This window comes from Pseudomonas sp. CFBP13528 (assembly GCF_005233615.1).
Taxonomy (GTDB): Bacteria; Pseudomonadota; Gammaproteobacteria; order Pseudomonadales; family Pseudomonadaceae; genus Aquipseudomonas; species Aquipseudomonas fluorescens_AM.
The window spans coordinates 1-56,891 of sequence record NZ_QGAJ01000007.1 but is presented as its reverse complement, the minus strand read 5'-3'; the positions used below and the strand labels follow the sequence as shown (position 1 = coordinate 56,891).

The following is a 56,891-nucleotide window of genomic DNA, read 5'->3' as shown; positions in this document are numbered from 1 at the left end:
CGCAGGCGCTGGGCCATGGCGCTCAGGGCCGCCGCCTGCCCGATGACACGCTCGCCTAGCTGCTGCTCCAGCATCAGCAGATTGGCCTGTTCGTCCTTGAGCAAGCTGCCCAGTGGCACCCCGGTCCAATCGGCAATGACTTCGGCCACGCTACGCGCGTCGACATCCAGCGACAGCAGGGGTTGATTGCCCTGGACATCGCTCAACTGCCGTTGCAATTGCGCGCAGGTTTCCCGCTGCAGCGGCTGCGTTTGACGCGCATCAACCAGTTGCTGGGTCAGGTCAAGTTCTTGCCGATACTGCTGCTCCAGAGCGATGTATTGGCGTTGCAGCTCGGCGTGTTGTGCGGCGATCACCGCCAGGCGCTCATCGGCACCATACCCGCCAAGACGCTGATCCTGTTCCAGGGCTTGGCCCTCCAACTGCAGGGCCACTTGCTGGGCACTCAGGCGGATCAACGCCTGCGGTTCGCAGTCCAGGCTCATACGCACGCGGGCGCTGGCGGTGTCCAGCAGGTCGACGGCTTTGTCCGGCAGTTGGCGACCGGTCAGGTAGCGCCGCGACAGGCTGACCGCAGCCTGCACGGCCGCATCCTGAATGTGCACGCCATGGTGGGCGGCGTAGCGCCCTTTGAGGCCGCGCAACATCAGGCCGGCGTTGGCATCGTCCGGCTCATCGACCTTGACCATCTGGAAGCGCCTTTCCAAGGCCGCGTCGCGCTCGAAATACTGCTTGTACTCGCTCCAGGTGGTCGCAGCGATGGTGCGCAACTCACCTCGGGCCAAGGCGGGCTTGAGCAGGTTGGCTGCGTCGGCACCGCCAGCCTGGTTGCCGGCACCGATCAGGGTGTGGGCTTCGTCAATGAACAACAGCACCGGTTGCTCGGACTGTTGCACGGCGTCGATCACGTTTTTCAGACGTTGTTCAAACTCGCCTTTGACACCTGCGCCCGCTTGCAATAACCCCAGGTCAAGGGTGCGCACACTGACCGATTTGAGACTGTCCGGCACCGTGCCGTGGGCGATGCTCAACGCCAGGCCTTCAACCAATGCCGTTTTGCCAACGCCCGGCTCGCCCACCAGGAGTGGATTATTCTTGCGGCGACGACTGAGAATATCAACGACCTGGCGAATTTCGTCGTCACGGCCGAACACCGGGTCGATCTGCCCTTGCGCTGCCTTGGCAGTGAGGTCATGGGTGAACCTGTCCAGCACCGCCTGCAACGCCTCAACTTTTTTCGTTGCGCTGGGTGGGAGTATGACGGGCTCACCTGAAGACGTTGCGGGGCTGTCCGACGCGGCTGAAGCCTGCACCTCGGGCCGCTCCTCGGACGATTGATCCAACAGCACCAAAAGGCGCTGCAACTGAGCCTCACTGAGGCTGAGCAAAGGCCAGGCGGCTTCACACACCAGCAAGCTGGGTGTCTCCATCAACGCGCTCAGCAGGTGGACAGAGCGCAGGCTGTCGTTGTTGTCGTCCAGCGAGGCCCGCAACCAGGCGTTCTTGATCAATTGCTGCAACGGCTCCGACAGCTGCGGCTTGCTCTGTACGCTTCGTGGCAGACGGTCGATATGCTCCAGCAACCCGTACCACAGCGTCTCCATATTCCACTCGTAACGACGCGCAATCACGGCCAGGTCACCGTCTCCCTGCCCCAGCAACTTGAGCAGCCAGTGTTCAATGGTGATCTGTGCATGCGCACGGTTTTGGCACAGCGAGGCCGCTGCACTCAATGCCTGGGCGCAGTAAGGGTTGAGGCGGCGAAGCAAGCGAGTGGAATTGGGTGCCATACGGTTACATCCTTGTTCGGTGATCTGGGTGTGTCGTCGATAAAACCAGCCAGGGTTCTGCAACTCGATGTGTTTGGCTGAACGCCCGCGAGCAGACGCTCAACCCAGCACACCGGCAGCCAGCAGGCGAAAGCACGCCTGCGGCTCCGTGCTTATCACGCGCTTTGGCGTTCGTTCCACGAATCGGAGTGGATGATGTTGCCGTCCTTGTAGGTCCAGGTGACCTTCTCGTAACGCAACTCGACCTGCTCCAGGTGGTTGTGCTTCTCTTTGGCTGGGTCTTTGACGTCGTGCATTTTCGGCGCGACTTTCACCACCTTGACGTTTTCCAGTTTGGTGATGAAATACTCGACTTCCTCCCCGGCGTCGTCGATGCGATACCACTTGAACTCAGCACTCTTGAGGGTTTGCCCGGTGGTCACCGCCTTGTAAAGGTAAGGGCTGGACGAATCGATTTCCTTGGAAAACAGAAACGGGGTGTGTACGCGCGTCCCGGTCAACTTGCCGGTGTTGTTGTCGGTGGGGATGTACAGGCTGTGGTCCTGGGCAACCACTTCGATGCTGCCTTCGCGCTTTTGCACGTCCACCGAACCTTTGATGCTTGCGCCGCCGTCGTCTTGCAGCCAGAGGTAAACGGGAATTGCCATGTGAAGCTCCTTTTCTTGGAAATTTAACTGTCGCGGGAAGCGACAGGGGGTTGCCTGTCCGGCTCCGCGGTAGAGAGCACACACGCCCCTGCCTCCGGTACCAGACGGATATCTACGCGGCGATTGGCTGCACGCCCCGCTTCGGTGTCGTTACTGGCGATCGGCTGGCTGGCGCCGAAGCCCTGCACCGCAAAACAGCTGTCGGGCATGCCGCCCATCCGCTGCATCCAGGCATGCACGGCGGCGGCGCGGGCGTGAGATAGCCGAAGGTTGTTATGCGAGTCGCCGGTAGCGTCGGTATGCCCGGCGATCACGATCAGCCAGCCTGGCTGCGCCTTGATGCCGACCAGCGCATTGATCAGGACTTTGGTCGAATCCGGCTTGAGCTGGGCACTGCCGGTCGCGAATAGCGACAGGCTGTCCAGCCGTACGGGGTTGGCAATTTGCGTGGGCGGTGTGGCCGACGGCGGCTCAACATGCGCGGCCAGCACTGCCAGCAGCGGCGCGCGCAGGCGTTCGCCGCGGTACAGGCCCAGGCCGAATGCCAGGGGTACGCCGTGCCGGTAGTAGGCGTCCAGGCGCTGTGCGTCCTGACGAAGAACGGTCACGGCGTCGTCACGCCAAAGAAACTCGCGCTGGCTACGTTGAGTCGGCTGAGGGACGGCCGCGTAACGCCGCAGGTCGTCACTGACCTGGCGTACCAACAAGGTGTTCTGCCACGCTGAGCTTGCGAGTGCCACGGCACCGGCAAGGGCGAATAGCCACAGTGCCGCGACGCTTGCCCGCTGCACAGGAGCGCGCAGCGGGCCGAGCGGGAGCAGGTTGAGTAGAGGATCCGGGAAAGGCAAAACCGCATCCTTCGATGCCGATCGGCTGTCAGCCAGCGCTACTCTGCTGCGCAACCATTGCTGCCACAGATTGCCCTCCACGGCGCTGGGCAAAGCCGGTACCAGCCTGACCGCACAAACCGACGCCACCCCTGGAGCACGGCGAGTGGCAAGGTACGGCAGCACCGCGTCGTGCAACCAGGCCACGACATTGTTCAGTTGTACACCTGCGTGCATCCGCGCCGACTGTACGGACGAGTCTGCGGTGTGCTGCTGCCACTCATCCAAGCTGACACACGCACCCGCATCCCGCACAAGAACGTCAGACTGGCCATTGACCCAACTGAACCAAGGATCCTCGCCCTGCAAGGTTTGCACGTAGCTCACCAGCAATAACGGCAGGGCAATGCCGCGTTTACGTACCAGGGTCAATTGGTGGCTGAGGGCCCGCACCTGGCCGGCGAGTACAGCACCATCACTATGCGCACCGGGGTTAACGGTGAACATAACACTGAGTTGCGCGCGCCAGCTTGGACGTAGCGCCAAGAGTCCATCGGTGACGGCTACCAGTTGTTCCAGACTGGGAACACGGATATAGCAACCTTGTTCGGTTACGCGCAGGGCCATCTGTTCGGCGGGAGCCCCGCTGAACAGTCCATCCAGGCCATCACCGCAGACCAGCACGACAGGATGACGAAATGCTGCCGCAGGCAGGACCCTGTTATCGGCCAATGAAACCAATCCACGGTATTGAAGGGCACGACGCCCCAACAGCATCCAGGCCCACACAACGAAACCCACGGTAATCATCACACCCGACGCCCGCGCCCACATGCCGAGTGGAATAATGGCCAGCAACACGAAGGTCAGAGCGCCCGCCCACAGGCAAAGAACTCGATGCAGGTTCAAGGTCATCTCGCCTTCACCCCTGATCCGGCAAGAGCGAGGCAACAGCGTCGCTCAACAGATGATCCAATCCCCACCAAATGGCCGTAAGTGTCATCCCCACGGCCACTACATGGACCAGAGGTGAGCGCAGCCAAGCCAAGCCTGCGATCAGCTCACTGCCGTTCGCCTGCGTCATCAGGCTTTGACTGACCCGAAGTGGCGTAATCCGTGCACTGAGGTCAACCAGTAACTGTTCCCGCTCTGGATCACTCAGATCACGGTAGCGCCCACGAAACCCCAACATGAGTACGCGTTGAAAGGCCGTCAGCACATGCCGATCGGGCGCAGGCTCGCGCAAGACGTCGCGCATGTCTTCATACAGAAACTCGCCCGCCTGATGGCGATTGAAAAACTTGGTCTGCAACGGTTCGCTGGCCCAAAAGGCGTGCGCGTCATCTTTGGCGCAAGTGAGTACGGTTTCATCGAGCAACGCGCACTGCGCATGGCTGATGTGATCGATGCTGCGCTGGCTCAGGCCCGCCACTTTCAACTGCTGCCGAACGTGTTCAACCTGCTTAACACACAGCTGAGACAGGTCCTGGCTGCGCGGCACGGAGGCGCCCTGGCGCAACTCAACCACCAGCAGGTAGGTGTCCTGCAACAGCGCATCAATATCCACGGCCATTGCGGTACGTTCCTTGGAGGCAGTCAGGTTCATGAGCGCAGCACCGCAAACAGTTCAAGCTTCACATCGGCCAAGGTGCTTGGCACATAGAACGCGCATACCCCTTCGTCCAGCACCGCCTGCCCTTTGGAATGATCGAGGTCCAGCGCGAAATACTGGTTTTCCAGACGCAACGGAATCGCAGCCGGCACATGGCTGAGGGATTGCAGTGGAACGCCGTCGAGTGCGGCGTTGACCAGGTAATTGACCTCGTCGGGCGTGCCGATCTTGCACAGGCGTGGAAACTGGTCCTGCAACTGCGCGGCGGGCAATCGGCAACGCACCGACAGATAGAAATCAGCACCCTCACGCTCGCGCAGGCGAGGGTCGTTCAATGTGACCTGCCAACGATTGGCACCCTGCTCTTCCAGTTCCAAGGCAAGCACCCGCGACGGCAGGCTGGCTTCCAGCAGCAGCGAAATGGTGTGCATCAGTGGTGGGAACACCGCCTCCAAAGACTCGTGCCGGTAGGCTGGAATCTTGTCGAGATCGTGCTCCAATGAGAACGTCAGCAGGCTGCCGGCCAGCTTTATCAGCTGCTGATAGACCTGCTCGGGGGGGCGTGCGGGAAACGCCTGAAGGTCCGCCAAGACAGGCTGGTAAGTATTCAAGGCATTGAGCAACCAGAACAGCGACACATCGGCCACGGCAAAATCGGCCATGCGTTGATTGCTTTCGCGGCGCATGCCCATCAGCCGTTGCCGCTTGGCCGACAGTTGCGTCAACAGGTTGTCCAACTGGTTCAACAACCCGGCATGGGCAGCGAAGCTCAGCAGCGGCGGCACATAGGCCGGGTCGAGGCTCCAGGCGCCCTGCCCGTCACGCACCAGTCGCGCGATCGGGCAGGTCATGTAATCGGCATTGTCATCGCGCTGCAGACGCAGGCTCAGTGCATGTTCCATCACACCGATTGTCTGAACTTCATCCGCATAGGTGTCTTGTACCTCGCGCCACGACTGGCGAAAGCGCAGCGGTCGATCAACTCTGCCGCCCTCAAACAGGCAGTTGTTGCCATTGGCCTGCTCCAGCGGCAAGGCCAAGTGCAACAACGCGTGCTGGTCGTCGTCAGCCAGTAGCTGTGCCAGCTCCAAGGCCGGAGGCAGGTGGTCTGCCTGCTCAGTGTCGATCCAGGTGCCATCCGGCATTCGCGCACGCAGTTGGGTCGCCTTGAGCTTACCCAGCCGCAAAGCCTGCGGGTCAAACTCAACGACCTGGACCCCCCAAGGATGAACCAAGGTCAGACGGGAGAGCTGCTCGTTGGCCCAAGCTTCCCAGCGCGCCTGCTGCTGGAATTGCTGCGGGCACAGCAGCGCCCCGGCAGCCCATAGAGGGCGATCGATCTTCATGGCATCGTTTCCCTACGACTGAGTCAGGCTTTGGCCTTGGGCATCTGCGAAACCAACGACAGGTTCACGTCCATACCCTCGACCTGGAAGTGCGGCACGGCGTACAACTTGACTCGGAAGAATCCCGGGTTGTCCTCGATATCTTCCACTGTGACCTTCGCATCCCGTAGAGGGTGTGAGGCCTGCAAGTCATCGCCGGGGTCAGTCATCTCTGTTACCAGCCCACCGATCCATTTGTTCAGTTCAAGCTCCAGCAAACGACGGTCCTTGGTCGTGCCGATATTTTCGCGCTGGATCAATTTCAGATAATGGGCGATGCGTGAGAGCAGGAAAATGTAGGGCAGGCGGGCGTTGATTCGACTGTTGGCCGTGGCGTCGGCCGTATCGTACAGCGCAGGCTTTTGCGCAGAGTTGGCCGAGAAGAAGCACGCATAGTCACGATTCTTGTAGTACGAAAGCGGAATAAAACCGAGATTGGCAAATTCAAACTCACGCGTTTCCGGGATCATCACTTCAGAAGGGATCTTGACCTGGCTGCCGGTGCCCAAGTCGTACAAGTGGATTGGCAACTCAGTGACGGCACCGCCGGACTGTGGCCCACGAATCTGTACGCACCAGCCATTGCTGATGAAACTTTTGACCATGTTGGCGGCAAACGCAAACGACGCATTGGTCCACAGGTACTTGTCGTGATCCGGCCCCTTGACGCTTTCAATGTAATTGAAACTGCGCACGGGAGCGGTATCAGGCCCATAGGGCAGTCGCCCCAGAACGCGCGGCATGGTCAGCCCGATGTAACGTGCATCATCGCTGTCGCGGAAAGCCTTCCACTTGATGTATTCGGCACGGTCAAAGTAGTTGCCGATGTCCTTGATCGCGGCGACCTCTTCCATCGACGCCTTGCCAAAGAAGGCCGGGCCCACGGAACCCACGAACGGCATATGCGCGGCAGCGGCGACCTTTGAGATGTTACGCAGCAGGGAAATGTCCTGCGGGCTGCGGTCAAATTCGTAGCTGGAAATGGCCGCGGCAATCGGCTCGCCACCCGGAGTATCGTATTCCTGAGTATAGGTATGCAGATACAAGCCACTCTGGGCGATTTCCGGGGCATCCTCGAAATCCTGCACCAAGTGATCCTTGCTGACGTCCAACAGCTCTATACGAACATTTTGACGGAAATCCGTTTGATCAATCAGCGATTTAACGCCGCGCCAAGTTGACTCGACGCGCTGAAAGTCCGGGTGATGCATGACGGCATCAAGTTGCCGACTGATTTGCATGTCCAACGAAGCAATATGCATATCCAGTAGAACCTTATCCAAACGTTCGACTTTTTGTGAAGATTGCTTGAGCAACTGTAAGAATACACTGACGGCGGCCGTTACTCGCTCATCGACCGACACCTCAGACAGCGCCTCGGAGCGCTGAAAAACTTCAATACCCCCCAACGTGGTGACGGGGCTCAAGTTGATTTTATTAAACAGATCACCATAAACGCCAGCAGACGCTTCAGACAATACTGTGGCGCCGCGCGATTGCACGCTAGAGTTCTCTACGGACATAATTTAACTTCCCTTTAAAACAACCGATATGAATTAACGTTCGTCTTTGGGTGCCAAAGCAGCCAACTCAACGCGCAGCTCCTCGCTGAGTGCGTCATCCTTGAGGATCCGCTCCAGCTCATGACGAAAAGTCACGTTGTCCAATAGGTTCGACTTAAGATCACGCAACAGGTTACGCATGGCCAGCAAGGCGCGCAGCTGTGGGATCTGACGGGCCACCTGCTCGGGTTCGAAGTCCTTTATGCTCTGAAACTTCAGCTCGACAGAGGTGTCGGATGCGTCATCAGCCAACGTATTATCAACGGCGAACTTGAGACTAGGTGAGAACTCGCCCAAGACGCTGTCAAAGTTATTTTTATTGATGTCTATCTTGCCTCGCTCAGAGAGCGGGCGCTGCTCCTTGCCATTGCTGTAGTCGCCCATCACCATCAGCTTGAGCGGTAATTCAACTTTCTTCTGAGCACCACCGGTATGCAGATCAAGTTTGATATTAACTCGTGCCTTGGGCACCTCATTCTGAAAACTGTTTGTAGCCATAACCCCTTCCTCCAGACACTTTTTCAACAGCTGATGCTGGTGCGAAAACTTAGACTGGAACCCATACCTTTAGCTGGCGAGCACGAGCGCCACCAACTGCAGCACATAATTCCCTTTCAAAGGTCATAAGCGCTTACAAGTGTTGCGCCTAGTTCCTTCATTTCAAGAATGAAGTATTTCAAGGATTTATTACTAGCCCCCACATAGCCGAAGAGAACTTTCGACAGAAAAACAAGGCAAATTCCTACATACCTTCTTGTCGCACCAAGCTTAAGCGATGTCAAAAACAGCACTGTCCTCCCCATTTGAAGGTAATGAGCACTAGCTGCGCACTCGGAAGGCACGGCCCCTAACGATCCGGAACGATTCCTCAATCTGCGCGCTGTAGCCGATTTCTGTCATCCCCACGAACACTCTGCCGTGGGTTCCATCTCGATTCTTTCCGAGTGATTGTGGGGCCAACCACAGGCTCCTAGACTCGGCCGCCGTAGGGCAAATCTCTGTTCCCTCATGATTCTTTATAGGCGGCACGTCGCACACCACCCTGTCGCCGCCACTCGCAAGGAGCCACACCCGTGACCAGAACCTCAACCGCCCTTTTACTGCTTGCAATGACCAGCCTGCTGGCAGGCTGCGCCACGAATCCCAACGTTCTGCAGATACACAAAGTCACCGCCGAAACGATCGGCCTGGCCTCCACGGATGAACTGACCATGGGTCCGGTAACCAAGGGCAAGGAAGACTTCCTGGTCGGCGCTGAACTGACATTCAAAGCCACGACGGCGAAGGGACGCGTATTCAACTGCTCGACATTCATGACGCCGGGCATCCTGCTTGAGCCACCAACGTATTCGCGACTGACGTGTACGAAGTAAGCCCGCCATCCGGTGCGGGCAATGCGCGCACCGGCTATCCGCACCGATACAGGCATGAAGGGTTTCAATCGCAATCCGCATCCGGCTGGTTGAGAAACACCAGCACGCCCAAAATGGCTGCATAGAATTTGAATGCTGCGTTCTGACCATTCCACTCCTGGGATTGCCACATCAAAAACCACTCGCCGCCAATCACCATAAAGCCGAAGAACCACACCAACAGGCCCGTGGTTAGGCCCGCAACGGCGAAGGCCTTGGCACGGTTGAATTGCTGAGCGCAGTTGCGCCGGACGCGCCACAACATCAGCCCGCCAACAGCCAGCAACAGGGCCGTCAGCGCCTCGCCTGCAATGATCGCCCAATAGGCACCGTGCCATAACCACGGGGCGTTGATCGCGCGCGACATGGCAGCGTTGCCAGGGAAGGTGGTGTCCATGCTCAGTACGTGCCGGACGAAGTTGAAATTTGAGGCGTAGTCCGTGAGGTTATTGAACGCTGCCAGCGCGGCGAAGACCGCCAACATCGCGACCAGGACCAACTTTGCATAACGCGTGACCATGCTGATTCCCTGAAAATGCCTGAGACGCTCAGCACGTTACACCTGCATCGGCCCGCAGCATCCGCCAGGTGTCTATTGATGATGTAGGAATCCGCTGAATCGACTGTGGACGAAATAGGTGGGGAGCGAGAGACAGCTCAAGGCAGGCGATGCCTTTGTCAGCGTGCTCGATGTTTTGACAAGCCCACTCCCTCCCACCGGCAACCTGATGATTGATGCCAGTTGGCAGATTCTTCACTCAATCGTGCCTCTATTCAGTCGCTCTTGAAGGATCGCTCCTACACCTTTGCCAAGCACTTCCGACGGCCCCTTCTGAAAAACCCAACAGTCACGAAAAATGACGAGCCCATTTCCCCGATAAACGTTATGTATTTAGCTGTTCTGGGCAAGCCGCCCATGCCTCCATTCACCTCATGAAGGGCTAGGATCATGCTAAATACTTCGTTTATTTCCTCACTGCGTAGCGCCGTCGGCACATCCCTGCGCGCCCGCCAACTCAACCGAGAGGAAGAGCGCTTGATCCGCTACTACCGTTTATTGTCGGAGCAGGATCGTGAAGCGGTGCGCTGTCTGATGTTTGCGGTCAAGGAAGCCAGCCGGTCCGAACACCCTAAGCAGTAGTAGGTGACCTATGTGACCGCGATCTCGTCGCCGAAACAGTTTGCCCTGCTAGAGCACGAAGCCCCATCGCCGTGGAGGATCCGCGTATCCCATGCCCACCTTCGTCCTCCTCAAGCCACGATTCCCTTCGGCGGCCTGACGTTCTCCCGCTGCACAGACGCGCTGATCCGACAGGATCTGCTCGACTCGCTGCCCTATGTGCGCCGGCACATCTGCGGCGATTGGGGCAATGTGCGCTCAGAGCATCGACGCAACAACGAAGCGGCTTTGGAACTCGGCGGCTACCTGCTGTCGCACTGCGCCATCAGTGAGGACTTTGCCCTCTGTATCTCCACTGAAGCGGACCGGAACCTTACTGCGGTGTTCCTGCTGGATGAGTAACGACCACCGGCCATAAACCGGCGTGTGCCTGAAGCGGCTTGACGGACCTCCACTACCAAGCATTCGACCACACTGCCCGCATGTTCGCTGGCGTCGTCGGCAACGTCCCAGGCGGTCAAAGCCTTCAAGACCGCGGTGCGTCAACCGCGCATTGGCCGCGTCATACCTTCATTCCAAGGGCGCCCACCCTTGCGGTTGGGGAGCCCCGCTGTTGCAAGGAGACCACCCTGTCATTGTTCTTCAAAGGCAGCGATCTGAAGCCGGCGCTGGCAGAGACTATCGCCAATCAATGTCCCATCATTCTGGTCAAGGACCCAGGCGTCTACTGGCTCGCCGAGCGGGGCGATCTTGCCCTCGGCCAATAATGCGCGCAGATGCACGCTGAAATATTCCGCGCTGACGGCCCGAAGCGTCATCGATCGCCGCCCTGTAGTCGCTTCATTTCCTTGCTGATTGGCCATCCCACATCTGGATGGCTTCAGGATGCGCATCGGGTCCGATTCATGTCTGGTGGCGGTGTGGTTCAACGACAACTCTTCCAGGCGCTGTGCTGGGGATATCACCGAGCGCACGATGCAAAAGCACTCCGCAGCTGCACGCGGTCACATGGCTGGATTGACGTGGGGTTCCTGGTGATGGGTGCGGCTTACTTTATTTGCGGTGTAATACCGACGTTATTTACCCGTAGGCCGGGCATGCCGAATGGTGAATTCGGAGATAGGCAGGGTGGGCTGCGCACCCGATGCTCGTCTGGCGACCCGAGAGGATCCAGCAACAATACGAATTTGAGTCTTTCCGGAAAAAGTACTCAAAAAGGTACTCAAACGTAGCGGATCTCTTTGGAGTCCAGTGGTTATGCGCAGAAACGAAAAAAGACGCCTAAGCGTCTATTTCGTGGATCACAGGGTCGAGTGGACATCTGCGGATCAAATTTTGGAGCGGGAAACGAGACTCGAACTCGCGACCCCGACCTTGGCAAGGTCGTGCTCTACCAACTGAGCTATTCCCGCTTGGTGATGCGCATTCTATAGAATCCTCGGCAGCCGTCAACCCCTTGATTCAAAAAAGTTTTATTTCTTTTCAACGGTGGTGCGCAGGTGAGGCCAGGCGGCGCGCAGGTATTGGAGCATGGACCAGAGTGTCAGGCCCGCAGCGATGAGCAGCAAGGCGTAGCCGGTCAGGACCCAGAACGAGAAATCCGACGGGTTGGCCAGCAGTATGACCAGCGCAAGCATTTGCGCAGCGGTTTTCCATTTGCCCATGTTGGAGACGGCGACATGGGCGCGGGCGCCGATTTCGGCCATCCATTCGCGCAGGGCCGAGACGACGATTTCGCGGCCGATGATGACGGCGGCCGGCAGGGTCAGCCACAGGTTGCCGTGCTCCTGCACCAACAACACCAGGGCCACGGCGACCATGAGTTTGTCGGCCACAGGGTCGAGGAACGCGCCGAAGGGCGTGCTCTGTTCCAGGCGGCGGGCCAGGTAGCCGTCGAGCCAGTCGGTGGCGGCTGCAAAGGCGAATACCGAACTGGACGCGACGTAGCTCCATTCATAGGGCAAATAGAACAACAAAATGAAGATCGGGATAAGCAGGACGCGTAGAACGGTGATCAGATTAGGGATATTCATCGGCACAACTGGCTACGAGGTGAGAAGGCATTCTATTCGCTGTGCAGATTGGCATAAATCAATTCAGCGAGCTTTTTACTGATACCGGGTGCTTTGGCTATTTCGTCAATGCTGGCACGGGAGAGCTCCTGCAAGCCACCAAAATGTTTAAGCAAGTCGCGACGGCGCGTCGGGCCGACCCCCGCAACGCCTTCCAGGGTTGAGGTTCGGCGGGTTTTGCCGCGACGCGCCCGGTGACCGGTAATCGCGAAGCGGTGGGCTTCATCGCGGATCTGTTGAATCAGGTGCAGTGCCGGGGAGTCGCCCTTCAAGGTGAACTCATGGGCGGCATCATTCAAGTACAACGTCTCGAAACCGGCCTTGCGCGTGGCGCCCTTGGCCACGCCAAGCAGGATCAGGTCGGGCACGGCCAGTTCGTTGAGGACGTCGCGGGCCATGGATAACTGGCCCTTGCCACCGTCCACCAAGAGGATATCGGGCAACTTGCCCTCCCCGTCCTTCAACTTGCTGAAGCGCCGCGTGAGCGCCTGATGCATGGCGGCATAGTCATCGCCGGCGGTGACGCCTTCGATGTTGTAGCGCCGGTAGTCAGCCTTGATCGGGCCTTCAGGGCCGAACACCACGCAAGAGGCCACGGTGGCCTCACCGCTGGAGTGGCTGATGTCGTAACACTCCAGGCGCTGCGGTGGCTCGTCCAGGTTGAGCACCTCGGCCAGGGATTCGAAGCGTGCGGCAACGTGCTGTCGATTGGCCAGGCGTGCGCCCAGGGCCTGTTCGGCGTTGGTCACGGCCAGTTGCTGCCAACGGGCCCGGGTGCCGCGAACGCGGTGGCTGATGTCCAGCTCGCGACCGCGCAGTTCGTGGATCGCCTCGATCAGGGTGGGGAAATCTTCGTGGACCACGTTGACGATAAGCTCCGACGGCAGGTCGCGCTCGGGACTGCTCACATAGTATTGGCCGAGGAATGCCGCCATGACCTCGGAGACGTCTTCGTCGATCCCGGTCTGCGGGAAAAAATTCTTGCTGCCCAGCACTCGGCCGCCACGCACGCTGATCAAGTGCACACAGGCACCTCCCGGGTTCACGAACGCCGCGATCACGTCGACGTCGCCGGTGCCGCCTTCCATGCTTTGCTGGTCCTGGACGCGGCGCAGCAAGGAGATCTGATCGCGCAGCTCGGCGGCCTTCTCGAAATCCAGGGTACTGGCGGCCAGCTCCATGGCCCCGGACAGCTCATCGGTGAGCGCGTTACTGCGCCCTTCGAGGAACATCACCGAGTGACGCACGTCCTCGGCGTACTCGGCAGGCTCAACCAGCCCCACGCAGGGCGCCTTGCAGCGCTTGATCTGGTACTGCAGGCATGGCCGTGTACGGTTTTTGTAAAAGCTGTCCTCGCATTGGCGCACAAAAAACGTCTTCTGCAGCAGGCTCAGGCTCTCACGAATGGCACCCGCGCTGGGGTAAGGCCCGAAATACTTGCCCTTCTGCTTCTTCGCGCCACGGTGAATGCTCAGCCGCGGGAAGTCGCCGTCCGATAAAAACACGTAGGGATAGGATTTATCGTCACGCAGCAGGATGTTATACGGAGGCCGCCATTCCTTGATCAACGTCTGTTCAAGCAGCAGCGCTTCGGTTTCATTGGCGGTGATGGTGGTTTCGACCTGGGCGATGCGCGCGACCAGGGCGGCGGTTTTCGGCGCGAGACCGGTCTTGCGAAAGTAACTCGCCAGACGGTTTTTCAGGTTCTTGGCCTTGCCCACGTACAGCAGGCGCGCCTCGCTGTCGAACATGCGGTACACGCCAGGGCGGCCACTGCAGGTCGAGAGGAAGGCACTTGGATCAAACGGTGTGGTCATGTCAGGCGCTGGCGTCCACCATGCCGTGACGCACCGCGAGCAGGGTCAATTCAACATCACTGCTGATGGCGAGTTTCTCGAAGATGCGATAGCGGTAGGTGTTAACGGTCTTGGGCGACAAGCACAGTTTGTCGGAAATCGACTGCACCTTCTGGCAACCGACGATCATCAAGGCAATCTGAATTTCCCGCTCCGATAGCGCGTCGAACGGCGAATCGCTGGTGGGCTGGAAGGACTTGATCGCCAACTGCTGGGCAATCTGCGGGCTGATGTAGCGCTGCCCGGCAAATACCAGGCGAATGGCTTGCACCATCTCTGCAAGGCCGGCGCCTTTGGTGAGGTAACCGGCCGCCCCCGCCTGCAAGAGGCGTGTAGGGAACGGGTCTTCCTCGCACACGGTCACCACCACAACCTTGATATCCGGATGGCTGCGCAATAATTTGGTCGTGGCGCCAAGACCGCCGATACCCGGCATCTTGACGTCCATCAGCACCACATCGGGTTTCAACTCCCGGGCCTTGATCAGAGACTCCTCGCCCGACTCGGCCTGGCCGACTACTTGCAGGCCATCGATGTCAGCCAGCATTCGTGTAATGCCTGTACGAACGAGATCATGGTCATCGACTACTAGCACCCTAATCAAGCAGACACCTCGCGATATGGTCTTTATAGGTTGCTGAACACCTTAGCAAAAAACCGGGTCGCAGACCTAGCCGCTGGCATCATATATATATGGAGCTTGACCGCTCGGCACGCGCCCACTGGCGGTGGGACGGCCGTATTTGCTGGTTGAAAGGTCAGGAATCCTGCGGATGCGGCTTGATTTTTCCATTCCGGGAAAGGGAATACTCGGCCAAGGTCGACGTCAGGCGGCGGATTGCATCCTGATCCTCCTTGAACATCGCCCGGTAATCAATCAGGACTTTTTCTTCAAGCTGGCTCAGGTTTTCCAGCTGAATCGGTGTGGCAGTCCCGGTCAACACGTACAGGATATCCACGCCTCTCTGTGCCACACGAGACAAGTAGTCAGCCTTGGGCGCACGCCCACCACTCTCGCATTTACCCTGTGCGTTGGCTTCAACCCCTCCGATTTCACCAAAAAATTTTTGCGACAGGCCCAGTCGCTCTCTCTCTTGCCTTAAACGCGAACCGATTCCACTCATTTGGACGTATGATCCTGTTTGGCACACCTCAAGAGGTGACACACTCATCTCTTCGCCAGGCAAACTTGAACGATTTGAACTATGCCCGGAATCCATACTGCTGCACAAGCCAAGGCCTGACTGGAACATCCAGGAAAGTCAGTTGAGGGGCCGCCCGTGAACACGGCGTCGATCCGGCAACCACCGATCAAGTGCTCGCTGGGCGCAAAAAGGGATGGCGTGGGTAGACCGGCAAGGTAGCGATCCTTTTGGGCATGAAAGAGGCAATCATCCTTGCTGAGGCTGATGGCCAGCACACCGATCAGGAAGTCGGCTGCTGGACCAGTATGCGCTTATCAGGCTCCAGCGCAGGCTTTTAGCTTGAGCGACAGACGCGCTCCATTCGCCAGAAGCTGTCTTCTTCACCGACAACGCTGAATCCCATGCGCTCATAAAGCTTTTTGGCCGGATTGGTCTTGAATACGGTCAAACGCAACAGCCCCGGCGTGCGGGCCTTCAAAGCCATCTGTTGCAGCACCCAGCTACCGGCGCCGAGCCCACGGTGCTGCTCGAGCATATGCAATTCGCGGATATAGAGCGCGTTGCTGTCACAGCTCAGGCTGATGAACCCCAGCACCCGGTCATCCTGGCAAATGATCCAGTTTTCCCGACCGGCCCAGGCCGTGTCGAAGCCATCGTTGGACCACAGCAACTGGTTTTGCTCGTAATAGCGGTTCATCGCCTGGTGAGTCAGGTTTCGTGCAAAGGGCAGGTCCCGGTCCGTAGCAGCGCGCAGGTGGAAGGTCATTTACAGCGCCACCGCAGCGCAGTCGAGGTCAAGGTAGTCATGGTCGGGTTCCGGCAATCAGTGTTGGATGTCGTCAGCATATCGACACTTGCCCCATAGCCGTAAGTCCCGCTGCGCGATAGAAATTACTGATTGAATCCGCCCGCCCAGCTCTAGTAAGCTGCCCGACATCATTTGGAGACCTACCATGTTGCCACTCACCCACACCCAGGTTTGCCCTGCCGCCAGCGCCTCGCGCTCGGTGTCGGCTACCCGTGTGAACGGTTCGAGTGCACTGGTCAGCTTTTATTTTGGGTATTGGTTTAGCCACTGGCGCGCCTGATACCTGAAATCGGCGCCCACTACTCAAGGGGTCGCCTGCCAGAGAAATCTAACCCCCGGTCGGCTCCCCGACCGGGGGTTTTGTTTTTCCAGGCCCTGATAATTTGCTCAACCAAACACACTTGAAGGAATCACGACATGAACTACGCCACCTATTACCGCTACGACACTTGCGCTGCATGGCGATTTAGCCAGCTCCGTTCGGGACAGCCTGCCGCCTCCGATCGGTCACCTCTTGGTGGCAAGCCAACACACGTAGCCGATACGGCCAATTGTCGAACACCCCAGTAGGCCAAGCGTGCGGGAATTGCCCGCCGCTTGCCCAGGAAACCTTGAATATGAACGCCTCTGTCGCAGCTTTACCCGCCTCTACGCTGAACAGCGCCAATGAAGCCCTGACCCAGCGCCTGCCCAGCGCCCATGAGCTCAAGCATCAACTGCCCCTCAGTCCGTTCCTCAATGAACAGGTGCATGCCCATCGTCAAGCCGTGCGCGCCATCCTCGATGGCCAGGACTCACGCTTGCTGGTGATTGTCGGCCCGTGCTCGATACACGACCCGCAGTCGGCCATGGAGTACGCGCGCAACCTGAAGAAGCTGGCGCTTGAAGTCAGCGACCAGATGCTGCTGGTTATCCGCGCCTACGTCGAAAAACCCCGCACCACCATTGGCTGGAAGGGCCTGGCTTACGACCCGCACCTCGACGGCAGCGACGACATGGCCGCAGGCCTGGCCCTGTCCCGGGAACTGATGCGCGAAATGCTGCGCCTGGGCCTGCCGGTCGCCACCGAGCTGTTGCAACCCATGGCCGCCGGCTACTTCGACGACCTGCTCAGCTGGGTCGCGATTGGCGCGCGCACCACCGAATCGCAGATCCACCGCGAAATGGCCAGCGGCCTGGGCATGCCCGTGGGTTTCAAAAACGGGACTGACGGCGGCGTCGCGATTGCCTGTGACGCGATGCGCTCGGCCTCGCACCCGCACCGCCACTTCGGCGTCGACAGCCAGGGGCACCCGGCGATCATCCAGACGCCGGGCAACCCGGACACCCACCTGGTGCTGCGCGGCGGTCACCGTGGGCCGAACTACGATGCGCAGAGTGTGTCCCAGGTGAAACACGACCTGGCCAAGTCCAGGGTCGCTGCGCGCATCATGGTCGATTGCAGCCATGCCAACAGCGGCAAGGACCCGCTGCGCCAGCCGGCGGTGTTCAACGAGGTGCTGGAGCAGCGCTTGCAGGGCGACACGTCGTTGATCGGCATGATGCTCGAAAGCCACCTCTTCGAAGGATGCCAGCCTCTGGGGCCGTCAATGAAATACGGCGTGTCGGTGACGGATGGTTGCCTGGGCTGGGCGGGCACCGAACAGTTGCTACGCAATGCCGCGGTACGCCTTCGTGAACATGGCGACGGTTGACTGGCAACCTTCAAACTGTGGGAGGAGGCTCGGCACACCGGTATCGTGTGCGACGCCCCCACAGTTTTATTGACCGGCCCTGATAACGCTGCACAAGCGCCGGATCAGACCCCGACCACCGATTGGCGCGACAGTGCCCTTAACCAGGGCAAAACCCGCAAGCCGGTCATGGCGTGGGGCGGGTCGATGATTTCCATGAAATGTTCGAGATCGACGTTGTCCGGCACGCCCGGCAGGCGTACCGATACGGTCGGCATGGCGTCGGCGGGTACGCTCAGGTCCAGGTTGTCATATACCAGCACATGGCGTGCCTGAGGGTTGGGCCCGCTTGCATGGGCCGCCAGTACCGCATTGATGATCAGCACATCGAAGGGTTCGGCCGGAATGGCGGTAAGGATCTGGACTTCTTCAAAGGTCCGCACCGGCACAATCCGGTGATACCCCAACTGGTTGAGCATTTTTTCGATGTACAACCGTTGCAAGTGCAAGTCATCGGCGATGAGGATAGTCAGTGCTTTGTTTGGCATGGCAAACCCCTGGGCAGGCAGCGCTCGTCATTGAGCGTCGCCCATTTTCCAGACAAATGCCGAACACAAAATCAGGCATATTCCCCCTTCATGTAGGACTTCTCCCAAAAGCTCCCAATGGCCATTAATCGGCATCACGGCTGATTGCAATAAAGGCTCAGCCCTCCATGCAAAGCGCCGATCGCTTCCTCTACCGCATCGGTCGTCGCCGCCAGCGCGTTGCGGTCTTGCCTTTCACAAACGGCCTCCAGCGCTTCACAGCGAGCGATCAGAACCTGTGCCTTGACCATTCGTGCACCACCCTTGGCGCGATGTGCGAGGTCGTGCAACTTGGCGAAGTCAGCCTTGCGCTGCATCGCCGGCAATAGCGCCCGGTCCGCCTCCAGGCTGTCGAGCAAGGGCATCAGCAGCTCTGCGAGCGCGTGGTGGTCCTCCCCTGTCAACGCGATCAGGGTACTCAAATCAAACGTCGCTGCCTCAGGGCTGGGGGCATAAGTGGAGCGTGACGCCAACGCCACGCGCAAATCGTCAATCCCGGTGGGTTTGAACAGGCAACCATCCATACCGGCTTGCCGGCAGCGCTCGGCCTCCTCGGGCTGGGCATTGGCGGTGAAGCCCAGGAGCAGGCACGGCGCCAGACCTGATTCACGCTCCAGTACGCGGATGTCCCGCGCCAACTGGTAGCCGTTCTTGAACGGCATATTGCAATCGGTAATGACGCCATCGAACTGCCCCGCGCGCCAGTACTCAAGCCCTTGAATGCCGTCTTCGGCCGTGGTGATGCGGTGGCCCAGGAAACTCAACTGCCGAGCCAGCAGCAAACGGTTGGCCGGGTAGTCGTCCACCACCAGAATATTCAAGGCATGAGGCGGCGTGACTGGAGCGCTCGTCGCCGTCCCTTCCTGCGGCACTACAGCGGTCATGACCAGGGCCAGTGTCACATCCAGCCGGGTGCCCTGCCCCAGTACACTGCTCAAGTGCAACCGCCCGCCCATCATTTCGCACAGGTTACGGCTGATCACCAGCCCCAGGCCGGAGCCGCTACGCGCCGATTGCTCACCATTGCTGCCCTGGATAAAGGGGCTGAACAGACGCAACTGGTCCTGTGCACTGATGCCAATGCCGGTGTCCTGCACCCACAATTGCAGTTTCAGGTGCTCCCCTTCGAACGCCCCATGAGCACCGAGCGTGACCTGGCCGTCGTGGGTAAACTTGATGGCATTGCTCAGCAGATTCGATACCACTTGCTTGAAACGCAGTGGGTCAACCAGAACCACGCGATCGATCGATGGATCAAGTTCAACTTGCAGCGCCAACCCCTTCGCCCGCGCCAAACCTTCGAACACGCGTGCCACCGACGTCAGTAATTCGTGCAGATTGGCCGATTCCAGGACCAACGACAGATGACCGGATTCGATCCGTGCGATATCCAGAATATCGCCGATCAACTCCAGCATGCCGCGCGAAGCTTCAGAAGCCACCTCCAGGGCATCCCGGTCCGCCAAGCCCTGTTCGGCGTTCTTCAGGGCCAGCTCGATCATGCCGATCACGGCATTCATTGGCGTGCGGATCTCGTGGCTCATGGTCGCCAGAAAGGTAGTCTTCGCCCGGTTGGCGGCGTCGGCATCGTCCTTGGCTTCCTGCAACTGACCCAACAACTGTTGGCGCTCGCTGACATCTACCCACCCGGCAATCATGCCCACCACTTTCTCGTCACCGTCGCGGTACGGCAACATCCATTGGTAGATGGTCAAGGCCTCGCCACTGGGCAACTTGAGTATACGGTCATGAATCTGTGGCTCACCTTCGGCCATCAAGCGCAGGTAATCCTGATGGAACGACTGGGCCTGTGGCAGGTTGCCGGCGTCGGTTTCAACCACGGTTTTACCAATCACGTCTTCAAGCTTGTAGCCAAATACGTCCAGATAAGCGTTATTGCATGCCATCAAGCGCCCTTGGCGGTCACGCACATAAATCGGGTGGGGGGTGCCGTCGATCAATACGCTCATAAAGCGCATCTGGTCGCTCAAGGCGCGTTCGGCCTGGACGCGCTTGCGAATCAGACTGCGCAGATAGATGGCCCAGCTCAGCGTGACGATCAATAACAGCGCGGCCAGCCCGAACCCCTGAATGATCACGTTGCGGTGACGCAGCCAATAACTGTCTTCGATAATCACCTCGCTGCGCCACTGGGCGATCATCTCGTCCATTTCCTGCGGGGTGATGCTCAGCAGCGCCTTGTCGAGGATCGAATAAAGCTCCAGTTGACTGCGGTTGACCCCGAACGTTATACGCGCCGGTTCCGAGCCGACCGTGCTGGTGATGCGTAACCGATCGCGGTAATACCGGGCGATCATATAGCGCGCGCTGATCAGTGAATTGACTGCCGCCTCCGCTTCGCCTCTGGCCACCATCGCCATCGCTTGCTCCGCGCTGTCGACATCGATGAACACGACGCCGGGGAAGTCCCGCGAGATGGTATCGCGCAATCCGTTGCCGCTGATCATCGCCAGGCGCTTACCCACCATATCTTCCAATGCGACAGGACTGTGTTCATCCCCTCGGGTTACCAGCACCAGGGCATTGGTCAGGTAGGGCCGGGTAAACCGCACTTTTTCGGCGCGTTCGACGCTGGGGGTCACGACTGCCAGCATATCCACCGCGCCCGTGCTGACCTGATCGATCTGACGCGGTATCGAGTTGCCCGGCACCGCATCGAATTTCAAGCCGGTGCGCAGGCTGATACGTGACAGCACCTCGGCGCTCAGCCCCTCGAACTGCCCCTGATCATCGAAGACTGACAGCGGCAGCAGTTTGTCGAGCACCGCTACCTTGACCCGAGGATGCTTGAGGACCCAGCGTTGTTCACTGGCGCTCAGGTGCAACCGGCCAGCGCCGACAATACCGAGGTTGCCGCCACTCCAACGGCGTAATATTTCCATCTGTTCACCGGCGGGAATCGCCTCCAGCGCCGCATTGATGATCGGCTGCAGCCGCGTATTCTGCCGGGTGAACGCAAAAGCGAACGGGTTGACTTCGAGGGTGGAGAAATCCGCCATGCGCACGATATTGAGTTGGTTTCGGTTGATCAGGTAATTGGTACTGATGGCATCGCCCAGATACACATCGGCGCGACCAAAAGCCACTGCGCCGATCGCCTCGAAGGCCGAAGAAAACAATTCCACTCGGGCATGGGGGTAGAAAGCCCGTACCACCTCGGGCTGCAGATAGTGATAAAGCATCGCCACGCGCTTGCCCGCCAAATCATCGCTCAGCGCCTGGCTATCATTGGAACGGGTCACCAGAGTGGGTTGGTCATTGGCGTAGGAGCGAGACAAGATCAGTTGCGGGTCGGCCGCCTCGTAACCATTGGCCGAACCGAGGAAGTCCACGTCGCCTCGCTTGAGGGCTTCGATCACTTCATCGCGAGTTTCGTAGCACCGAACCTCAATGGGGATATTCAGGGCCTGGCTGATCAGCGCAGCAAAATCGGCGGTAATCCCTTCGAGCTCTTCACGGTTATTGGTCAGGTCGAAGGGTGCGTAATCGGGAGCGGACACCCCCATCAGCAATCTGCGCCGTTCGCGCAACCAGCGCCAGTCGGTCTCTGGCAGCGTGACGACGGGAGGGTCAATACGAGAATGACCCAACAGTCGTAACACGTTTGGCTCATCAAGGGCCATCGCGACCATGGGCAACAAGCCCACCCAGAGGATCATAGCGAACCGCTTGAGCGCGATGGCAGTCATTTCAATCAGATCAGATGATTGCGCTGGGCAAATTTGGACAGGTGCACCACTGAGGACATCCGTAACTTCTCCTTGAGACGTGTTTTGTAAGTGCTGATTGTCTTGTGGCTCAACAGCATGTCTTCAGCAATTTCCTTATTGCCCAGCCCCAGGGCCAGCTTCTGCAAGACGGTCAATTCACGGTCCGACAGGCACTCGATCATCTGGCGCTCGGTTTCCTGCAGGTCGTCACGGCGTACCGAGCTGGTGGGCAGGCTCGGGAAACAGCTGTAGCCCGACTGGATCGCTCGGATGGCCTTTTGCAGTTCATCCAGCTCGCCGGTCTTTGCCACGAACCCCATGGCCCCGGCGCGCATGCAACGGGTAGAAAAAAACACCGCCAGGTAGGAGGTCAGCACCAGGACCCGGCACGGCAGGCCCAGGGCCTTGACCCGGCTGATAACCTCCAGCCCGCCCAGCTTGGGCATCGCCAGGTCAAGGATGATCAGCTCGGGACGTTGCTCCCGCGCCAATTGCATTGCATCTGCACCGTCACCCGCCTGATAAATCTCATCGAATCCTTCCTCTTTCAGCAGATATTTGACCGTCGCACGTATAAAAGGATGGTCATCCACGATTAATGCTTTGCTCATACTCACCCCTAGGCGGTCACAGTACCCTTACATATCAAATGGGACCGAGGTACCTGTGAGAAATGACAGTTCCGACAAACGGTACTGCACCCTCCTCAGGACGATAACCACTCGTAGCCTGGTCCCTTCCATTGAAACATCACGAGCAATCACGGCTGGACCCCAACGAGCGACCAGCTGTAAGCGCCCAACCTTAACAATGCAATGACGTTTTGATTGAAGGGATAGTCCTGACTACTTGTAGGATTTTTCCTCACGAAAAGCCTAGTCGATGCTGGCTCGCAGGGCCGTTCATGCACACGGATCAGTCGGTGGTACTGGGGCTCCAGAACGCCTGCACCACCAGGCTGGAGGTGGAAATACGCGCCACCAACGCGTCCAACTCGTCACCGTCGACCGACGTCGCGGCGAGGGTGGCCTCGATTTCGACTTCTTCGCTGCCGAAGGGTCGTACATCCACATCGCTGGCCGGGTAGTTGCATCGCGCCAACTCAGCCTCCAGTAACACCATGACCGCCTGTTGCTGGCTACGCCGCGCGATGACATACAGAATGTTGGTCACCTCGGCCGAGACTACGTCCAACGGCTGACGGTTGATGTTATTGACGATCGGGCGCAGCAACGTATTGGCCGCCAGGACGAACAGCGTTCCCAGCAATGCCTCCAGGATCAGGTCGGCCCCCGCACAGGCGCCGACTGCAGCCGATGCCCACAGGGTCGCGGCCGTGTTGAGCCCGCGCACATTGCCCTCCTCGCGCATGATCACACCGGCCCCCAGAAAACCGATACCCGACACCACGTACGCGACCACGCGCACCGCGCCTTCGGCACCGCCCAGCCGATTGGCCATGTCGACAAAAATCGCCGCGCCGACCGCCACCAGCACGTTAGTGCGCAAACCGGCGGTGCGTTGGCGATATTGGCGTTCGAAGCCGATCAGACCGCCGAGAATAAACGCGGCGGTGAGGCTGACAACGGTGTCGACCAGGGAGTCGAGGTTGATGTTGTTGATGGCCTGCATAAAAAAATCTCCATGACTGCTGCGGCAACTGAAACCCTGTTACTGCCAGCCAAATTTGCGGATGTAGTAGCCCTTCACCGCCTGGGTCAGTGCCATGTACGCCAGCAGAATCACGGGCAGGAACACAAAGTACAGCGACGGCAGCGCCTGCAGTTTGAAGTAATGCGCCAGTGGCCCCATCGGCAGAAAGATCCCGACGGCCATGATCACGCCCGTCATCACCATCAGTGGCATCGCCGCACGGCTTTGCAGGAACGGGATTTTCGGGGTGCGGATCATGTGCACGATCAACGTCTGGGTGAGCAACCCCACCACGAACCAGCCCGACTGGAACAGGGTCTGGTGGTCCGGGGTGTTGGCATCGAACACATACCACATGAGTGCGAACGTGGTGATGTCAAAGATCGAGCTGATCGGCCCGAAGAACAGCATGAAGCGGCCCACATCCGCCGGCTGCCAGCGTTGTGGCTTGGCGAGCATGTCTTCGTCGACATTGTCGAATGGAATCGCGATCTGCGAGATGTCATACAGCAGGTTCTGCACCAGCAGGTGCATCGGCAGCATCGGCAGGAACGGAATAAACGCACTGGCCACCAGCACCGAGAACACATTGCCGAAGTTGGAACTGGCGGTCATCTTGATGTACTTGAGCATGTTGGCGAAGGTGCGGCGACCTTCCAGCACGCCCTCTTCCAGGACCATCAGGCTCTTTTCCAGCAGGATGATGTCGGCGGCCTCCTTGGCGATGTCCACCGCGCTGTCCACCGAAATGCCGATATCCGCGGTACGCAGCGCCGGCGCGTCGTTGATGCCGTCACCCATGAACCCCACCACATGCCCGTTGGCCTTGAGCAGACGCACGATGCGTTCCTTGTGGCTGGGCGTGAGCCTGGCGAATACGTTGGTGGTTTCCACCGCCTGCGCCAGCTCGGCATCGGTCATGTCTTCGATATCGTTGCCCATCAGCAGCCCTTGTTGCTCCAGGCCCACTTCACGGCAGATCTTCGCTGTGACCAGTTCGTTGTCGCCGGTCAGCACTTTCACCGCCACGCCATGCGCCTTCAAAGCCTTGAGGGCGGGCGCGGTGCTTTCCTTGGGCGGGTCGAGAAACGCCACATAGCCGATCAGCGTCAGGTTGTTTTCATCCGCCAGGGTGTAGGTGTCACGCCCGGCCGGCATCGGCTGCGCCGCGACGGCCACTACGCGCAGGCCTTCTTCGTTGAAGGCAGCGGTGACCTGGCGAATGCGCGCCAGCAGCTCTGGCGTCAGTGCTTCATTGACGTCGCCATGGCGCACGCTGGTGCACACCGACAAAATCTCTTCCACCGCGCCCTTGCAGATCAACAGGTGCGGCTGGCCCTGCTCAGCCACCACCACCGACATGCGACGACGGTTGAAATCGAATGGAATCTCGTCAACCTTCTCAAACGCGGTACCGACTTTCAATTCACGATGGATCTCGACATGCTCGAGCACGGCCACATCCAGCAGGTTTTTCAATCCGGTCTGGTAATAGCTGTTGAGGTAGGCCATTTCCAGCACGTCGTCAGACTCCCGGCCCCACACATCCACGTGGCGCGCCAGGAAAATCCTGTCCTGGGTGAGCGTGCCGGTCTTGTCGGTGCACAACACATCCATGGCGCCGAAGTTCTGGATCGCGTCCAGGCGCTTGACGATGACCTTCTTGCGCGACAGGAACACCGCGCCCTTGGCCAACGTCGAGGTGACGATCATCGGCAGCATTTCGGGGGTAAGGCCCACGGCAATCGACAGCGCGAACAGTAACGCTTCGGTCCAGTCACCCTTGGTGAATCCATTGATAAACAACACCAGCGGTGCCATCACGAACATGAAGCGGATCAGCAGCCAGCTGACCTTGTTGACCCCGTGCTGGAACGAGGTAGTGGCGCGGTCGGTTGCCGTGACGCGTTGCGCCAACGCACCGAAGTAGGTGGCGTTGCCCGTGGCAAGAATCACCGCTGTGGCGGCGCCGGACACCACGTTGGTGCCCATGAACAGGATGTTTTCCAGGTCGAGCGGGTTGCGGGTATGGGCATCCTGCTGCTGGGCGAACTTCTCCACCGGCATGGATTCACCGGTCATCGCCGCCTGGCTGACGAACAGGTCCTTGGCACTGAGTACGCGGCAATCGGCGGGAATCATGTCGCCGGCCGACAACACGATCAGATCGCCCGGCACCAATTGCCTGATCGGCAGTTCAAGGCGCTTGGCCGCGTCCCGGCGCAGCACCGTGGCCGTATTGCTGACCATCGCCTTCAACGCATCGGCGGCCTTGTTCGACTTGGCCTCCTGCCAGAAGCGCAACAGAGTCGACAGCACCACCATGGAGAAAATCACCGTGGCCGCCTTCATGTCCTCGGTCAGCCAGGAGATCACCGCCAGCAAGGTGAGCAGCAGATTGAACGGGTTTTTATAGCAGTGCCACAGGTGCACCCACCAAGGCAGCGGCTGCTCGTGCTCAACCTCATTGAGCCCGTATTGCCCGCGCAGCGCGTCGGCCTCCTGGGTGTTCAGACCCTCGGCGTGGCTGCCCAGCCTGCCCAGCAGTTGCACGGCACTGGCGTTGGCCGCAGCCACCAGGGTGTGCGCCAGGCTGGGCGGCACTTCGCGGCTGACACTGGCGTCGGTCACGGTGTCCAGCATCGCCAGGCGGCGGAAATGCCGGGCGATATGCCGGGTCCGCAGGAAGCCGGCGAAGAACTCTTTAAGCAGCGTAAGGTTCATGGTGTAACTCCTGCGCGAGGAAACCCCGTCGTGCAGGCACTGCCCATCCGCGCTGCACCCATCAAACAGGCACAGCCGAACCTGGCCCGCCCGCCGTAAAAGACAGGCGCGTCCGTAGCCTCCCGAGTCAACTCAGGTGCTGGTCAGCGTCGATGAGAGAGGATCAGGCAGACGCCAGGACTGGCCACTGCCGGGATGCCGCTTCTCGCTTTTGTGGCGAGATAACGGCATCTGAAACATGCGCGTTACCTTGCCAAGTATGTGCCGGTTACCGAAACCGGCCGACGACTGTCACTCGAACAAGTACCCACTGAGGGTCTCCGCTATTGATGAAAACGCGCGAAGCTTACGCCGCGATGTTGGCAGAGTAAACCGTAGGAAAGTGCCTGAATGGGGAATAAGAAATTTCTTCAGGATGGGTTCAGGAACGCCCTCCTCAACCACACCGGCGAACACATGTGGGAGGGGGCTTGCTCCCAAAGACGGTGCGTCAGTTACGAACTCATTGCCTGATACACCGCATTCGCACTGCAGGCCGCGTACACGGACCGATTGTAAATCCACGGTGATGGAGCCCCTCAATCAACCACCCTGAGCCGTACTGTGGCGCCGTCTGGCAAATCCCTGATCTGCAGTGCCAAATCACCGCAAAACCGAATTTGCTCGACATGATTGATACAACGCACATTGCTCATGTCGTATTCCCCCCCCAATACCGGTGAAATCACGAAATGATAAACTTCGTCCGGCGCCAACGGGCCCAGCATCTTCTCGGCCTGTTCTGCCATCGGTTGCAAATACCAGCCGCGCAGAAACGCCTGGTCCTTGGAAATTTCATCGAGTGCTTCACGTGTCTGCGCAATCATTTCGCAAGAGAGAGTCTCCGGACATAACCGCCAATAACGCGCCTGCCCGTCCTTGATCATCAAATTGCCAAACCCGGTAAAGCCCACAACTTCAATGGGGTCGATGCCAACCCACCCCCAGCTTTCGCGTATTGCTTGAATCACGTCCATGCCGCTTCCTCGCAAATCAGCATTTCAATCATCGCGCGTCAGCACTTCGAGCAATTCAATTTCGAAACACAGATTGCTGTTGGGCTTGATATGCGCGCCCATCGAGCGCTCGCCATAGGCCAGGTGCGCCGGTACATACAACGTGCGCACACCGCCAACCTGCATGCCCATCAATCCCTGGTCCCAGCCCTTGATCACGCGGCCGGTGCCGATCACACACTGGAATGGCTTGCCGCGCTGCCATGACGAATCGAACACCGTGCCATCTTCCAGGGTGCCGGTGTATTGAGTGGTGATCAGCGCGCCCTTGACCACGGTTTTGCCGGCGCCCAGGCGGATGTCGGTGACCTGCAGTTCGTCGTTGCTCATGGGAGTCTCATTGAAAGCGTGAAAGGCTGGGGGTTTTCCCAGAATCGGCGGGGTTTGGCAAGCGTAGGAACAGTCATCTGGTGGAAATGACCAGCGTGATGGTGGTTCGCTGGAATACATGCTGCCGCGCTGATGCAAAACCAAATGTGGGAGGGGGCTTGCCTCTGAAGGCGGTGCATCAGTCAAGATATCAGTGGCTGACACTCCGCTATCGGGGGCAAGCCCCCTCCCACATTTGGGTCGTCAGCGGCATCGCCACGGGTCCGGCGCCGTGCCGCCATTTACTGTGGGAGGGGGCTTGCCCCCGAAGACGGTGCGTCAGCTACGAACTCATTGCCTGATGCACCGCATTCCCAGGCAAGCCCTACCTATGAGCCAGGTGTCCTGCTTTCACTCATGAGCCTGCCTGCTATCTTGAATCTCCCCATCGCGGCAGAACTGCGGGATACGGCCATTAAGGGAAGGCAAATAACTCCACCGATAAGCACCAGCAGATGAGGCTGGCTGTCGCTGCAAAAACGCGAAAACCACCTCTGAAGCAATAGCCAATGCTAATTGCTGGCCTGGACATTGATGTCTTCCCGAGCCGAAGCTGAAGGTTCGTCGTTGCATTCGCTTGAGCAAGAAGCTGTCGGGGTCCGGGTTGGCGCAGGGGTCTCGGTTGGCAGCGGCGAGCAATAATAAAATGGCATCGCCCGCCTCTAAAACGCTGCCATCAATCGTGCATCGCTTGGCAACAAACCGCCGAGTATTTTGTACCGGTGAATCGTAGCGGGCTACCTCGGCCACCCACTCAGCGACGAGCGTCGGTGTGGCCTGCATGTCTTCGAACAGGTCAGGATTACGCTGGAGCGCTATGAGGGTGTTGCCGATCAGCCCAGCGGTGGCTTCGCAGGTCTGTGAAAACAGCCCGATCATATTCGCTACCAACGCGTCATCGTCTTTCCAGGCTGAGGCTTCGTAATCGCGATAAAGACGGCCCAATACGCCGCTACCCTTATCGTCGTGACTCAATAGCTCCCCGAACATCTGGCTCAGCCGAGCCGCCCCGCAATGGGCTCTACTGAGTTGAGCCTCGTCACTTAACGGCGAAAGACAGGCGACAAAATCCCGTGTCAGTTGCGCGACTTCTTGTAGCTGGCTGGATGTGAAGCCTATCAAGGTCGCCATGACCGACACCGGTAACCTGAACATCCACTCATTCGGGTTATCGCCCGAGACATCAAGTGTCTCAACACCCTGCGCCACGATGTCTGCGATGTTTTCCGTGCCCATCCAGGCCAGGGTGGGTTCGATGACCCTCCGGGGGCACTGGTGTTGCGTGCCCTCGTTCATGCGCATCAAACGACCGAAAATATCGCCTGCGGCGCCTTGTGCAATGGCCGCTGGAATCGGCTCGTGCAATGGACGTACAAGGCAGTCGGGATGTTCCAGAATGGCCTCGATAACGCAGGCGCCACTGGCAACCCATAACCCAAGATTGGCATCAAATGACAGGCCCCTTTGATGTCTGATGCGTGCGTAATAACCGTAGGGGTCGATATGGGTAGCGGCTTCAAACGGCGTCATTTGGCGGTCCTTTTCACAAAGAACGGCTACTATCGAACAATCGTCACACCGACAATTCGCTCAGGAACGAAATATGGATTCCCAAAGCAATGACACCGCCATTTCTCGTGTCGCAGGCGCCATTGCGGAACCCGCGAGGACAAAAATGCTTTGCTCGCTGATGGACGGTCACGCCCGTACCAGTACCGAAATGGCCGTCATCGCCGACATCAGTGCATCCACGGCAAGCGCACACTTGGCAAGGCTTAAAGAGGACGGTTTGGTCAAGCTGCACACGCAGGGCAGGCACCGCTACTTCAGCCTGGCAGACGCGCACGTGGCCCGAGCTATTGAAGCCCTCATGGTGATCAGCCGAAACGCGCAGACCCGGTTTGTTTCGACGACCCCCCATCGATTGCAGTTGGCGCGGACCTGCTATGACCACATGGCAGGATCCCTGGCGGTACAACTGCACGACTATTTCATCGACTCAGACTGGTTGACCCTGCCGGATGCTGGCGACGGTACGTATCAGCTCACCGTGGAGGGCGAAAAAGGGATGACAGGGCTCGGTATCGAGATAGAAACCGTAAGGGCACAGCGACGTCGTTTCGCTTGCTCATGCCTGGATTGGAGCATGCGCCGCCCTCACCTCGCCGGCGCCTTGGGGGCCGCTGTTCTGCAGGCCGTTACCAGCCGCAAATGGGTTATCCAGGACCTCGATAGTCGGGCGTTGGCATTGACGCCCAAGGGGCGAAAGGAGCTGTACGGCAGATTTGGAATCAAGGTTGAGGAGAAATCAGGCGCCGCGCCCTCATGAGACCGGTACAGGCTACGGAGTGCTGGGTCGGTCCCGCTCAACCCGCGCCAGGTAGCCGTCAATGGTCCCATTGCCGAGTGGCTTGATCTGGATAGAGACCCTGTTCACCTGACGCCCCATCGCGATGCCCTCTCGGGTTCGCACCTGTACATACCCAAGCCTGGGCCAAAAGCGCTCGGCCCTGGTATTGCCCACCACCACCGTCAACCGCAGCCACCGGGCGCCCTTCGCCGCCGCCCATGCCTCAAGGTCCGTGTGCAAGCGCTGCGCCAGCCCGCTGCCGTGCCAGCGCGTATGCACCAGCAGCAAGCCGATATGCCATACCCCGGCGGCAAGCAAATCCGCAGCGATATTCACCACAGCGACCAGTTGATCCTGCGCATCGCGGTAGCCCAGCCAGTACATGTGGCTGCAATGCCAACCTGCGGGTAATTGGCCGCGCAATTCGTCCCGCGCTTCGGTCGGGGCAGCCGGTTCACCATTCACCGCGATGAAATAATCCGGCGCCTGTTCAAAAAATTCTTGCAGCTCAGCCTCATCGCCGCCAAGCAGCTCGACCACCTGAATGTTTTCGAGGGAGCAGCCAGGTAACACGTGTGGATCACCATCCATTTTCAATCCCTTCAATCATCGCGCGTCAGCACTTCCAGCAATTCAATTTCGAAACGCAGGTTGCTGTTTGGCTTGAAATGCGCGCCCATCGAGCGCTCACCATAGGGCAGATGCGCCGGTACATACAACGTGCGTACACCGCCGTACCACAATTTACTGTGGGAGGGGAATTGCCCCCGATAGCGGTGCATCAGTCACCACATTATTGACGGACACGCTGCTATCGGGGGCAAGCCCCCTCCCACCTTTGGATCGCAGCGCATCAGTCAGATAGCAGTCGGCTGTGAGGCTGTCATCGGCTTCGCCACAGGTCACAGCGCCGTACCACAATCTACTGTGGGAGGGGGCTTGCCCCCTCCCACCTTTGGGTCGTAGCGCGTCAGTTAGATAGCCGTCGGCTGTGAGGTTGTCATCGGCTTCGCCACAGGTCACAGCGCCGTACCACAATTTACTGTGGGAGGGGGCTTGCCCCCGATACCGATGCATCAGTCACCACATCAGTGACGGACACGCTGCTATCGGGAGCAAGCCCCCTCCCACCTTTGGATCGGCGTGCATCCAGCGGTCAGGCGTTACAACCAATGCCAGAACCGGCTCCAGAACCCTCGTCCCAACTCATCCTTGCACCCGGCGTATTGCCGCGCATACAGCTGCGAACGCGCCTGTACCTTGCTTGCCACCGGCAGTAGCCAGGCTTTGCTGGCGTAGGTGCGCTGGCGGTAGCCGCCCCAGCCTTCGTGGTAATTGAGGTACTGGCCGTAAGCGTCGTATTTGTAGACGCCGTTGATGGTGTAGGTCTTGTCCATGTACCAACCGATGAAGTCGATGGCGTCGTCGAAATCCTCGCGATCGGCGCCGCTGCGGCCGGTGCTTTTGCGGTAGTCATTCCATACCTCATCCTTGGCCTGGGCATAGCCGGAAGCCGTGGACACGCGGCCCCAGGGGATGATCCACAGCAGGTATTTACGCGGGGTCTTGGCGTCGTAGCGAAAGCCCGACTCCTGATACATGATTGCGAACGGTACCTGGATCGGTACGCCCCAGCGCTTTTGCGTGACCTTGGCGGCGTCGTACCAGTCGTCCTTTTCGCGGAAGATACCGCAGATGTCGTTGGGCGTGCGTGGCGGCGAGGTGCCGCACGCCGCCAACAGAGAGGTGAGTAATAACAGTCCGACGGCTTTGCCTGCGCTCAAGGGGCACCTTTGCGTGATACGCGTAAAATGTCGGGCATTTTACGCGTTCACCGAGGCGGCGTCCTTGCCGCAGACAGTTTTTAAGCCAATGGCACGCGACGGGTTGTCAGCGCGATACGACCGACAAAGAAGCTCAAGGCCGCACCCAACAGCAGCATCGCCAAGGTGCTCCAGGCTGCACGGGACAGTTGCTTGGCCGCCACTTCACCGGCTTCACGGGCTTTCTGTTCAGCCTGTTGCTTGAGCTCTTCGACTTTCTGCATGGCCTGCTGGTAAGCCTGGGCATAGTTATCGACGATCTGCGTGGCTTCTTCCTTGCTCTTGCCGGTACGCGCCGCGACGATGTTGACCAGGGCTTCTTTATCCGCAGCATTGAGTGCAGGCTCGCCGGACGCTTTCACGCGCTCGAACCACTGCTTGAGTTCATCGCCCGCCTGGGCAGGGTTGGTCGCTGCATCAGTAGCCGTTTGCTTGCCATCGGCGGCAGCCTGGTCGGTTTTCTGCTCGACGTTGGCTGGGTCCAGCTCAGGCTTGCCTGTTTGCTTGAGCAAGGTATCGAGTTGGCCTTGCAGGCTGTTCCAGTCCAGCTGGATACCCTGCTCATTCAACTGCTGCTTGATGCTGTTGCCGATCCCCGGTGCGGCGGCGGCAATACCACTGCCGGCAGCCGACAGACCTTTACCTACCACGTTGCCTGCGGTGCCCACTAAGCTTGAGGCCAACCCTGCCAGCAGCCAGGTGGTCAGCAAGGTGGTCAGGGTCCAGGTCAGCACCCCGTGCAGGCCGCCACGGTCCGGCGCGGTGCGCCCGGCCACGAACGCGCCCAGTGCCACGGCTATCAGCGTCGAAACGAACAGCCAGACCCCGGCACCCGTGCCGAAGCCGCTTAGCGGATTACCCGCCTCCATTGGCTCGACGGCACTGGCGCCAATGGCCGTGCCCAGCACGCTCAAGACCAGATAGGTCACCAGTGCAATTGCACTACCGGCCAATACCGAGCTCCACGACACCCGAAACAGCGATCGATTGGTCTCATAGACAGTCGTCATACAAAGGTCCTTTTCAAATTATCGGAGCAAGGCCAAGTGCCTTGTTGGGTGTGAGTGTGGCGAAACGACATACGTTCAGTCGTGGCCCAAATGCACTATCTGGCCTGGTGCATTCGCACTCCCTCGAGGACAATTTCTCTGCACTATCCAGAACCTGGAATGTCGTAATTCAATGCGTCCAGCCCTCGGAGAATCTATGACACAGGATGTTCTTGCCAAAGAAACCAACCGCCGCCAACTGCAACAGATCATCTCCGGGTTATCCGACGGCGTGATCCTGGCGGAGGTCGACCAGACCATTCTCTGGGCGAACGAGGCCGCACTGGCCATGCATGGCGTAGGTGACGTCATGGGGCTGGGCGCCAACACCCAGCAATACGCTGAGCGTTTCGGTTTGCGCTATCGCAACAACCACCCTTTGCAACTGGACAGCTACCCCCTGGCCCGCGCGGCGGCGGGAGAAGAATTCAGCGACGTGATCGTGGAGGTCATTCCTACCGCCGACCAGGAAAAGACCTGGGTGCACCGCCTGCGCAGCCTGATCATCACTGACGCGCAGGGTGAGCCGGAACTGCTGGTGCTGATCCTCAGCGATGCCACCGAATGGGCCAGCGCCGAGCAGCGCTTCGAAAAAACTTTCAACGCCAACCCCGCACCTGCCGTGATCTGCCGCCTGAGCGACCTGCGCTACATCAAGGTCAATCAGGGTTTTCTGGAGATGACCGGCTACAACCGCGACCAGGTCATCGGCAAATCCGTGTACGAACTGGACGTGCTCGAACACGCCGAGCGCAAGGACCTGGCGATCGAGCGCCTGGGGCAAGGCGCGACCATTCCGCAGATGCAGGCCGAATTGAGGTTGCCCGAAGGCGGCAGCAAGCTGGTTGTGGTGGCCGGCCAACCCCTGGACATGAATGAAGAAGACTGCATGCTGTTCTCGTTCATGGACCTGGAGCCGCGTCGCAAGGCGGAAATCGCCCTGCGCCAGAGCGAAGAGCGATTCGCCAAATCCTTCCGCCTGACGCCGGTGCCGACCCTGGTGTGCAACGCTGCCAATCGTCAGGTTGTGGACGTCAACGAAGCATTCATGAGCATCACGGGTTACATCAGTGAAGAACTGATCGGTAAGTCCATCGAAGAAATCAACTTCATCGACAGCCCGACTACCAGCGCGCAATTGTTCGCCACGCTGGAAAAGGCCGGAAACCTCGACGGCCACGACCTCAAGGTACGCAAGAAAGGCAATGAACTGATCGATTGCGTGGTGTCCGCAGACACCGTAGTGATCCAGGATGTGCCGTGCTACCTGCTGGTGTTCATGAACATTACCGAACGCAAGCGCTCGGAGCTGGAGCTGGTGGCGGCCATCGAAGAAGTGATGCAGGACGCCTCCTGGTTCAGCCAGACCTTGATCGAGAAACTGGCCAATGCCAAAAGCGTCAACAGCCCTAACCTGCCGAATGTATCCTTCACCGACCTCACGGCCCGTGAACGGGACGTGCTGGGCTTGATCTGCGAGGGCCTGGCCGACAAGGAAATCGCTTCGCGCTTGAAGCTGGCACCCAATACCGTGCGCAATCATGTGGCGACGGTGTACTCCAAACTGGGCGTCCACAGCCGCAGTTCGGCGATTGTCTGGGCCCGTGAACGCGGGCTGTTTGCTGGCGAACTGCGGGTAAAAAACAAGCGCTGAGAGTGCAAATGCACTAGTTCATCTAGTGCGAATTCGCCTTATTAGCTGGCGGCGCAATCAATAACCTTCAAGGCATCGTATCTGTGCCTTGAAGGAACCTGCATGTTTACCCTCTCTCAACTGCGAAATTGCATCGAAGAAGGCCTGTCGCCGCTGACGTGCGAATTCACCCTGTGCCGGGATGCGTCCTTGACCCTCAAAGTATTCGACGCCGAAACCGGCCGAGTCGACCTGGTGGTCACCGGCATCAGCACCAAACGGCTGCAGACGCCGGAAGAAGTGGCCAAGATGGTCGATGAATTGCGCTACGAACTGCAGAGCAATACCGTCGGCAAACTCAACCTGGATGACTTGCCTTCAGCTTCGCCCCAATAAAATAGAACACCCCGCCCCCTACGATAAATGCCCCGAGCATGAAAAACATGTAATGCGCCGGCAGGCTGGCCAGCACCAGTCCGCATAACACCGGCCCCAATGCGGCACCGAGATTGGCCAGGTTCTGTGCGCCGTAATACATGCCGCGCAAAGGGTCAGGCGCAATCCGGTCGATAAACATGTACTCGGCCGGAAACACGATGATTTCCCCCACGGTAAACACCGCCATCGCCAGCACCCACCACAGCAGGCTGGTCGACAACGCAAAGCCAATCAACCCCAGCATGAACATACTCAAGCCCGCGATCAGCCACTGGCTCAAGTGGCGGTGCGAGATGCGCCGGCCAATCAGGTATTGCAAGGCAATCACCAGCACGGCATTGGTGGTGAGTATTGTGCTGATTACCGTGTAGGTGTATTCGGCGGTGGTGGTAGTCACCAGATATTGCGATAGATAGGCCACGAACTGACCGAACACCACGGCACTGAGCAGCCCACCAACGGTGAAACACACCAAGCGGTGATCCTTGAGCAGCACACGACCTACGGCGAGGAATGACACCGGTTTTTGCGTGGCGTCGACGGTGGTCAGCGAGCGGTCGCCCAGACGCCAATACAGCAGGAAAAAACCCGCGCCCAACAGCGCCGACAGAATAAACGGCAGGCTGATATCCAGCTTGGCCACCATCGCGCCAAAAAACGGCCCCACGGCATAGCCGATATTGGTCAGGGTGTATTTGATGGAGAACACTTCGCTGCGCCCATCCTCGGGCAGCACGCTGGCGAAACCGGCCTTGATCGCGATATCGATGACCGCATAGGCCAGGTTGATCAGAATCAGGCAGCTGTAGAACGTCCAGACAGTCTGCGCCAGAACCGTACCGATGAAACCCAGCACAAACACCAGGCTCAAACCGAGCAACAAGCGGTAACTGTTGACGCGATCGACGAGGAAACCGCCATAGACGCTGAGCAGCGAGCCGACGATCAGCGAACTGCCGATCACCAGGCCGACCTGGCTGATGTCGAGGGCAAAATGACCGGTGAGATAGATCACCAGGTACGGAAACGTGATCGCCTTGGCCAACGTCAGCAGTAACGTGGCGGACAACAACAAGTTTACCGTGCGGGGATAGTTTCTTATTGTGGCAAGCATCCTGCTCTCTTTCTTTGAAGGTAACGCGACCATTGCGGTCGGTTACCTTAACGCAAGAAAGGTGACACGAGCAGGTGGCCCGGCAGGATTATTTCTTGACGGGCGTAATCTCAAGGATGGTGCCGTTGGTGGTCTTGAGCAAAACGTACTTGTCGCCTACACGCGCCCATTGACTCTCCTCTTCGGGCTGCTTGAGGCCGCGTTTTTTCCAGTCTTTGACCGCTGATTCCTCGCGCATCAACATGTCCGGGGCACGGTCACCTTCTTTCAAGTCACGGGCATTGATGTTTGAAGGTTGCACAGTTTCCTGAGGGGTATCGCCGGCCTGCGCCACAAAACTGGCAGTGGACAGGCTTGCGGCAACGAGAACACAGGCAAATAGGGATTTGGACTTCATGGGTGCTCCTTCAATTCAGGGGACGTACCCACACTCCGACCGCGGCGGTGCGCAATCATTCAGGTCAAAACACCAATCGGCGCTGTGGCGAGGGAACTTGCTCCCTCGCCACACCCCCTGCCCCATTGCCGCGATGAAATTAATCCTGTAATTTTTCATGAAATTACTCGAATCAAATTTCATGACACCCCAAGACGAACTCGCCGCCCTCGCCGCCCTGATCCACGACCTGCGCAAACACAAGAAACTCACCCTGGCCCAACTTGCGCAGAAAATCGAGCGTTCGGTAGGTTTTCTGTCCCAGGTCGAGCGCGGCCTGTCGCGCCCGACCGTGGCCGACCTCACCGCCATCAGCCACGCTCTCGACGTCCCTACTACTTACTTCTACAGCCTCCCCAAGCCCAAGGCGGTGGACTGGGTCACGCGGCCCAACGAACGGCGCACGCTGTACTACGCCAATGGCATCACCGACATCCTCGTCTCACCGAGCATGAACGGCGCGTTCTCGATGCTCGACAGCCTGTTGGCCCCCGGTGCCAACAGCGGGGAACAAAGCATGAGCGACCGCGCCGAGCAGGCCGGTTTTGTGCTTGAGGGCGAGCTCACCCTGTGGGTGGAAGGTGAGACCGATGCGGTCACCCTCTACGCCGGCGACAGCTTCCATCTCGCCAGCTTCGCCCACTGCCGCTACGCCAACCTGACCGACCTGCCCGCCCGCGTGCTGTGGGTTTACAACTAGGAGCTGCACCCGTGAAAAGCCCATCTGCAACCTTGCTGGCCGAAGTACGGACCTTCCGCCAGAACCACCCCGAGGTGCGCTACGTCGACCTGATCGCCCTGGACATTGCGGGGCATTTCTACGGCAAGCGCTACCCGGTGGACATGCTCGAGAAAGTCGCCGCCGGCAGCCCCTTGAAGCTGCCTCAGAACGCCGTATTGCTGGGGGCCCAGGGCGGGCTGTTCAAGATTGGCGACTACTGCTTCAACGACGGTGACCCGGACGCCAATCGGCGCCTGGTGCCGGGCACGCTTAAGCCGGTGAGCTGGGAGTCGCAGCCGCTGGGGCAGATGCTGATCACCTCCGACGGCACCGAAGCGCCGATCGAATTCGAACCCCGCGAAGTCCTGGCCAACGTGCTGGAGCGCCTGCATCTCAAAGGCATTCACCCGGTCGTGGCGTTTGAGCTGGAGTTCTACCTGTTCGACAAAAAACTCGACAACGGCCTGCCGCAATTCCCCCGCGACCCACGTTGCGACGATGCCGACGACCAGCCCACCCTGCATATCGAACGGCTGTCGCGCTTTGGCGACGTGCTGGACGACATGGCACAAACCGCCAAGACCCAGGGCATCGATATCACGGTCATCACCGCCGAAATCGGCCCGGGCCAGTTCGAAATCAATTTCGGCCATTCGGACGACAGCCTGCGCGCCGCCGACTGGGCCGCCCTGTTCTGCCGCAGCACGCGCGGCGTGGCACTCAAGCACGGCTACCGCGCCAGCTTCATGGCCAAGCCTTACCTGCAATTTCCCGGCAGCGGCATGCATGTGCACGTCAGCCTGTATGACGGCGCGGGCAACAATCTGCTGGCGGCGAACCAGCAGCAACCGCTGCGCCACGCCGTGGCCGGTTGCCTGGCGTTGCTGCCCCATTGCATGCCGATCTTCGCGCCCAACCACAACGCTTTGCGCCGCCTCGGTGGTACGGTCAACGCCGCCACCCGCGCCAGCTGGGGTTTCGAAGACCGGGATGCGTGCGTGCGCATCCCCGAGTCAGACCCGCGCAACTTGCGTATCGAGCATCGCCTGGCCAGCGCCGACGCCAACCCCTACCTGGTGCTGGCGGCGATCCTCGCCGGTTTGGAGCATGGCCTTGAAGCCAGGCAGGACCCTATCGCGCCGCTGAACGAAGACCGCAGCAGTGGCACCGATTTCCCCGTGGAAATGCTCGACGCCGTGCGCGCCATGCAACATCAGCAAGTTGTGCGCGACAAGCTGGGCGCGGAATTTGTCGATGTATATTGCGAGAACAAGCGCCAGGATCACCTGGCGTTCCAGCAGGAGATTCATGCGCGAGAGTATCGTTGGTTCCTCTAGTCAAAGACCACGGGCACCAGGCGAAAGACCTGACATACATCAAAGAAAGGCTCTAGGACGGGCCTTTCAGGCAAAAATATTGTCGAACAATCCTGGCCTTGTCCGTTGAGAGCGATTATCATCCGGCGCCTTCTCACTACCCGTCGGGTAGTTGTTTCAATGTGTCACCCGAGGCGCCCATGTACCGTTTTTCGTTTCACCGCCCTTTGATTGCCATGAGTCTGGGGCTGGTTTCCCATACCGTCTGCGCAGCCCTGCAACCCATCGCCGAAGCCCCGCTGGCCAGCGATACCGAATTGCACTGCCACTTCAATCGCGATGCCAGCACCGATTGCACCACCACCTACCACTACACGATCCTCACACCCAACGGCCGCGAAATGCTCTCGCGCATCGACTTCAATTATTCCGAAGGCGACAGGTTTGAAGTGATCAGCGCGCAAACCACCCAACCTGGCGCCAAACCGGTCGCCCTCGCCGCCACGCAAATCGACACGCGCACGGCGCCCAATCCGGATCAGGGCTTCAGCCGTGACCAGCAAACCTCCCTGGCTTTTCCGAACCTGCGGGTGGGCACGCACATCCGTTACACCGTACGCGAGCACTATGCCGCCAAGCCGCTGATGTCCCAGTTCCACTACGTGCTCAAGTTCGGCGTCAGCGCGGCCCGCCGTGACCGCTTCAAGGCACGCTTCACCGCCGAGCGGCCGATCCAGTGGCGCAGTGAGCTGTTCGATGATTTCAACGTGACGCTTTCGGCCAATGGCAAGACGCTGGACGTGATGCAAAAGCAACCGGTGTACCTCAACTACATCAATGAACCGTCCAACGCAGCACTGCTGGGCATCCCGCGCCTGGAGCTGGGCAGCGCCCTGGAGCGCCAGGCCTATTTCGGCGACCTGGCCCAGCGCTACAACCAGATACTCGGCGCCCGCCTGCCGGCACACGCCGCTGCCGCCGTGGCCGCTGCCAGTCGGTTGGCCCCGGCGGAGCGAGTCGCCGCGCTGATGCAGCACATCAACGATCACTACCGTTACCTGGGCGATTGGCGCGCCACCGAGCGCGGCTATGTGCCGTTCAACCTGATGGAAATCGAGGAACATGGTTATGGCGATTGCAAGGACCTGGCGATCCTGCTGACAGCGATGCTCAAGGCAACCGGCATCAAGGCCGAAACGGCATGGGTCAGCCGCGGCGATGCGGCGCAAACCTTGCTGATTCCGGGCACCCAGGCGCCCAATCACGCCATCGTGCGCGCCGAAGTGAACGGCCAGGTGTGGTGGCTCGACCCGACCAACCCCGTCTTTGCGCCGGGCCAGACCATGCCCGATATCCAGGATCGCTGGGTGCTGGTCATCGATGCCCAGAGCCAGGTGCGCGAAGAACATATTGCGCTGGAACGCCCCGAAGTTGCGGTGCGCCTGGACAAACACGTGCAGTTCGGCAAGCAAGGCGATGGCGCGGTCGAGGCCACCATCACCTTCAGCCGCCTGCCGCTGATGCAACTGAGCGTCGCCGACCGTCAGCAAGGCAGCACCGCGACCGACCAGAACATCTGCGCCAACTTCGGCAACGACATCAGCGACTGCCGGATCACCCGCCCACCCAGCGCATTTGTGGTGCACGACGGCTACAGCGTCAGCGCACGGATGAACGATCAGCGCGCCCTGGAAAAGCTGGGCAATGATTACGTCTACACCGATCCGTCATTGCAAGATCGCTGGGAGGGTTACATCAATTACCGTCGTCAGGGACAACAGGCCGACCTCTATCTGGGCAACCCTGAAACCTATGACTACACCTATACCCTGACAGGCGCGAAGATGGAAAAAGCTATCCCCGGCTGCGCAGTGCGCTCGCCGTGGTACGACCTGGACCTGGACGGAAAACTGGAGGATGGCACGCTGCGCTATCATTATCGCCTCAGCCAGAAAAAGCGTTGGTTGACCCATGGTGAAGTGGCCAGCGATGCGTTCGGCAAGATGATTGATGAAGCACGCGCCTGTGCCGAGCAGGTGCATCAGGTGGTGAAGCTCTAAATTTCTGCCTGACACAACAGGGTTGAAATGTGGGAGGGGGCTTGCCCCCTCCCACAGTTTGATTCGGTTTCCTCAGTCAGCTTTCGCCCAGCAGCAGGCTCTGCTCCCGCGCGCACAACTCCACCACATAATCCCACAACACCCGCAACCGCACCGACTTGTGCAACTCCCGCCGCGAACTGATCCAATAACTGCGCTGGATGCTCTCCCCCGGCAACAACGGCACCAACTGCGCATCGCCCGCCGCCATGAAACAGGGTAATACCGCAATCCCCAAGCCAGACCGCGCGGCCTGGTGCTGGGCAATCACGCTGGTGCTGTGAAAGACCACCTTGGGACTGCGACAAAAGCTGCTGAGCAATTTCAGCTCCTGGCTGAACAGCAGGTCGTCGACGTAATCGATCCACGCATGGGCCGCGAGGTCTTCGCGTTTTTCAATCGGCGGATGACGCGCAAGATAAGTGCGGCTGGCATACAGCGCCAGGCGGTAATCGGTGAGTTTACGGGTGACCAACTGATCGACGCTGGGGCGCTCCAGGTGAATGCTGATTTCCGCTTCGCGGTTGAGGATGCTGACAAAGCGCGGCACCGCGACCAATTCCACTTCCAGGCCGGGATAACGTTCAAACAGCTCGCCCATGTGCCCGGCGAGGAACATCACCCCCAGGCCCTCCGCCACCCCCAGACGAATCTTGCCCAGGGGCGCCGCCGCGTGTGTGAGTTCGTCTTCAGCCAACAGCGCCACGTTTTCCATGGCTTCGGCATGTTTGAGCAGGGCTTCGCCGGACGGCGTCAGCTCGTAACCGTGGGCGTGCTGCACGAACAGCGCCGTACCAAGGCTTTTTTCGATGGCCTCGATATGCCGGGCCACCGTGGCATGCGTGGTTTTCAACCGTTGCGCGGCGGTGAGCAGGCGGCCGCTGCGCTGCAACTCGAGAAAAAACCGCAGGTCATTCCAGTCAAACATATCGCCTCCGTTGCGCACGCGCAGGTAGCGCTGTTTAAAAACGCACAGCAGCTGGGCAAAAACTAACATTTTTAAGACGAAAACTAACAACTAGGATGGAACCAATAAGAAAAACAAGCGAGGCCCCAGATGCCCATTGCAACTGCTGAATACGATTATGTGATCGTCGGCGCCGGCCCCGCCGGCTGCTTGCTGGCCAATCGCCTGTCCGCCAACCCGGCCCATCGCGTCCTGCTGCTGGAAGCCGGTGGTCGCGATAACTACGCCTGGATTCATATTCCGGTCGGCTACCTGTTCTGCATCGGCAACCCACGCACCGACTGGTGCTTCAAGACCCAAGCCCAGGCCGGTCTGCAAGGTCGCGCCCTGAGCTACCCGCGCGGCAAGGTACTGGGCGGTTGCTCGTCCATCAACGGCATGATCTATATGCGCGGCCAGGCCCGGGACTATGACGGCTGGGCGGCGCAAGGCAACCCGGGCTGGGCCTGGAAAGACGTATTGCCGCTGTTCAAGCACAGCGAAAACCATTTCGCCGGCGATTCGCCGTTCCACAGCGACGGCGGCGAATGGCGCGTCGAGCAGCAGCGCCTGCACTGGCCCATCCTGGATGCATTTCGCGACGCAGCACAGCAGAGCGGCATCGCCAACGTCAGCGATTTCAATCAGGGCGATAACGAAGGTTGCGGTTATTTCCAGGTCAACCAGAAGGCCGGGGTGCGCTGGAATGCGGCCAAGGCGTTTCTCAAACCGGTCCGCCAACGGCCCAACCTGACCGTATTGACCGAGGTGGAGGTCGACCGCGTGGTGCTGGAAAACGGCCGCGCCTCCCAAGTGATCGGGCGCCGGCACGGCCAGCAACTGAGCTGGAAAGCCTGCAGGGAAATCGTGCTGTGCGCCGGTGCCGTCGGCTCGCCAGGCATCCTGCAACGCTCAGGCATCGGCCCGGCCCATGTGCTCAAACCGGCGGGGATCGACGTGGTGCATGAACTGCCGGGCGTGGGGGGCAACCTGCAGGACCACCTGCAACTGCGCCTGATCTACAAGCTGGAAAACGCGCGCACCCTGAACCAGATCGCCGGCACCGTATGGGGCAAGATGGGCATGGGCCTGCGCTACCTGTATGACCGCAGCGGGCCGCTGTCGATGGCGCCCAGCCAGCTTGGCGCGTTTGCCCGCTCCGGCCCGGAGCAGACCTCGGCCAACCTTCAATACCATGTGCAGCCGTTGTCCCTGGAGCGCTTTGGCGAACCGTTGCATGCGTTCCCGGCCTTTACCGCCTCGGTCTGCGACCTGCGCCCACACAGCCGCGGGCGAATCGATATCCGCTCGGCCAACCCGGCAGACGCACCGCTGATCCAGCCCAACTACCTCAGCCACCCCGAAGACCTGCGCGTGGCCGCCGACGCCATTCGCCTGACAAGGCGAATCGTGGCCGCTCCAGCCCTGAGCCGGTTCAAGCCGGTTGAATACCTGCCCGGTGACGCTCTGCAAACCGAAGAGCAACTGCACGAAGCCGCGGCGCGTATCGGCACCACCATCTTCCATCCGGTAGGCACCTGCCGTATGGGCGATGACAGGGACGCCGTGGTCGACGCACAGCTGCGCGTGCATGGCGTGCCGGGCCTGCGCATCGCCGATGCCTCGATCATGCCGCGCATTACCTCGGGCAACACTTGTTCACCGACGCTGATGATCGCCGAGAAGGCCGCGCAGTTGATCCTTTCACCGAACACAAGGAGCCTCGCCCCGGAGAGAGAACTGGTTCACGCAATCTGAACAGCGGCGCCGCACCTGGCGCCGACAGTGGAACAACAATAAATAATCACTGTGAGGGTTACCCGATGTCAGAACATGCTCAACCCCTGGGCTCGGCGATGGATGCGAGCACCGGCAACGACTCGAAGAAAGTCATTTTTGCCTCGTCCCTCGGGACGGTTTTCGAATGGTATGACTTCTTCCTCTACGGCGCTCTCGCCGCGGTGATCAGCAAACAGTTCTTTGCCGGGGTCAACGACACCACGGCGTTTATCTTCGCGCTGATGGCGTTCGCCGCAGGCTTCGTGGTGCGGCCGTTCGGCGCGCTGGTATTCGGCCGCCTGGGCGACATGATCGGGCGTAAATACACCTTCCTCGTCACCATCATTCTGATGGGCGTAGCAACCTTTTGCGTGGGCCTGTTGCCGACCTACGCCAGCATCGGCATCGCTGCGCCGATCATTCTGATCGTGCTGCGCATGCTGCAAGGCCTGGCGCTGGGCGGTGAATACGGTGGCGCCGCCACGTATGTGGCCGAGCATGCGCCTGCCGGCAAACGTGGCTTGCACACCAGCTGGATTCAATCCACCGCCACCCTCGGCCTGTTGCTGTCGTTGCTGGTGGTATTGGCCTGCCGTTACTTCACCGGCGACCAGTTCGAGGTGTGGGGCTGGCGCATTCCGTTCCTGTTCTCCATCGTGTTGCTGGGCATCTCCACCTGGATTCGCATGAGCCTGCACGAATCGCCAGCGTTCCTGAAAATGAAAGAGGAAGGCAAGGTCAGCAAGGCGCCCATCCGCGAGTCGTTCGGTAAGTGGGAAAACCTCAAGGTCGTACTGATCGCGCTGTTCAGCATCAACGGCGGGCAGGCGGTGACCTTTTATGCGGCGCAGTTTTACGTGCTGTTCTTCCTCACTCAGTTCCTGAAGATGGACCCGGCCCTGGCCAACATGTTGCTGATCATCAGCGTGGTGATTGGCGCGCCGTTCTTCATCCTGTTTGGTTGGCTGTCGGACAAGGTCGGGCGCAAGCCGGTGCTGATGCTTGGCCTGCTGCTGGCGACCGTGTTGTATTTCCCGATTTTCAAGGGCCTGGCGCACTACACCAACCCGGCGATGGACCAGGCCAGTCGGCAAGCACCGATTACCGTGCAAGCCGACCCGACCACGTGCACCTTCCAATTCGACCCGGTGGGCAAAGCGCGCTTTGACAGCCCGTGCGACAAGGTCAAGACCTTCCTGGTCAAGCAAGGCCTGCCCTACAGCAGCGTCGCCGCCCCTGCCGGCGCGCCGGTGCAAGTCAGCGTGGGCGACGTACGTATCGATGGCTTTGACGAAGCGGCATTGCGCGGCGCGGTGACGTTGGCCGGCTACCCGAGCTCGGCGGACATGGCCCAGGTCAACAAGGTGATGGTGGTGGTGCTGATCGTGGCACTGATCCTGATCGCAGCCATGTGCTACGGCCCCTTGGCGGCACTGATGGTGGAGCTGTTCCCGACCCGCATCCGCTACACCTCGATGTCGTTGCCCTACCACATCGGTAACGGCTGGTTCGGCGGGTTCCTGCCGACTGTGTCGTTTGCCCTGGTGGTGTACACCGGGGATATCTTCTATGGTTTGTGGTACCCGGTGGTGGTGACCGGTGTGAGCCTGATCGTCGGGCTGTTCTGTCTTAAAGAAACGCGGCATGTGGATATTGATAGGGGTTGAGTGAGCGGTGAGCGGTGAGCGGTGAGCGGTGAGCTGCAAGCTGCAAGCTACAAGCTGCAAGGAAAAGCTGATCAGCTTGGCTTGCAGCTTGAAGCTTGAAGCTTGAAGCTTGAAGCTTGAAGCTCGCAGCTTGAAGCTTGCAGCCTGAAACTTTAAGCTGTACATCCATACAGATAACAGTTGCTCATTTCTCTCCGACTAAGCATCCTGCAAGGCATCAACCCGATACGATGTGATGACCATGCAGCTGTACCTCTGTGAAAAACCCTCCCAGGCCAAGGACATCGCGGCCGTGCTCGGCGCCAGTCGCCGGGGCGATGGATGCTGGCTGGGCAACGGGGTCACAGTCACCTGGTGCATCGGCCACCTGCTGGAAACCGCCCCGCCTGACGCTTATGACGCCAAGTACAAACGCTGGGTGCTCACCGACCTGCCGATCGTCCCGGAAAAATGGAAGATGCAGGTCAAGCCCAGAACTGCCAGCCAGTTCAAGGTGGTCAAGCGCCTGCTGGGGGAAGCCGGGGAACTGGTGATCGCGACCGATGCCGACCGCGAGGGTGAAATGATCGCCCGTGAGCTGGTGGAACATTGCCGTTATCGAGGGCCGATCCAGCGGTTGTGGCTGTCGGCGCTGGATGATGCCTCCATCCGCAAGGCGCTGGCCGCACTCAAGCCCGGGGCGCAAACCTTCAACCTGTACCACTCGGCCCTGGGCCGCTCACGTGCCGACTGGCTGATCGGCATGAACATGAGCCGCTTGTTTACGTTGCTCGGACGTCAATCCGGCTATCAGGGGGTATTGCCGGTAGGCCGCGTGCAAACCCCAACCCTGCGCCTGGTGGTCGACCGTGACCGCAGCATCGCCGATTTCATCCCGGTGGCGTATTGGGCTATCGATGTGGACCTGCGCCACGAACGCATGACTTTCACCGCCCAATGGCGCGCCGCCGACGATGCCTGCGATGACCAGGGCCGTTGCCTCAACCCGCAACTGGCCCGGGACGCCGCCGACGCCATGAGCCTGGCGGCCGGCGCGCGACTGGCAAAGCTGCGCACCGAGCGCATGCGTGAGGTCGCCCCCCTGCCCTTCGACCTCGGCACCCTGCAGGAAATCTGCTCCAAAAAGCTCGGCCTCGGCGCCCAGGAAACGCTCGATATCGCCCAATCGCTCTACGAAACCCACAAGGTCATCACCTACCCGCGCAGCGATTGCGGCTACCTGCCGCTGAGCCAGCACAGTGAAGCGCCGAAGATTCTCGCCGCACTCGGCCGCGCGGATCCGGCCGTGGGCGATCTGATGGTCTACATAGACCCCAATCGACGCTCACGCGCCTGGAACGACGCCAAGGTCAGCGCCCACCACGGCATTATCCCCACCGGGGCCGGCAAGGACGTCGGGCAACTCACCGGCAAGCACCGCGCGGTCTACACGCTGATACGCGCACGCTACCTGGCGCAATTTCTGCCCAACCATGAATACGACCGTACCCAGGCGGACTTCGACTGTGCAGGCCAGGCGTTACGTGCAGTGGGCAAAGTCATCATCGAACCGGGCTGGAAACGCGCATTGCCCGAAGCCCTTGCCCCCGCCAAAGGCCGGGACACCCCTGCTCCTCAAGCCTTGCCGATGCTGGTGCAAGGCCAGGACTGCGCGGTGGCCAAGGTCAAACTGAAGGACCTGTGGACCCAACCTCCCAAGCCTTTCACTGAAGGCGACCTGATCAAAGCGATGAAAAACGTCGCCAAGCTGGTGGAGGATCCGCTGCTCAAGCAGAAGCTCAAGGACACCACCGGCATTGGTACCGAAGCCACCCGCGCGGGGATTATCCAGGGCCTGCTGGACCGAGGTTACCTGGTGAAGAACGGCAAGGCACTGTCAGCCACCGCAGCGGCTTTCAGCCTGATTGACGCAGTGCCTCGCGCCATTGCCGACCCCGGCACCACCGCCATCTGGGAGCAGGCGCTGGATATGGTGCAAAGTGGCGAAATGAGTCTGGAAGAGTTCGTCGCCAAACAAGCGGCGTGGATGAGCAAGCAGGTGGCTCGCTGCAATGGCATGCGCATGACCATTACCGCCCCCGCCAGCCCGGCAAGCAAAGGCGCGGCGGCGTGGAAAACCAAACGCAAGAGCGCGCCACGCAAGACGGCGGCCAACCCCAAGCGGGCAAAAAAGCCGGCAAATGCCGGGTAGAGTGCAAAATAATCCGGCGAATGACGCTTTTCGACGGGTTTAACGCCGCTTTGGACCTTGCTGCAACGTAGTGCGTCTAGGATTCTGTAGGGGATAGCTGACTACCTAACAACAACACCGGAGTGGCCGCCATGAAAACCGTCGCAGAATTGCTCAAAGCCAAGGACCAGAAGAACCAGGACGTCCACACCATCCAGTGGGACCACACCGTGTTCGAGGCGCTGGTGCGCATGTCCGAGAAAAACGTCGGGGCTTTGCCAGTGGTCAGGGACGGCGCAGTGGTGGGGATCATCAGCGAGCGCGATTACGCACGTAAACTCATCCTCAAGGGGCTGTCGTCGGTGACCACCCGCGTTGACGACGTGATGAGCTCCCCGGTCATCACCGTAGATACCCACAAAACGGTCGAGGCGTGCATGAACATCATGACCGACAGTCACCTGCGCCACCTTCCGGTCGTCGAAGACGGCAAACTGCTCGGCCTGTTGTCCATCGGCGACCTGGTCAAGGAAGCCATTGCTGAACAAGACGCCTTGATCAAACAGCTGGAGCAGTACATCCGCGGCGAATAGGAGATCCCATGCTCGACACGCTGGAACATCAAGCAGACCACCTCGACACGCTGCATCGGGCGATGGCCGAAAAGCGCTTCCTGGTGCTGACCGGTGCGGGCATCAGCACCTCGTCGGGTATCCCCGACTACCGTGACAGCGACGGAGTGCGCCGGGGCAAAGCGCCGATGATGTACCAGGACTTCCTCGCCACCGCGCAAGCACGCCGCCGTTATTGGGCCAGGGCTATGCTGGGTTGGCCACGGGTGCGCCTTGCCCGGCCGAACAAGGCGCATCAGGCCCTGGCGGCCCTACAGCAAAGGGGGATCATCAGTGGCCTGATCACGCAAAACGTCGACACGCTGCACGATCAGGCCGGCAGCCACGAGGTGATCGAGTTGCATGGCAGCTTGCACCGGGTGCTGTGCCTGGATTGCCAGCAGCGTAGCGAACGCGACGTGATCCAGCGGCGGATGGAAATCGACAACCCACACTTCGCGCACGTCCATGCGGTGCAAGCGCCTGACGGCGATACCTTGCTCGACCCTGTTTTCGAGGAGCGCTTCCAGGTCCCATGCTGCCCCCATTGCGAGGGGCAACGGCTGAAACCGGACGTGGTGTTTTTTGGTGAAAACGTGGCACCTGCTACCGCAGCCAGCGCCATGGCTGCTGTGCACGATGCCGAGGGGCTGCTGGTCGTGGGTTCATCGCTGATGGCTTATTCGGCCTTTCGCCTGTGCAAGGCAATGGTGGAACAGGGCAAGCCGGTGATTGCCATCAACCTGGGCAAGACCCGCGGGGATGAGCTGCTGCAGGTAAAGATCGAAGCGCAGTGTGAGCAATTGCTACCTCTGCTCGTCGAGCGGCTGTAGGAGCGAGCTTGCTCGCGAAAAACCCACAGGCGCCGCGTGCAACTTATCCACTTCACTAAACGCTATCACGCGACCCACCGCACGAAAAATGACGCCCAAGTCACGTTTTTCCTGCATCTTCCCGCCACCACAGCGTTTTATGTAGTGCCTTAAAATAATCACTACATAATCGTTGACGTAAGCTTTTTGTCCTTGCATTATCGAGACGTCTCCCGGATCGGGAGTGTTGGTAACACGCGTTTTGAACAGGCTCGTCTGACCGCCGAGCTGTTTTCCCGGATGTGCACTGCCCACAAGGCAGATTGATGAAGCTGACTGGCCCCGAAAGGGAACGGTACAAGGAGCTAAAGCGCTGCTTGTCTTCGTTATGAATGCATTGCGTAGCGGTTCATCAGCAAAACTACATGCTTCGGTTCACGACCCTGCCCGTATTCGGCAGACCGTCACTGACGCCCGGTTTTCTGAGCCGGAGACAACTTTGAAGTTTTCAACGAATCAATTGATAGATCGCCAACTGGTCAAGGGGCTTACACATGAATCTGAACAACCAACCCACTATCGATGAATTGGCTGAGATGTTCGCCGCGCAGAAAGACACACTCGACGACCATATCCTGTGGATTGGCAAATCGGGTGAAGTTCAACTTGACTGCGTGGCGCCCCACACCGAAGAAGCCGAATTCGACCGCAATCACCGTGAACTGGCGGCGCGCCTGAAGATGTACCGTCGCGGCCAGGGTTATGTTGGCAAGAAAGCGGCGGCCGATCGCAACTTTATCGAGCAGGTGTTCGACACACTTAACAATGCCTGGGCTTCTTTCAAAGACAGCTCGCAAGTTAAAGTGATTGATCGTTACTACTGAGTCGTTGTTGTTCTAAAGTGGGGGCTGGCTTGCCGGCCCCCACTTTTTGTTCGTGGCGTATTCAGAAAGTTGGAAACCGCCCCTTCCCCGCTTCATCTTTAAAGATATCGAACAGCACCTGCGCCGCTGCCGAAAGCTCATGCCCCGGTTTGGTCAGTACGCCAATGGGCCGCTCGATTACCGGGCCGGTCAAGGTGATGCAACGGGCGCCCGCCTCCTCCATCTGCCGTGCGCATAACGCCGGCACAGCGCTGACGCCCAAGCCGCTGGCAACCATCTTGCCCACCGTAGCCAATTGATGGCTTTCCAACGCCACGGGCAGGTTCATCTGCAACGCGCCCAAGTGCTCTTCGAGCATGACCCGGACCGTCGATGGACGCTGGAGAGTAATGAAGGGTTGCTCCAGCAGGCTTTTCCAGTCGACCTCAGCCAATCGCGCCAAAGGCGAATCTCCCGGCACCACTGCGATAAACCGGTCCAGGTACAACGGCGTGAACGCCAGTGACGAACCGTCGGACGGCTGGAACGCCACGCCCAGTTCCACCTGGCGGTCGCGCACCATCTCCAGCACGTGCTCGTTGATCAGGTCATGCACCGTCACGTTCACCTGAGGGTAACGCGCGCGGAATATCTTCAGAATCGGTGGCAGCAGGTTGCCGGCAAATGACGGCATCGCCGCCACCGTCACACGCCCGCGTTGCAGGGTGAAGCGTTGGCGCAGCTCGTCCTCGGCGTTGTCCCAGTCGGCAATCAATCGACGCGCCAGCGGCAACAGTGATTCGCCTTCGGGCGTCAGCGCGACATTGCGTGTATTACGGCTGAACAGGCGCCCGCCCAACCCTTCTTCCAGGCCTTTGATCGTCAGGCTCAGCGCCGACTGGGACAGGTGCAGACGCTCACATGCAGCGGCAAAACTCAGGCTCTGGGCCACGGCCAGGAAGGCACGCATTTGTTTAATGGTCATAGGAAGCTCCAAGCGACAAGTTGAAAGCTGCAAGTCAAAGCAGTGGCCGACTAGGCTTGAAGCTTGCGGCTTGAGGCTGATTATGCTGTTTTCCAAACCAATCAACCTTAAAAAACAACTTAACAAATCAATCCTTCAGCGCAACACTCAATCCATTGGCTGGCCCACTAACAATAAAAGAGGTGCATATGGCAGGTTTCGATAAGCGCGTGGCGTCCTACGAAGAAGCGCTGGCAGGCCTGAAAGACGGCATGACCATACTCTCCGGCGGGTTTGGCCTGTGCGGCATTCCAGAAAACCTCATCGCCGAGATCAAGCGCAAAGGCACCCGTGACCTGACCGTAGTGTCCAACAACTGCGGCGTCGACGGTTTCGGCCTGGGCGTGCTGCTGGAAGAAAAGCAGATCCGCAAAGTGATCGCTTCCTACGTGGGCGAAAATGCCCTGTTCGAAAAGCAGTTGCTCAGCGGCGAAATCGAAGTGGTACTGACCCCCCAGGGCACCCTCGCGGAAAAAATGCGTGCAGGCGGTGCCGGCATCCCGGCCTTCTTCACTGCCACCGGCGTCGGTACCCCTGTCGCCGAAGGCAAGGAAACCCGCGAGTTCAACGGTCGCCCCTACCTGATGGAAGAGTCCATCACCGGTGACTTCGCTATCGTCAAAGGCTGGAAAGCCGACCACTTCGGCAACGTCATCTATCGTCACACCGCCCAGAACTTCAACCCGCTGGCCGCCACCGCCGGCAAAATCACCGTAGTCGAAGTCGAGGAAATCGTCGAACCGGGCGAACTGGACCCGGCGCAGATCCACACCCCTGGCATCTACGTCGACCGGATCATCTGCGGCACCTTCGAGAAGCGCATCGAACAGCGCACTGTCCGCAAATAATCCACGTCCAGAACAATAAGAGGAATCAACCATGGCTCTTACCCGCGAACAAATGGCTCAACGCGTCGCCCGCGAAATGCAGGACGGTTTCTACGTCAACCTCGGCATCGGCATTCCAACCCTGGTGGCCAACTACATTCCCGAAGGCATGGAAGTGATGCTGCAATCGGAGAATGGCCTGCTCGGCATGGGACCGTTCCCGACTGAAGACACCATTGACGCCGACATGATCAACGCCGGCAAACAAACCGTCACCGCGCGCATCGGCGCCTCGATTTTCTCCTCCGCCGAGTCCTTCGCGATGATTCGCGGCGGCCACGTCGACCTCACTGTACTCGGCGCCTTCGAAGTCGACGTACAAGGCAACATCGCCTCGTGGATGATCCCCGGCAAGTTGGTCAAGGGTATGGGCGGCGCGATGGACCTGGTGGCCGGTGCGGAAAATATCATCGTGATCATGACCCATGCGTCCAAGGACGGTGAGTCGAAATTGCTCAGCCAGTGCAGCCTGCCGCTGACCGGCGCCCACTGCATCAAGCGTGTGCTGACGGACCTGGCCTACCTGGAAATCGAAAATGGCGCTTTTGTCCTCAAGGAACGCGCACCTGGCGTCAGCGTTGAAGAGATTGTCAGCAAGACCGCCGGTAAACTGATCGTCCCGGACCACGTTCCAGAAATGCATTTCCAGTGAGGACAGATTCCATGCAAGACGTCGTGATTGTTGCTGCCACCCGCACCGCTGTGGGCAGCTTCCAGGGTTCGCTGGCCACTATCCCGGCCCCTGAACTGGGCGCTGCGGTGATTCGTCGCCTGCTGGAGCAGACCGGCCTCGACCCGGCCGAAGTGGATGAAGTGATCCTGGGCCAGGTACTCACCGCAGGCAGCGGCCAGAACCCGGCGCGCCAGGCTTCGATTCTCGCCGGCCTGCCCCACGCCGTGCCGAGCCTGACCCTGAACAAGGTTTGCGGCTCGGGCCTCAAGGCCCTGCATCTGGGTGCACAGGCGATCCGTTGCGGCGACGCGGACGTGATCATCGCCGGCGGCATGGAAAACATGAGCCTGGCGCCATACGTATTGCCCGCCGCGCGCACCGGTTTGCGCATGGGCAACGCCAAGATGATCGACAGCATGATCACCGACGGCCTGTGGGATGCGTTCAACGACTACCACATGGGCATCACCGCCGAAAACCTGGTGGACAAGTACGGCATCAGCCGTGAGGCACAGGACGCCTTTGCCGCTGCCTCCCAGCAAAAAGCGATCGCCGCCATCGAAGCCGGACGGTTTGCCGATGAGATCACGCCGATCCTGATTCCCCAGCGCAAAGGCGACCCGCTGGTCTTCGACGTGGACGAACAGCCGCGTGCCGGTACCACCGCCGAGTCCCTGGCCAAGCTCAAACCCGCCTTTAAAAAGGACGGCAGCGTCACCGCCGGCAACGCCTCCAGCCTTAACGACGGCGCCGCAGCGGTGCTGTTGATGAGCGCCACCAAAGCCAAGGCCCTCGGCCTGCCCGTGCTGGCACGCATCGCCAGCTATGCCAACGCCGGGGTCGACCCGGCGATCATGGGCATCGGCCCGGTTTCAGCCACCCGCCGCTGCCTGGACAAGGCCGGTTGGCAATTGGGCGACCTGGATTTGATCGAAGCCAACGAAGCCTTCGCCGCGCAATCCCTGGCGGTGGGCAAAGAGCTGGAATGGGACGCCGACAAGGTCAACGTCAACGGCGGCGCCATCGCCATCGGCCACCCGATTGGTGCTTCAGGCTGCCGCGTGCTGGTGACCCTGCTGCATGAAATGATCAAGCGCGACGCCCGGAAAGGCTTGGCGACGCTGTGCATCGGTGGTGGCCAAGGCGTAGCCCTGGCCCTCGAACGCGGCTGATGATCCAAGAGCAACACGGAAAAGGCCCGGTTCCACGAAAACCGGGCCTTTTCTTTATCCGAGATTGATCGTGCCCTCGCGTGGGAACGATCAAACACCGCAAGAAATCAGCGCTTCATACAACGCTGATACCGCTCATCCACCCGCTTTGCAAACCACGCCGTGGTCAGATTGCGCGTGATCTTCGGGCTCTTGAGCACGATGCCCGGCAGGATCGCCCGCGGCAGCGGTTTGCCGGCAGCCTTGTCGGCCAGGGCGAACACGCGCTTGTAGAGGGTGGTGTCCTCGAAGTCCAACGCATCGCCTTGCTCCAGTTGGCTGCGAATGCTCGGGTTGCGCATATCCAATTTCGCCCCCAGCGAACGCACCGCCAGCTCAGTGGTGCCGGGCAGCAACGAACCATAGCGAATCAAATCCCCATCCAGCGCCAGTTCGGTGCCTGAAGCACGGCTGACAGCGGCCTGGAACGCGGCATTGCGGCTGGCGTACCAACCCGCATTGAAATCGGCGAAGCGATACAGCGGCTGGTCATAGCTGACCGGGTAACCCAGCAGATGGGCGATACCAAAGTACATACCGCCACGTCGAGTGAACACTTCGCGGCGAATCGTACCGTCCACCGGGTACGGATAACCCCGCGCCTGTTTCTGCGCAAAGTCGATGCTGACCTGCATCGGGCCGGCGGTGTGCACCGGGTTGAAGCCGCCGAACAGTGTGTTGCCCAGCGGCACGACGCTGATGAAATCGTCGAAGATCCCGCTCAGGTCCTTCTCGGTGCGCGCGGCATTCAAACGCTCGGCGTAGGTTTTGCCGCTGGGCGAACGCAATTGCAAGGCGCTGCGCACGACAAACGCCGGCACATGAACCTTCCCGGCACGCCGCAGGATTTCATCCTGGGCGATCTTGCCCATGCCCGGCACCGGTGGGTCGACCTGAAAAGTAGACTCCTGCTCGGTCACCGCCAGTACGGCGCAGATGTTTTCGGTGCTGGGGTAGATCTTTTGGGTGTCGAACGCGGTGTAGATATCCTGGGCCCAACCTTCGCGGTCCGCGACCTTGGCCGGCAGCAGGCGCACGATCTGCGTCTTCACCTCGGCCTCGCTGCGCTCGGGTTGCTGCGGGCCGCGTGAGGTGGAGCAACCGGCCAGCACCAGCAACGTTGCGAGGCAGAGAGTCAGGCGGCTTGAATACATAAGGCTTCCTTGGTAGACGGCGGGTCGGGCGATGGGGATATCGACAGGCAAGTCTAACCGGGGTTCGCGGGTATGCCGAACTGGATGCGGCTCTGGCTGAAACTTCCCACATAAGTGTCGGATAAGCTCTACTCCGCCGCCCCGAGAACCGCTGCAAAGTCCCTCGCCTGATCAAACAGTGCGAGGGATTGCAGATGGTTTTTCCGGTTAAAGCCCTGATCGACAGGGCTCACCCATGATCGACGCAACCAGCCAAGCCATTGGCTTCCTGGTGTTGGCCGCGATGGATGCAAAGACGCGGGACGTCGAGTCCATCCTCAGCGATTTTCGGGGATGCCTGCACCCATACGACACTTGGGCTGAAAGCTTTTTCAGCTTCTCGGCACTGAATGTCGAGCAAGTGTTCAAGGTGGGAGAAGAAGTAGCGCTCGTAGCGCCGATCAATCGGTCCCTCTTTCCCAGCAGCACGGTCGCCACGTGTACAGCCAACGGCACGTTGACCCTGGTGCATATGTTCCAGAGTTCGCGGTTCGTGCCGATCGGCAACACACCGGTCGTGGTGCAGCGCATCGATCCAGACGGCGGTCCGCTGGGGACCCCTATCCATAAGACCATCGGTCCCAGCGGCATTCTGGAAATCACCGAGTGTGATCGCAACCAGAAGTACCGAGTCAGTTTCTACCCCGACGTTTCTTCGCAGCATTTCAAGGCGCTGTACGCCTCTTATCAGTCGGTCATTGCGTCACTGGAAGGCTGGTTGCGCAGTGAGTGGGGGACCACTTTCGAACCCCTGTGGAAGGGGTACTCCGAGGCAAACTTCCTCGAACGCTACCTTTCGCTGTACGGCGCCTATGCCCGAGGTTTCAGCGACTCCCTTTACTCAATCTGGGACGACGTAGAGCAGTTATTTCAATGGCTGTCAGCCCCCCTGGCCAATGCTGAAAAGCTGCTGCACTACTTTTCCCAAGACGAGTTTGAAAAATTACTGACGTTAAGTGCCGAGACGCTCGCCAAGGGTCTGCTGGTGCTGAGCGACGAGCCTTTGCTGTTCATTCACCTGGCGGCGCTGGTCAGCTGGATGCGGATGCTGCCACCGCCCTATATGAACGAAATGCTGGGCGAGATTGGCGCCGAGGTCGTCATCAATCTGTTACTGGGCCTGGCGACGGGCGGCATGGGTATTGTGGTGCGCATGAGCACGAAAGTGCTGGCTGGCATCAAGTCGCGCCGGGTGCGCAGGTGGCTGGAGCAGATAGCCGAGCAGTTCGGGAAAGTTCGCTTGGTGGGGCATGGCGAAGCGCTCAAGCCGGTGCTGCTGAGCAGTGCGGCGACGCCGATCAAGGCAGTGCCGGTGGCGCCGTTGCAGGCGGGCGAGCATCTGGTTTCGAACCCGGTGCCGATGGTGCGCAGCAAGGCGCAGCGTACGGCGTTGGTGCGCCAGGAGTCGGTGGATGATGTGCCTGCCGTGGCGTCGAATCCGAAGGGCGATGCAGCGGCTTCTGCGCATAAAACCGTTACGAACGGTTGCCCGGTATCGATGGTCACTGGCGAGGAACTGCTGACCCTCACCGACGGTACGCTGGATGGCATCTTGCCGTTCGAGTGGACGCGCTTGTACCGCACCAGTGCGGTGGAAGTGGATTGCGGGTTGGGGTTTGGCTGGAGTCATGCGCTGGCTCAACGGCTTGCGGTTTCTGGCGATTCGGTGGTGTGGACCGACCATGAGAATCGCTCCACCACCCTGCCCTTGCCGACGGTGGCTCGTCCGGCAATTACCAACAGCCTGGCGGAAGCGGCGATTTATTTGGGATCGGTTCCTGGCGAGTTGGTGCTGGCCCAGTCTTCTCGGTTTTATCACTTTTGCGACGGCGTGCTGACGGCGATCAGCGATGCGTATGACAACCGATTGCGCATTTTCCGGGATCGGTTGGGGCGCATTGAGCGACTGGATAACGGTGCAGGGCGTTCTTTGCTCTTGCGCTACGAGTTGGGCCGGATTGTGGCGGTGGACTACCAGGTTCATCGCGCCCAAGGCCACGAACCCTTCGTTTGGGTGACCGAGCAAAACGTCGTTTCCTACGCCTATG

General features: G+C 59.6%; 50 protein-coding genes, 1 tRNA gene and 2 pseudogenes (1 of these 53 running past the window's edge). 21 read left to right on the top strand and 32 right to left on the bottom strand.

Features of this window, described 5'->3' with window-relative positions:
* The 7 genes from tssH to tssB all read right to left on the bottom strand — a co-directional run.
* Positions 1-1,790, bottom strand: partial view of a type VI secretion system ATPase TssH gene (tssH, locus tag PspCFBP13528_RS15380; RefSeq protein ID WP_101220865.1) — the 5' portion only. It extends 880 nt beyond the left edge of the window; 1,790 of the gene's 2,670 nt are visible here — the first part of the coding sequence; the start codon lies at positions 1,788-1,790; its stop codon lies off the left edge, out of view.
* A 155-nt stretch (positions 1,791-1,945) separates the two neighbouring features.
* The gene (locus tag PspCFBP13528_RS15375; protein WP_065952232.1) at positions 1,946-2,437 is read right to left on the bottom strand and encodes an Hcp family type VI secretion system effector; all 492 of its coding nucleotides are present in this window, start codon (positions 2,435-2,437) and stop codon (positions 1,946-1,948) included.
* 23 nt (positions 2,438-2,460) lie between these two features.
* The gene (locus PspCFBP13528_RS15370; protein WP_137200526.1) at positions 2,461-4,179 is read right to left on the bottom strand and encodes an OmpA family protein; all 1,719 of its coding nucleotides are present in this window, start codon (positions 4,177-4,179) and stop codon (positions 2,461-2,463) included.
* Between the two features lie 7 nt (positions 4,180-4,186).
* Entirely contained in the window at positions 4,187-4,870 is a 684-nt protein-coding gene (gene tssL / locus PspCFBP13528_RS15365) for a type VI secretion system protein TssL, short form (protein WP_137200525.1), read from the bottom strand.
* The gene (tssK, locus tag PspCFBP13528_RS15360) at positions 4,867-6,222 is read right to left on the bottom strand and encodes a type VI secretion system baseplate subunit TssK (RefSeq protein ID WP_065952235.1); all 1,356 of its coding nucleotides are present in this window, start codon (positions 6,220-6,222) and stop codon (positions 4,867-4,869) included. The genes tssL and tssK overlap by 4 nt, the downstream gene beginning before the upstream one ends.
* A gap of 23 nt (positions 6,223-6,245) precedes the next feature.
* Positions 6,246-7,784: a type VI secretion system contractile sheath large subunit gene (tssC, locus tag PspCFBP13528_RS15355; RefSeq protein WP_137200524.1), complete on the bottom strand. Its 1,539-nt coding sequence runs from the start codon at positions 7,782-7,784 to the stop codon at positions 6,246-6,248.
* Positions 7,785-7,817: 33 nt separating this feature from the next.
* Positions 7,818-8,321 carry a type VI secretion system contractile sheath small subunit gene (tssB, locus tag PspCFBP13528_RS15350; protein WP_101220860.1) on the bottom strand — a complete coding sequence of 168 codons (504 nt, stop codon included), beginning with the start codon at positions 8,319-8,321 and terminating at the stop codon, positions 7,818-7,820.
* Positions 8,322-8,896: 575 nt separating this feature from the next.
* On the opposite strand from tssB, the gene PspCFBP13528_RS15345 reads away from it, so the two are divergent.
* Positions 8,897-9,196: a hypothetical protein gene (locus PspCFBP13528_RS15345; protein ID WP_241669094.1), complete on the top strand. Its 300-nt coding sequence runs from the start codon at positions 8,897-8,899 to the stop codon at positions 9,194-9,196.
* Between the two features lie 64 nt (positions 9,197-9,260).
* Here the strand turns inward: PspCFBP13528_RS15345 and PspCFBP13528_RS15340 are convergent, their stop codons facing one another.
* Positions 9,261-9,755, bottom strand: a complete 495-nt coding sequence (locus PspCFBP13528_RS15340) for a DUF2165 domain-containing protein (RefSeq protein ID WP_137200523.1) — start codon at positions 9,753-9,755, stop codon at positions 9,261-9,263.
* Positions 9,756-10,184: 429 nt separating this feature from the next.
* On the opposite strand from PspCFBP13528_RS15340, the gene PspCFBP13528_RS15335 reads away from it, so the two are divergent.
* Positions 10,185-10,376, top strand: a complete 192-nt coding sequence (locus tag PspCFBP13528_RS15335; RefSeq protein ID WP_065952240.1) for a hypothetical protein — start codon at positions 10,185-10,187, stop codon at positions 10,374-10,376.
* 3 nt (positions 10,377-10,379) lie between these two features.
* On the top strand, positions 10,380-10,757 hold the full coding sequence (locus PspCFBP13528_RS15330) for a hypothetical protein (RefSeq protein ID WP_137200522.1): 378 nt from the start codon (positions 10,380-10,382) through the stop codon (positions 10,755-10,757).
* 230 nt (positions 10,758-10,987) lie between these two features.
* Here the strand turns inward: PspCFBP13528_RS15330 and PspCFBP13528_RS28070 are convergent, their stop codons facing one another.
* The 6 genes from PspCFBP13528_RS28070 to PspCFBP13528_RS15295 form a co-directional block, all read right to left on the bottom strand.
* Positions 10,988-11,284 carry a hypothetical protein gene (locus PspCFBP13528_RS28070; protein WP_162515430.1) on the bottom strand — a complete coding sequence of 99 codons (297 nt, stop codon included), beginning with the start codon at positions 11,282-11,284 and terminating at the stop codon, positions 10,988-10,990.
* Positions 11,285-11,691: 407 nt separating this feature from the next.
* A tRNA-Gly gene (locus PspCFBP13528_RS15315) sits at positions 11,692-11,767 on the bottom strand.
* Positions 11,768-11,827: 60 nt separating this feature from the next.
* On the bottom strand, positions 11,828-12,388 hold the full coding sequence (pgsA, locus tag PspCFBP13528_RS15310; RefSeq protein WP_034119069.1) for a CDP-diacylglycerol--glycerol-3-phosphate 3-phosphatidyltransferase: 561 nt from the start codon (positions 12,386-12,388) through the stop codon (positions 11,828-11,830).
* Between the two features lie 32 nt (positions 12,389-12,420).
* Positions 12,421-14,244: an excinuclease ABC subunit UvrC gene (gene uvrC / locus PspCFBP13528_RS15305; protein ID WP_065952242.1), complete on the bottom strand. Its 1,824-nt coding sequence runs from the start codon at positions 14,242-14,244 to the stop codon at positions 12,421-12,423.
* A gap of 1 nt (position 14,245) precedes the next feature.
* Entirely contained in the window at positions 14,246-14,887 is a 642-nt protein-coding gene (gene uvrY / locus PspCFBP13528_RS15300; protein WP_017530522.1) for a UvrY/SirA/GacA family response regulator transcription factor, read from the bottom strand.
* 154 nt (positions 14,888-15,041) lie between these two features.
* A complete protein-coding gene (locus PspCFBP13528_RS15295) occupies positions 15,042-15,407 on the bottom strand; it encodes a helix-turn-helix transcriptional regulator (protein ID WP_101220855.1) in 366 nt (121 codons plus the stop codon).
* 120 nt (positions 15,408-15,527) lie between these two features.
* On the opposite strand from PspCFBP13528_RS15295, the pseudogene PspCFBP13528_RS27855 reads away from it, so the two are divergent.
* Positions 15,528-15,766: pseudogene (locus tag PspCFBP13528_RS27855) on the top strand (DNA-binding protein).
* Here the strand turns inward: PspCFBP13528_RS27855 and PspCFBP13528_RS15285 are convergent.
* On the bottom strand, positions 15,763-16,194 hold the full coding sequence (locus PspCFBP13528_RS15285; RefSeq protein ID WP_101220854.1) for a GNAT family N-acetyltransferase: 432 nt from the start codon (positions 16,192-16,194) through the stop codon (positions 15,763-15,765). The pseudogene PspCFBP13528_RS27855 and the gene PspCFBP13528_RS15285 sit on opposite strands and share 4 nt — an antisense overlap.
* 659 nt (positions 16,195-16,853) lie before the next feature.
* Between PspCFBP13528_RS15285 and PspCFBP13528_RS15280 the strand changes: the two genes are divergently transcribed.
* A complete protein-coding gene (locus PspCFBP13528_RS15280) occupies positions 16,854-17,930 on the top strand; it encodes a 3-deoxy-7-phosphoheptulonate synthase (RefSeq protein ID WP_065952244.1) in 1,077 nt (358 codons plus the stop codon).
* A 104-nt stretch (positions 17,931-18,034) separates the two neighbouring features.
* Here PspCFBP13528_RS15280 and PspCFBP13528_RS15275 read toward each other — a convergent pair whose 3' ends face one another.
* From PspCFBP13528_RS15275 to PspCFBP13528_RS15240, 8 genes are all read right to left on the bottom strand, one after another.
* Entirely contained in the window at positions 18,035-18,457 is a 423-nt protein-coding gene (locus tag PspCFBP13528_RS15275) for a chemotaxis protein CheY (RefSeq protein ID WP_137200519.1), read from the bottom strand.
* A gap of 134 nt (positions 18,458-18,591) precedes the next feature.
* Complete coding sequence (locus PspCFBP13528_RS15270; RefSeq protein ID WP_137200669.1) at positions 18,592-22,176, bottom strand: transporter substrate-binding domain-containing protein; 3,585 nt, start codon at positions 22,174-22,176, stop codon at positions 18,592-18,594.
* A 35-nt stretch (positions 22,177-22,211) separates the two neighbouring features.
* Complete coding sequence (locus PspCFBP13528_RS15265) at positions 22,212-22,838, bottom strand: response regulator transcription factor (protein WP_065952246.1); 627 nt, start codon at positions 22,836-22,838, stop codon at positions 22,212-22,214.
* A 304-nt stretch (positions 22,839-23,142) separates the two neighbouring features.
* Positions 23,143-23,859, bottom strand: a complete 717-nt coding sequence (locus tag PspCFBP13528_RS15260; RefSeq protein ID WP_065888250.1) for an MgtC/SapB family protein — start codon at positions 23,857-23,859, stop codon at positions 23,143-23,145.
* Positions 23,860-23,898: 39 nt separating this feature from the next.
* Positions 23,899-26,604 (bottom strand): magnesium-translocating P-type ATPase, encoded by a 2,706-nt coding sequence (gene mgtA / locus PspCFBP13528_RS15255; RefSeq protein ID WP_101220852.1) that lies wholly within the window; start codon positions 26,602-26,604, stop codon positions 23,899-23,901.
* A gap of 578 nt (positions 26,605-27,182) precedes the next feature.
* Positions 27,183-27,620, bottom strand: coding sequence for a T6SS immunity protein Tdi1 domain-containing protein (locus tag PspCFBP13528_RS15250; RefSeq protein WP_137200518.1), 438 nt, complete (start codon positions 27,618-27,620; stop codon positions 27,183-27,185).
* 24 nt (positions 27,621-27,644) lie between these two features.
* The gene (locus tag PspCFBP13528_RS15245; protein ID WP_137200517.1) at positions 27,645-27,989 is read right to left on the bottom strand and encodes an FKBP-type peptidyl-prolyl cis-trans isomerase; all 345 of its coding nucleotides are present in this window, start codon (positions 27,987-27,989) and stop codon (positions 27,645-27,647) included.
* Between the two features lie 390 nt (positions 27,990-28,379).
* The gene (locus tag PspCFBP13528_RS15240) at positions 28,380-29,558 is read right to left on the bottom strand and encodes a cytochrome P450 (RefSeq protein WP_137200516.1); all 1,179 of its coding nucleotides are present in this window, start codon (positions 29,556-29,558) and stop codon (positions 28,380-28,382) included.
* A gap of 73 nt (positions 29,559-29,631) precedes the next feature.
* Here PspCFBP13528_RS15240 and PspCFBP13528_RS15235 point away from each other — a divergent pair, with 73 nt between their 5' ends.
* Complete coding sequence (locus PspCFBP13528_RS15235; RefSeq protein ID WP_137200515.1) at positions 29,632-30,357, top strand: helix-turn-helix transcriptional regulator; 726 nt, start codon at positions 29,632-29,634, stop codon at positions 30,355-30,357.
* A gap of 12 nt (positions 30,358-30,369) precedes the next feature.
* On the opposite strand, the gene PspCFBP13528_RS15230 is transcribed toward PspCFBP13528_RS15235, so the two are convergent.
* From PspCFBP13528_RS15230 to PspCFBP13528_RS15215, 4 genes and pseudogenes are all read right to left on the bottom strand, one after another.
* On the bottom strand, positions 30,370-30,969 hold the full coding sequence (locus PspCFBP13528_RS15230; RefSeq protein WP_137200514.1) for a GNAT family N-acetyltransferase: 600 nt from the start codon (positions 30,967-30,969) through the stop codon (positions 30,370-30,372).
* A gap of 11 nt (positions 30,970-30,980) precedes the next feature.
* A pseudogene (locus tag PspCFBP13528_RS15225) lies at positions 30,981-31,112 on the bottom strand (FKBP-type peptidyl-prolyl cis-trans isomerase); the annotation flags it as partial.
* A 429-nt stretch (positions 31,113-31,541) separates the two neighbouring features.
* Positions 31,542-32,162 (bottom strand): hypothetical protein, encoded by a 621-nt coding sequence (locus tag PspCFBP13528_RS15220; protein WP_065952253.1) that lies wholly within the window; start codon positions 32,160-32,162, stop codon positions 31,542-31,544.
* An 80-nt stretch (positions 32,163-32,242) separates the two neighbouring features.
* Entirely contained in the window at positions 32,243-33,211 is a 969-nt protein-coding gene (locus PspCFBP13528_RS15215) for a hypothetical protein (protein WP_137200513.1), read from the bottom strand.
* A gap of 196 nt (positions 33,212-33,407) precedes the next feature.
* Here PspCFBP13528_RS15215 and PspCFBP13528_RS15210 point away from each other — a divergent pair, with 196 nt between their 5' ends.
* A complete protein-coding gene (locus PspCFBP13528_RS15210) occupies positions 33,408-34,904 on the top strand; it encodes a helix-turn-helix transcriptional regulator (RefSeq protein WP_137200512.1) in 1,497 nt (498 codons plus the stop codon).
* Positions 34,905-35,006: 102 nt separating this feature from the next.
* On the top strand, positions 35,007-35,279 hold the full coding sequence (locus PspCFBP13528_RS15205) for a DUF1652 domain-containing protein (RefSeq protein ID WP_065952256.1): 273 nt from the start codon (positions 35,007-35,009) through the stop codon (positions 35,277-35,279).
* Here the strand turns inward: PspCFBP13528_RS15205 and PspCFBP13528_RS15200 are convergent.
* Together PspCFBP13528_RS15200 and PspCFBP13528_RS15195 are read right to left on the bottom strand one after the other, a co-directional pair.
* Complete coding sequence (locus PspCFBP13528_RS15200; RefSeq protein WP_137200511.1) at positions 35,242-36,435, bottom strand: MFS transporter; 1,194 nt, start codon at positions 36,433-36,435, stop codon at positions 35,242-35,244. The genes PspCFBP13528_RS15205 and PspCFBP13528_RS15200 overlap by 38 nt on opposite strands.
* An 88-nt stretch (positions 36,436-36,523) precedes the next feature.
* Positions 36,524-36,832: an RcnB family protein gene (locus PspCFBP13528_RS15195; protein ID WP_101220846.1), complete on the bottom strand. Its 309-nt coding sequence runs from the start codon at positions 36,830-36,832 to the stop codon at positions 36,524-36,526.
* 181 nt (positions 36,833-37,013) lie between these two features.
* On the opposite strand from PspCFBP13528_RS15195, the gene PspCFBP13528_RS15190 reads away from it, so the two are divergent.
* The 3 genes from PspCFBP13528_RS15190 (at position 37,014) to PspCFBP13528_RS15180 (ending at position 40,968) form a co-directional block, all read left to right on the top strand.
* On the top strand, positions 37,014-37,571 hold the full coding sequence (locus tag PspCFBP13528_RS15190) for an XRE family transcriptional regulator (RefSeq protein WP_065952259.1): 558 nt from the start codon (positions 37,014-37,016) through the stop codon (positions 37,569-37,571).
* 11 nt (positions 37,572-37,582) lie between these two features.
* Positions 37,583-38,929 (top strand): glutamine synthetase family protein, encoded by a 1,347-nt coding sequence (locus tag PspCFBP13528_RS15185; RefSeq protein ID WP_137200510.1) that lies wholly within the window; start codon positions 37,583-37,585, stop codon positions 38,927-38,929.
* A 179-nt stretch (positions 38,930-39,108) separates the two neighbouring features.
* A complete protein-coding gene (locus PspCFBP13528_RS15180) occupies positions 39,109-40,968 on the top strand; it encodes a DUF3857 domain-containing transglutaminase family protein (protein ID WP_137200509.1) in 1,860 nt (619 codons plus the stop codon).
* A gap of 76 nt (positions 40,969-41,044) precedes the next feature.
* On the opposite strand, the gene PspCFBP13528_RS15175 is transcribed toward PspCFBP13528_RS15180, so the two are convergent.
* Complete coding sequence (locus PspCFBP13528_RS15175; RefSeq protein ID WP_101220844.1) at positions 41,045-41,935, bottom strand: LysR family transcriptional regulator; 891 nt, start codon at positions 41,933-41,935, stop codon at positions 41,045-41,047.
* A 129-nt stretch (positions 41,936-42,064) separates the two neighbouring features.
* On the opposite strand from PspCFBP13528_RS15175, the gene PspCFBP13528_RS15170 reads away from it, so the two are divergent.
* The 6 genes from PspCFBP13528_RS15170 to PspCFBP13528_RS15145 all read left to right on the top strand — a co-directional run bounded on the left by PspCFBP13528_RS15170 (position 42,065) and on the right by PspCFBP13528_RS15145 (position 49,876).
* A complete protein-coding gene (locus PspCFBP13528_RS15170) occupies positions 42,065-43,711 on the top strand; it encodes a GMC family oxidoreductase N-terminal domain-containing protein (RefSeq protein ID WP_101220843.1) in 1,647 nt (548 codons plus the stop codon).
* 65 nt (positions 43,712-43,776) lie between these two features.
* Positions 43,777-45,399 (top strand): MFS transporter, encoded by a 1,623-nt coding sequence (locus tag PspCFBP13528_RS15165; RefSeq protein ID WP_137200508.1) that lies wholly within the window; start codon positions 43,777-43,779, stop codon positions 45,397-45,399.
* Between the two features lie 241 nt (positions 45,400-45,640).
* Positions 45,641-47,590, top strand: a complete 1,950-nt coding sequence (locus PspCFBP13528_RS15160; RefSeq protein WP_137200666.1) for a DNA topoisomerase III — start codon at positions 45,641-45,643, stop codon at positions 47,588-47,590.
* 131 nt (positions 47,591-47,721) lie between these two features.
* On the top strand, positions 47,722-48,162 hold the full coding sequence (locus PspCFBP13528_RS15155) for a CBS domain-containing protein (protein WP_065952265.1): 441 nt from the start codon (positions 47,722-47,724) through the stop codon (positions 48,160-48,162).
* 8 nt (positions 48,163-48,170) lie between these two features.
* A complete protein-coding gene (locus PspCFBP13528_RS15150; protein WP_137200507.1) occupies positions 48,171-49,013 on the top strand; it encodes an NAD-dependent protein deacetylase in 843 nt (280 codons plus the stop codon).
* Between the two features lie 533 nt (positions 49,014-49,546).
* Positions 49,547-49,876: a hypothetical protein gene (locus PspCFBP13528_RS15145; protein WP_065884399.1), complete on the top strand. Its 330-nt coding sequence runs from the start codon at positions 49,547-49,549 to the stop codon at positions 49,874-49,876.
* Between the two features lie 61 nt (positions 49,877-49,937).
* Here PspCFBP13528_RS15145 and PspCFBP13528_RS15140 read toward each other — a convergent pair whose 3' ends face one another.
* Complete coding sequence (locus PspCFBP13528_RS15140) at positions 49,938-50,840, bottom strand: LysR family transcriptional regulator (RefSeq protein ID WP_137200506.1); 903 nt, start codon at positions 50,838-50,840, stop codon at positions 49,938-49,940.
* 188 nt (positions 50,841-51,028) lie between these two features.
* Between PspCFBP13528_RS15140 and PspCFBP13528_RS15135 the strand changes: the two genes are divergently transcribed.
* From PspCFBP13528_RS15135 to PspCFBP13528_RS15125, 3 genes are read left to right on the top strand one after another with little or no spacing between them, the layout of a single operon-like run.
* Entirely contained in the window at positions 51,029-51,727 is a 699-nt protein-coding gene (locus PspCFBP13528_RS15135) for a CoA transferase subunit A (protein WP_065952268.1), read from the top strand.
* 31 nt (positions 51,728-51,758) lie between these two features.
* Complete coding sequence (locus tag PspCFBP13528_RS15130) at positions 51,759-52,418, top strand: CoA transferase subunit B (protein ID WP_058425580.1); 660 nt, start codon at positions 51,759-51,761, stop codon at positions 52,416-52,418.
* Positions 52,419-52,429: 11 nt separating this feature from the next.
* Positions 52,430-53,611, top strand: a complete 1,182-nt coding sequence (locus PspCFBP13528_RS15125; RefSeq protein ID WP_137200505.1) for an acetyl-CoA C-acetyltransferase — start codon at positions 52,430-52,432, stop codon at positions 53,609-53,611.
* A 107-nt stretch (positions 53,612-53,718) separates the two neighbouring features.
* Here PspCFBP13528_RS15125 and PspCFBP13528_RS15120 read toward each other — a convergent pair whose 3' ends face one another.
* On the bottom strand, positions 53,719-54,804 hold the full coding sequence (locus tag PspCFBP13528_RS15120) for a DUF1615 domain-containing protein (RefSeq protein WP_137200504.1): 1,086 nt from the start codon (positions 54,802-54,804) through the stop codon (positions 53,719-53,721).
* A 235-nt stretch (positions 54,805-55,039) separates the two neighbouring features.
* On the opposite strand from PspCFBP13528_RS15120, the gene PspCFBP13528_RS15115 reads away from it, so the two are divergent.
* On the top strand, positions 55,040-56,891 hold a 1,852-nt coding region (locus PspCFBP13528_RS15115), incomplete at its 3' end, for a DUF6531 domain-containing protein (RefSeq protein WP_241669093.1).

What these genes read in the sequence shown, in the direction of transcription:
- tssL (WP_137200525.1), bottom strand. Translation starts at nt 4,870, where the DNA reads ATGAACCTGACTGCCTCCAAGGAACGTACCGCAATGGCCGTGGATATT.
- PspCFBP13528_RS15370 (WP_137200526.1), bottom strand. Translation starts at nt 4,179, where the DNA reads ATGACCTTGAACCTGCATCGAGTTCTTTGCCTGTGGGCGGGCGCTCTG.
- PspCFBP13528_RS15210 (WP_137200512.1), top strand. Translation starts at nt 33,408, where the DNA reads ATGACACAGGATGTTCTTGCCAAAGAAACCAACCGCCGCCAACTGCAA.
- PspCFBP13528_RS15240 (WP_137200516.1), bottom strand. Translation starts at nt 29,558, where the DNA reads ATGACGCCGTTTGAAGCCGCTACCCATATCGACCCCTACGGTTATTAC.
- PspCFBP13528_RS15135 (WP_065952268.1), top strand. Translation starts at nt 51,029, where the DNA reads ATGGCAGGTTTCGATAAGCGCGTGGCGTCCTACGAAGAAGCGCTGGCA.
- tssC (WP_137200524.1), bottom strand. Translation starts at nt 7,784, where the DNA reads ATGTCCGTAGAGAACTCTAGCGTGCAATCGCGCGGCGCCACAGTATTG.
- PspCFBP13528_RS15175 (WP_101220844.1), bottom strand. Translation starts at nt 41,935, where the DNA reads ATGTTTGACTGGAATGACCTGCGGTTTTTTCTCGAGTTGCAGCGCAGC.
- PspCFBP13528_RS15195 (WP_101220846.1), bottom strand. Translation starts at nt 36,832, where the DNA reads ATGAAGTCCAAATCCCTATTTGCCTGTGTTCTCGTTGCCGCAAGCCTG.
- PspCFBP13528_RS15190 (WP_065952259.1), top strand. Translation starts at nt 37,014, where the DNA reads ATGACACCCCAAGACGAACTCGCCGCCCTCGCCGCCCTGATCCACGAC.
- PspCFBP13528_RS15275 (WP_137200519.1), bottom strand. Translation starts at nt 18,457, where the DNA reads ATGCCAAACAAAGCACTGACTATCCTCATCGCCGATGACTTGCACTTG.
- PspCFBP13528_RS15280 (WP_065952244.1), top strand. Translation starts at nt 16,854, where the DNA reads ATGAACGCCTCTGTCGCAGCTTTACCCGCCTCTACGCTGAACAGCGCC.
- PspCFBP13528_RS15150 (WP_137200507.1), top strand. Translation starts at nt 48,171, where the DNA reads ATGCTCGACACGCTGGAACATCAAGCAGACCACCTCGACACGCTGCAT.
- PspCFBP13528_RS15130 (WP_058425580.1), top strand. Translation starts at nt 51,759, where the DNA reads ATGGCTCTTACCCGCGAACAAATGGCTCAACGCGTCGCCCGCGAAATG.
- PspCFBP13528_RS15205 (WP_065952256.1), top strand. Translation starts at nt 35,007, where the DNA reads ATGTTTACCCTCTCTCAACTGCGAAATTGCATCGAAGAAGGCCTGTCG.
- uvrC (WP_065952242.1), bottom strand. Translation starts at nt 14,244, where the DNA reads ATGACCACACCGTTTGATCCAAGTGCCTTCCTCTCGACCTGCAGTGGC.
- PspCFBP13528_RS15145 (WP_065884399.1), top strand. Translation starts at nt 49,547, where the DNA reads ATGAATCTGAACAACCAACCCACTATCGATGAATTGGCTGAGATGTTC.
- PspCFBP13528_RS15245 (WP_137200517.1), bottom strand. Translation starts at nt 27,989, where the DNA reads ATGAGCAACGACGAACTGCAGGTCACCGACATCCGCCTGGGCGCCGGC.
- PspCFBP13528_RS15295 (WP_101220855.1), bottom strand. Translation starts at nt 15,407, where the DNA reads ATGAGTGGAATCGGTTCGCGTTTAAGGCAAGAGAGAGAGCGACTGGGC.
- PspCFBP13528_RS15165 (WP_137200508.1), top strand. Translation starts at nt 43,777, where the DNA reads ATGTCAGAACATGCTCAACCCCTGGGCTCGGCGATGGATGCGAGCACC.
- PspCFBP13528_RS15335 (WP_065952240.1), top strand. Translation starts at nt 10,185, where the DNA reads ATGCTAAATACTTCGTTTATTTCCTCACTGCGTAGCGCCGTCGGCACA.
- pgsA (WP_034119069.1), bottom strand. Translation starts at nt 12,388, where the DNA reads ATGAATATCCCTAATCTGATCACCGTTCTACGCGTCCTGCTTATCCCG.
- PspCFBP13528_RS15340 (WP_137200523.1), bottom strand. Translation starts at nt 9,755, where the DNA reads ATGGTCACGCGTTATGCAAAGTTGGTCCTGGTCGCGATGTTGGCGGTC.
- tssK (WP_065952235.1), bottom strand. Translation starts at nt 6,222, where the DNA reads ATGAAGATCGATCGCCCTCTATGGGCTGCCGGGGCGCTGCTGTGCCCG.
- PspCFBP13528_RS15155 (WP_065952265.1), top strand. Translation starts at nt 47,722, where the DNA reads ATGAAAACCGTCGCAGAATTGCTCAAAGCCAAGGACCAGAAGAACCAG.
- PspCFBP13528_RS15285 (WP_101220854.1), bottom strand. Translation starts at nt 16,194, where the DNA reads ATGACCTTCCACCTGCGCGCTGCTACGGACCGGGACCTGCCCTTTGCA.
- PspCFBP13528_RS15270 (WP_137200669.1), bottom strand. Translation starts at nt 22,176, where the DNA reads ATGATCCTCTGGGTGGGCTTGTTGCCCATGGTCGCGATGGCCCTTGAT.
- PspCFBP13528_RS15200 (WP_137200511.1), bottom strand. Translation starts at nt 36,435, where the DNA reads ATGCTTGCCACAATAAGAAACTATCCCCGCACGGTAAACTTGTTGTTG.
- PspCFBP13528_RS15215 (WP_137200513.1), bottom strand. Translation starts at nt 33,211, where the DNA reads ATGACGACTGTCTATGAGACCAATCGATCGCTGTTTCGGGTGTCGTGG.
- PspCFBP13528_RS15265 (WP_065952246.1), bottom strand. Translation starts at nt 22,838, where the DNA reads ATGAGCAAAGCATTAATCGTGGATGACCATCCTTTTATACGTGCGACG.
- PspCFBP13528_RS15125 (WP_137200505.1), top strand. Translation starts at nt 52,430, where the DNA reads ATGCAAGACGTCGTGATTGTTGCTGCCACCCGCACCGCTGTGGGCAGC.
- PspCFBP13528_RS15170 (WP_101220843.1), top strand. Translation starts at nt 42,065, where the DNA reads ATGCCCATTGCAACTGCTGAATACGATTATGTGATCGTCGGCGCCGGC.
- mgtA (WP_101220852.1), bottom strand. Translation starts at nt 26,604, where the DNA reads ATGAACCTTACGCTGCTTAAAGAGTTCTTCGCCGGCTTCCTGCGGACC.
- PspCFBP13528_RS15260 (WP_065888250.1), bottom strand. Translation starts at nt 23,859, where the DNA reads ATGCAGGCCATCAACAACATCAACCTCGACTCCCTGGTCGACACCGTT.
- PspCFBP13528_RS15375 (WP_065952232.1), bottom strand. Translation starts at nt 2,437, where the DNA reads ATGGCAATTCCCGTTTACCTCTGGCTGCAAGACGACGGCGGCGCAAGC.
- PspCFBP13528_RS15180 (WP_137200509.1), top strand. Translation starts at nt 39,109, where the DNA reads ATGTACCGTTTTTCGTTTCACCGCCCTTTGATTGCCATGAGTCTGGGG.
- tssB (WP_101220860.1), bottom strand. Translation starts at nt 8,321, where the DNA reads ATGGCTACAAACAGTTTTCAGAATGAGGTGCCCAAGGCACGAGTTAAT.
- PspCFBP13528_RS15160 (WP_137200666.1), top strand. Translation starts at nt 45,641, where the DNA reads ATGCAGCTGTACCTCTGTGAAAAACCCTCCCAGGCCAAGGACATCGCG.
- PspCFBP13528_RS15140 (WP_137200506.1), bottom strand. Translation starts at nt 50,840, where the DNA reads ATGACCATTAAACAAATGCGTGCCTTCCTGGCCGTGGCCCAGAGCCTG.
- PspCFBP13528_RS15230 (WP_137200514.1), bottom strand. Translation starts at nt 30,969, where the DNA reads ATGGATGGTGATCCACACGTGTTACCTGGCTGCTCCCTCGAAAACATT.
- PspCFBP13528_RS15235 (WP_137200515.1), top strand. Translation starts at nt 29,632, where the DNA reads ATGGATTCCCAAAGCAATGACACCGCCATTTCTCGTGTCGCAGGCGCC.
- PspCFBP13528_RS15250 (WP_137200518.1), bottom strand. Translation starts at nt 27,620, where the DNA reads ATGGACGTGATTCAAGCAATACGCGAAAGCTGGGGGTGGGTTGGCATC.
- PspCFBP13528_RS15120 (WP_137200504.1), bottom strand. Translation starts at nt 54,804, where the DNA reads ATGTATTCAAGCCGCCTGACTCTCTGCCTCGCAACGTTGCTGGTGCTG.